Annotated in this window: 51 protein-coding genes and 1 pseudogene (1 of these 52 cut by a window edge); 38 read left to right on the top strand and 14 right to left on the bottom strand. The window is 61.0% G+C overall.

All coding sequences use genetic code 11. The features are described 5' to 3' along the window. Positions 1–52 precede the first annotated feature (52 nt). From SMD27_RS22515 to SMD27_RS22480, 8 genes are all read left to right on the top strand, one after another. Positions 53–1396 carry an aspartate aminotransferase family protein gene (locus SMD27_RS22515; RefSeq protein WP_320510699.1) on the top strand — a complete coding sequence of 448 codons (1344 nt, stop codon included), beginning with the start codon at positions 53–55 and terminating at the stop codon, positions 1394–1396. A gap of 70 nt (positions 1397–1466) precedes the next feature. Then, on the top strand, positions 1467–2585 hold the full coding sequence (ald, locus tag SMD27_RS22510; protein ID WP_320510698.1) for an alanine dehydrogenase: 1119 nt from the start codon (positions 1467–1469) through the stop codon (positions 2583–2585). A 176-nt stretch (positions 2586–2761) separates the two neighbouring features. After that, entirely contained in the window at positions 2762–3493 is a 732-nt protein-coding gene (locus SMD27_RS22505; RefSeq protein WP_320510697.1) for an META domain-containing protein, read from the top strand. Between the two features lie 205 nt (positions 3494–3698). Then, a complete protein-coding gene (locus SMD27_RS22500; protein ID WP_320510696.1) occupies positions 3699–5048 on the top strand; it encodes a glutamine synthetase family protein in 1350 nt (449 codons plus the stop codon). Between the two features lie 52 nt (positions 5049–5100). Next, positions 5101–5247 (top strand): hypothetical protein, encoded by a 147-nt coding sequence (locus SMD27_RS22495; RefSeq protein WP_320510695.1) that lies wholly within the window; start codon positions 5101–5103, stop codon positions 5245–5247. A gap of 97 nt (positions 5248–5344) precedes the next feature. Further along, complete coding sequence (locus SMD27_RS22490; RefSeq protein WP_320510694.1) at positions 5345–6715, top strand: aspartate aminotransferase family protein; 1371 nt, start codon at positions 5345–5347, stop codon at positions 6713–6715. 207 nt (positions 6716–6922) lie between these two features. Beyond that, on the top strand, positions 6923–7639 hold the full coding sequence (locus SMD27_RS22485; protein ID WP_320510693.1) for a phytochelatin synthase family protein: 717 nt from the start codon (positions 6923–6925) through the stop codon (positions 7637–7639). A gap of 117 nt (positions 7640–7756) precedes the next feature. Then, positions 7757–9376: a bifunctional metallophosphatase/5'-nucleotidase gene (locus SMD27_RS22480; protein ID WP_320510692.1), complete on the top strand. Its 1620-nt coding sequence runs from the start codon at positions 7757–7759 to the stop codon at positions 9374–9376. On the opposite strand, the gene SMD27_RS22475 is transcribed toward SMD27_RS22480, so the two are convergent. Beyond that, the gene (locus SMD27_RS22475) at positions 9373–10005 is read right to left on the bottom strand and encodes a helix-turn-helix transcriptional regulator (RefSeq protein ID WP_320510691.1); all 633 of its coding nucleotides are present in this window, start codon (positions 10003–10005) and stop codon (positions 9373–9375) included. The genes SMD27_RS22480 and SMD27_RS22475 overlap by 4 nt on opposite strands. Before the next feature lie 99 nt (positions 10006–10104). Here SMD27_RS22475 and SMD27_RS22470 point away from each other — a divergent pair, with 99 nt between their 5' ends. Then, positions 10105–11529, top strand: a complete 1425-nt coding sequence (locus tag SMD27_RS22470) for an MFS transporter (RefSeq protein ID WP_320510690.1) — start codon at positions 10105–10107, stop codon at positions 11527–11529. Positions 11530–11544: 15 nt separating this feature from the next. On the opposite strand, the gene SMD27_RS22465 is transcribed toward SMD27_RS22470, so the two are convergent. The 3 genes from SMD27_RS22465 to SMD27_RS22455 form a co-directional block, all read right to left on the bottom strand. Further along, positions 11545–12627: an NAD(P)H-dependent flavin oxidoreductase gene (locus SMD27_RS22465; RefSeq protein ID WP_320510689.1), complete on the bottom strand. Its 1083-nt coding sequence runs from the start codon at positions 12625–12627 to the stop codon at positions 11545–11547. Next, a complete protein-coding gene (locus SMD27_RS22460) occupies positions 12624–13772 on the bottom strand; it encodes a YbfB/YjiJ family MFS transporter (RefSeq protein ID WP_320510688.1) in 1149 nt (382 codons plus the stop codon). The genes SMD27_RS22465 and SMD27_RS22460 overlap by 4 nt, the downstream gene beginning before the upstream one ends. 176 nt (positions 13773–13948) lie before the next feature. Beyond that, positions 13949–14833 (bottom strand): LysR family transcriptional regulator, encoded by an 885-nt coding sequence (locus SMD27_RS22455; RefSeq protein ID WP_320510687.1) that lies wholly within the window; start codon positions 14831–14833, stop codon positions 13949–13951. 181 nt (positions 14834–15014) lie between these two features. Between SMD27_RS22455 and SMD27_RS22450 the strand changes: the two genes are divergently transcribed. The 17 genes from SMD27_RS22450 to rpmG all read left to right on the top strand — a co-directional run bounded on the left by SMD27_RS22450 (position 15015) and on the right by rpmG (position 35446). After that, the gene (locus tag SMD27_RS22450) at positions 15015–15542 is read left to right on the top strand and encodes a flavin reductase family protein (protein WP_320510686.1); all 528 of its coding nucleotides are present in this window, start codon (positions 15015–15017) and stop codon (positions 15540–15542) included. 101 nt (positions 15543–15643) lie between these two features. Beyond that, positions 15644–17719: an oxidoreductase gene (locus SMD27_RS22445; RefSeq protein WP_320510685.1), complete on the top strand. Its 2076-nt coding sequence runs from the start codon at positions 15644–15646 to the stop codon at positions 17717–17719. Positions 17720–17828: 109 nt separating this feature from the next. Then, positions 17829–18410 carry a Spy/CpxP family protein refolding chaperone gene (locus tag SMD27_RS22440; RefSeq protein WP_320510684.1) on the top strand — a complete coding sequence of 194 codons (582 nt, stop codon included), beginning with the start codon at positions 17829–17831 and terminating at the stop codon, positions 18408–18410. Positions 18411–18549: 139 nt separating this feature from the next. Then, on the top strand, positions 18550–19038 hold the full coding sequence (gene ruvX / locus SMD27_RS22435; RefSeq protein ID WP_320510683.1) for a Holliday junction resolvase RuvX: 489 nt from the start codon (positions 18550–18552) through the stop codon (positions 19036–19038). A gap of 121 nt (positions 19039–19159) precedes the next feature. Next, positions 19160–20377 (top strand): CaiB/BaiF CoA transferase family protein, encoded by a 1218-nt coding sequence (locus SMD27_RS22430; protein ID WP_320510682.1) that lies wholly within the window; start codon positions 19160–19162, stop codon positions 20375–20377. Positions 20378–20459: 82 nt separating this feature from the next. After that, the gene (locus SMD27_RS22425; protein WP_320510681.1) at positions 20460–21449 is read left to right on the top strand and encodes an aspartate carbamoyltransferase catalytic subunit; all 990 of its coding nucleotides are present in this window, start codon (positions 20460–20462) and stop codon (positions 21447–21449) included. Next, positions 21446–22774 carry a dihydroorotase gene (gene pyrC / locus SMD27_RS22420; RefSeq protein ID WP_320510680.1) on the top strand — a complete coding sequence of 443 codons (1329 nt, stop codon included), beginning with the start codon at positions 21446–21448 and terminating at the stop codon, positions 22772–22774. Before SMD27_RS22425 ends, pyrC begins: the two co-directional genes overlap by 4 nt. A gap of 98 nt (positions 22775–22872) precedes the next feature. Further along, entirely contained in the window at positions 22873–23529 is a 657-nt protein-coding gene (gene plsY, locus SMD27_RS22415; protein WP_320510679.1) for a glycerol-3-phosphate 1-O-acyltransferase PlsY, read from the top strand. Between the two features lie 56 nt (positions 23530–23585). Further along, positions 23586–24737: a DNA-processing protein DprA gene (gene dprA, locus SMD27_RS22410; protein WP_320510678.1), complete on the top strand. Its 1152-nt coding sequence runs from the start codon at positions 23586–23588 to the stop codon at positions 24735–24737. A 54-nt stretch (positions 24738–24791) separates the two neighbouring features. Further along, complete coding sequence (gene topA / locus SMD27_RS22405; RefSeq protein ID WP_320510677.1) at positions 24792–27530, top strand: type I DNA topoisomerase; 2739 nt, start codon at positions 24792–24794, stop codon at positions 27528–27530. A gap of 89 nt (positions 27531–27619) precedes the next feature. Beyond that, entirely contained in the window at positions 27620–29194 is a 1575-nt protein-coding gene (locus tag SMD27_RS22400; RefSeq protein ID WP_320510676.1) for a DNA-3-methyladenine glycosylase 2, read from the top strand. Further along, positions 29191–29712, top strand: coding sequence for a methylated-DNA--[protein]-cysteine S-methyltransferase (locus SMD27_RS22395; protein WP_320510675.1), 522 nt, complete (start codon positions 29191–29193; stop codon positions 29710–29712). Before SMD27_RS22400 ends, SMD27_RS22395 begins: the two co-directional genes overlap by 4 nt. A 126-nt stretch (positions 29713–29838) precedes the next feature. After that, positions 29839–30138, top strand: a complete 300-nt coding sequence (locus SMD27_RS22390) for a cupin domain-containing protein (protein WP_320510674.1) — start codon at positions 29839–29841, stop codon at positions 30136–30138. After that, positions 30104–32578 carry a ribonuclease R gene (gene rnr / locus SMD27_RS22385; protein WP_320510673.1) on the top strand — a complete coding sequence of 825 codons (2475 nt, stop codon included), beginning with the start codon at positions 30104–30106 and terminating at the stop codon, positions 32576–32578. The genes SMD27_RS22390 and rnr overlap by 35 nt, the downstream gene beginning before the upstream one ends. A gap of 214 nt (positions 32579–32792) precedes the next feature. Further along, positions 32793–34418 (top strand): S41 family peptidase, encoded by a 1626-nt coding sequence (locus SMD27_RS22380; RefSeq protein WP_320510672.1) that lies wholly within the window; start codon positions 32793–32795, stop codon positions 34416–34418. 17 nt (positions 34419–34435) lie between these two features. Then, positions 34436–35182, top strand: a complete 747-nt coding sequence (locus SMD27_RS22375) for an NUDIX hydrolase (protein ID WP_320510671.1) — start codon at positions 34436–34438, stop codon at positions 35180–35182. A gap of 96 nt (positions 35183–35278) precedes the next feature. Further along, the gene (rpmG, locus tag SMD27_RS22370) at positions 35279–35446 is read left to right on the top strand and encodes a 50S ribosomal protein L33 (protein WP_320510670.1); all 168 of its coding nucleotides are present in this window, start codon (positions 35279–35281) and stop codon (positions 35444–35446) included. A gap of 90 nt (positions 35447–35536) precedes the next feature. Here rpmG and SMD27_RS22365 read toward each other — a convergent pair whose 3' ends face one another. After that, the gene (locus SMD27_RS22365; protein ID WP_320510669.1) at positions 35537–36925 is read right to left on the bottom strand and encodes a PleD family two-component system response regulator; all 1389 of its coding nucleotides are present in this window, start codon (positions 36923–36925) and stop codon (positions 35537–35539) included. A 9-nt stretch (positions 36926–36934) separates the two neighbouring features. Next, the gene (locus SMD27_RS22360; protein ID WP_320510668.1) at positions 36935–37348 is read right to left on the bottom strand and encodes a response regulator; all 414 of its coding nucleotides are present in this window, start codon (positions 37346–37348) and stop codon (positions 36935–36937) included. A 169-nt stretch (positions 37349–37517) separates the two neighbouring features. On the opposite strand from SMD27_RS22360, the gene SMD27_RS22355 reads away from it, so the two are divergent. The 3 genes from SMD27_RS22355 to rpiA all read left to right on the top strand — a co-directional run bounded on the left by SMD27_RS22355 (position 37518) and on the right by rpiA (position 40559). Next, on the top strand, positions 37518–38468 hold the full coding sequence (locus tag SMD27_RS22355) for an ROK family protein (protein ID WP_320510667.1): 951 nt from the start codon (positions 37518–37520) through the stop codon (positions 38466–38468). Between the two features lie 61 nt (positions 38469–38529). After that, entirely contained in the window at positions 38530–39843 is a 1314-nt protein-coding gene (locus SMD27_RS22350; protein WP_320510666.1) for a DNA polymerase IV, read from the top strand. Next, on the top strand, positions 39840–40559 hold the full coding sequence (rpiA, locus tag SMD27_RS22345; protein WP_320510665.1) for a ribose-5-phosphate isomerase RpiA: 720 nt from the start codon (positions 39840–39842) through the stop codon (positions 40557–40559). Before SMD27_RS22350 ends, rpiA begins: the two co-directional genes overlap by 4 nt. 9 nt (positions 40560–40568) lie before the next feature. Here rpiA and SMD27_RS22340 read toward each other — a convergent pair whose 3' ends face one another. From SMD27_RS22340 to SMD27_RS22330, 3 genes and pseudogenes are all read right to left on the bottom strand, one after another. Further along, positions 40569–41225, bottom strand: a complete 657-nt coding sequence (locus SMD27_RS22340; RefSeq protein WP_320510664.1) for a class I SAM-dependent methyltransferase — start codon at positions 41223–41225, stop codon at positions 40569–40571. After that, positions 41225–41919 (bottom strand): annotated as a pseudogene (locus SMD27_RS22335) (extensin-like domain-containing protein). The gene SMD27_RS22340 and the pseudogene SMD27_RS22335 overlap by 1 nt, the downstream one beginning before the upstream one ends. Then, a complete protein-coding gene (locus SMD27_RS22330) occupies positions 41916–42836 on the bottom strand; it encodes a LysR substrate-binding domain-containing protein (protein WP_320510663.1) in 921 nt (306 codons plus the stop codon). Before SMD27_RS22330 ends, SMD27_RS22335 begins: the two are co-directional and overlap by 4 nt. A gap of 95 nt (positions 42837–42931) precedes the next feature. Here SMD27_RS22330 and SMD27_RS22325 point away from each other — a divergent pair, with 95 nt between their 5' ends. Next, on the top strand, positions 42932–44068 hold the full coding sequence (locus tag SMD27_RS22325) for a TauD/TfdA family dioxygenase (RefSeq protein ID WP_320510662.1): 1137 nt from the start codon (positions 42932–42934) through the stop codon (positions 44066–44068). Positions 44069–44084: 16 nt separating this feature from the next. After that, a complete protein-coding gene (locus tag SMD27_RS22320) occupies positions 44085–44663 on the top strand; it encodes an HD domain-containing protein (RefSeq protein ID WP_320510661.1) in 579 nt (192 codons plus the stop codon). A 19-nt stretch (positions 44664–44682) separates the two neighbouring features. On the opposite strand, the gene SMD27_RS22315 is transcribed toward SMD27_RS22320, so the two are convergent. Beyond that, on the bottom strand, positions 44683–45585 hold the full coding sequence (locus SMD27_RS22315) for an EipB family protein (protein ID WP_320510660.1): 903 nt from the start codon (positions 45583–45585) through the stop codon (positions 44683–44685). 128 nt (positions 45586–45713) lie between these two features. On the opposite strand from SMD27_RS22315, the gene SMD27_RS22310 reads away from it, so the two are divergent. The 6 genes from SMD27_RS22310 to SMD27_RS22285 all read left to right on the top strand — a co-directional run bounded on the left by SMD27_RS22310 (position 45714) and on the right by SMD27_RS22285 (position 51224). Beyond that, positions 45714–46679 carry a 2-hydroxyacid dehydrogenase gene (locus SMD27_RS22310; RefSeq protein ID WP_320510659.1) on the top strand — a complete coding sequence of 322 codons (966 nt, stop codon included), beginning with the start codon at positions 45714–45716 and terminating at the stop codon, positions 46677–46679. A 144-nt stretch (positions 46680–46823) separates the two neighbouring features. Further along, entirely contained in the window at positions 46824–47270 is a 447-nt protein-coding gene (locus SMD27_RS22305; protein WP_320510658.1) for an RrF2 family transcriptional regulator, read from the top strand. Positions 47271–47380: 110 nt separating this feature from the next. Continuing rightward, positions 47381–48400 carry a sulfate ABC transporter substrate-binding protein gene (locus tag SMD27_RS22300; protein ID WP_379990836.1) on the top strand — a complete coding sequence of 340 codons (1020 nt, stop codon included), beginning with the start codon at positions 47381–47383 and terminating at the stop codon, positions 48398–48400. A gap of 11 nt (positions 48401–48411) precedes the next feature. Next, positions 48412–49284, top strand: a complete 873-nt coding sequence (gene cysT, locus SMD27_RS22295; protein WP_320510657.1) for a sulfate ABC transporter permease subunit CysT — start codon at positions 48412–48414, stop codon at positions 49282–49284. Beyond that, entirely contained in the window at positions 49281–50144 is an 864-nt protein-coding gene (gene cysW, locus SMD27_RS22290) for a sulfate ABC transporter permease subunit CysW (protein WP_320510656.1), read from the top strand. The genes cysT and cysW overlap by 4 nt, the downstream gene beginning before the upstream one ends. Before the next feature lie 21 nt (positions 50145–50165). Next, complete coding sequence (locus SMD27_RS22285) at positions 50166–51224, top strand: sulfate/molybdate ABC transporter ATP-binding protein (RefSeq protein WP_320510655.1); 1059 nt, start codon at positions 50166–50168, stop codon at positions 51222–51224. A gap of 41 nt (positions 51225–51265) precedes the next feature. Here the strand turns inward: SMD27_RS22285 and SMD27_RS22280 are convergent, their stop codons facing one another. Next, a complete protein-coding gene (locus tag SMD27_RS22280; RefSeq protein ID WP_320510654.1) occupies positions 51266–52312 on the bottom strand; it encodes an agmatine deiminase family protein in 1047 nt (348 codons plus the stop codon). A 197-nt stretch (positions 52313–52509) separates the two neighbouring features. Next, complete coding sequence (aspS, locus tag SMD27_RS22275; protein ID WP_320510709.1) at positions 52510–54297, bottom strand: aspartate--tRNA ligase; 1788 nt, start codon at positions 54295–54297, stop codon at positions 52510–52512. A 141-nt stretch (positions 54298–54438) separates the two neighbouring features. On the opposite strand from aspS, the gene rnd reads away from it, so the two are divergent. Then, positions 54439–55623 carry a ribonuclease D gene (gene rnd, locus SMD27_RS22270; protein WP_320510653.1) on the top strand — a complete coding sequence of 395 codons (1185 nt, stop codon included), beginning with the start codon at positions 54439–54441 and terminating at the stop codon, positions 55621–55623. A gap of 55 nt (positions 55624–55678) precedes the next feature. Here rnd and SMD27_RS22265 read toward each other — a convergent pair whose 3' ends face one another. After that, positions 55679–57184, bottom strand: a complete 1506-nt coding sequence (locus SMD27_RS22265; RefSeq protein ID WP_320510652.1) for a Ppx/GppA family phosphatase — start codon at positions 57182–57184, stop codon at positions 55679–55681. Continuing rightward, positions 57181–57531, bottom strand: the end of a protein-coding gene (locus SMD27_RS22260) for an RNA degradosome polyphosphate kinase (RefSeq protein ID WP_320510708.1). Its footprint extends 1812 nt past the window's final position; the window shows 351 of its 2163 coding nt (coding positions 1813–2163); its start codon lies beyond the right edge, outside the window; it ends in the stop codon at positions 57181–57183. The genes SMD27_RS22265 and SMD27_RS22260 overlap by 4 nt, the downstream gene beginning before the upstream one ends.

The following is a 57531-nucleotide window of genomic DNA, read 5'->3' as shown; positions in this document are numbered from 1 at the left end:
ACTGAACATTGCTAGTGTGCCGCGATCTTCACCAGCCTCTATGGGGTATCCGATGTCAGCTCAAGCCGCCGCCTCCTTCGAGCCCAGCCCGAACAATATGGAAGCCTTCTGGATGCCGTTCACGGCAAACCGGCAGTTCAAGTCGAAGCCGCGCCTGTTCGTCAGCGCCGAGAACATGCACTACACGACGATCGAAGGCCGGAAGGTGCTGGATGCCACGGCCGGCCTGTGGTGCTGCAATGCCGGTCACGGCCGCAAGAAGATCACCGAAGCCGTCTCCAAGCAGATCGCCAATCTCGATTACGCGCCGGCCTTCCAGATGGGCCATCCGGCCGCCTTCCAATTGGCCTCGCGCCTGGCAGCGATGATGCCCGGCGACCTCGACCACGTCTTCTTCACCAATTCCGGTTCGGAATCGGTCGATACCGCGCTGAAGATGGCCATTGCCTATCATCGCGCCAAGGGCCAGGGGACGCGCCAGCGCCTGATCGGCCGTGAGCGCGGCTATCATGGTGTCGGCTTCGGCGGTATCTCGGTGGGCGGCATCGTCTCGAACCGCAAGGTCTTCGGCTCGCTGCTGAATGGCGTCGATCATCTGCCGCATACCTTCAATCTGAAGGAACAGGCCTTCAGCCGCGGCCAGCCGGCCTGGGGTGCCCATCTCGCCGATGAGCTGGAACGCATTGTCACGCTGCATGACGCCAGCAATATCGCCGCCGTCATCGTCGAGCCGGTTGCCGGTTCGACCGGCGTCCTGTTGCCGCCGCAGGGTTATCTGCAGAAGCTGCGCCAGATCTGCGACAAGCACGGTATCCTGCTGATTTTCGATGAGGTCATCACCGGTTTCGGCCGTCTCGGCAAGAGCTTCGCGACGGAATATTTCGGCGTTCAGCCGGATATCGTCACCTCCGCCAAGGGCCTGACCAGTGGCACCATTCCGATGGGCTGCGTGTGGGTGCGTAAAGGCATCTATGATGCCTTCATGGATAGCGCCGCCGAGAACATGATCGAGCTGTTCCATGGCTATACCTATTCGGCCCATCCGGTGGCCTGCGCCGCCGCTTTGGCGACGCTCGACATCTACAAGGACGAAGACCTTTTCAACCGGGCCAACGAGCTTGCACCCTATTGGGAAGAAGCGCTGCATGGCCTGAAGGGGACCAAGAACGTCATCGATCTCCGCAATCTCGGCATGATCGGCGCGATCGAGCTGGAGCCGATCCCCGGCAAGCCGACCGCGCGCGCCTTTGACGCCTTCCTGAAGTGCTACGAAAAGGGCCTGCTGATCCGCACCACGGGCGATATCATCGCGCTGTCGCCGCCGCTGATCGCCGAAAAGAGCCATATCGACCAAATCTTCGACATCCTGTCCGGCGTCCTCAAGACGCTCGACTGATCCCACCCATTTTCATGAGCCGTGTCTGCGGGCCATGTCGGCCCGCAGACCACATCTAGGAGTGACTACCATGCTCATTGGCGTGCCCAAGGAGATCAAGAATCACGAATACCGCGTCGGCCTGGTGCCGTCCTCGGTCCGTGAACTGGTTCATCACGGTCACAAAGTGATCGTCGAAACCAATGCCGGCGCCGGTATCGGCTTCAGCGACAAGGATTACAAGGCCGCTGGAGCCTCGATCGTCGGCAGCGCCGAACAGGTCTTCGCTAAAGCCGAAATGATCGTCAAGGTGAAGGAGCCGCAGCCCAAGGAATGCAAGATGCTGCGCAAGGGCCAACTTCTGTATACCTATCTCCATCTGGCGCCGGATCCGCAGCAAACCGAAGGCCTGATTAAGTCGGGTGCGACCGCGATCGCTTACGAAACGGTCACCAATGCCCGCGGTGGCCTGCCCTTGCTGGCGCCGATGTCGGAAGTGGCCGGCCGTATGTCGGTTCAGGTGGGCGCGCATTACCTGGAAAAGGAACCGGGCGGCGCCGGCATTCTGCTGGGCGGCGTGCCCGGCGTGCGGGCGGCGAATGTCGTCGTGCTCGGCGGTGGCGTGTCCGGCACCCACGCAATCCGCATGGCCATGGGTATGGAAGCCCAAGTGACGGTCATCGACCGTTCGCTTGACCGTCTGCGCCAGCTGGACGAGATGTTCGGCTCGAAGCTCAACACGATCTATTCGACCGTCGATGCCATCGAGCATTATGTCACCGACGCCGATCTCGTGATTGGCGCCGTGCTGATCCCCGGCGCTGCGGCCCCGAAGCTCGTCACTCGGAAGATGATCAAGGCGATGCGTAACGGCTCGGTGGTGGTCGATATTGCCATCGACCAGGGCGGCTGCTTCGAAACCAGCCATGCGACGACCCATGCCGATCCGGTCTATGTAGTCGACGGCGTGACCCATTATTGCGTCGCCAACATGCCGGGCGCGGTTGCCCGCACCTCCACTTTCGCGCTCAACAACGCCACCCTGCCCTTCGCCATTGCCTTGGCGAATAAGGGTTACCGGAAGGCGCTGGCCGATGACGCGCATCTGATGGAAGGCCTCAACGTTCATGATGGCAAGGTCACCTACAAGGCCGTTGCCCAGGCGTTGAAGCTGAAGTTCACCGCGCCGCAGGAAGCGCTCGGCCTCTAAGCCGCGGCGCAAGACCCAAGGCAAACGGCGAGGCATCAGCCTCGCCGTTTTCGTTTGCGGGCGCTGCCTATTGGCAAGTTACAGGTATCATCACAGGCTTGTGCCCCCGATCCCTCTTGCGGCCTGCCCGTAAAGCTTCCGATAATGCTGTCTATATCCACTTTCGAGAGCGCCTCATGAACCGCCTGCTGATTCCCGTCCTGACCGCCAGCCTGATCGCCCTGGGCGCCTGCGCCCAGCCCGTCGGCGACAGCAATCGCGACGCAACCAGGATCGCGGCCAGCAATCCGGCTTTGACCGGGGGTGAGCTGAAAGGCACGCGCTGGCGGCTGATGAGCTATGGCACGTATTCCGCGCCACAACATGTCATCGACGACTTGCAGAACGTCGCCTTCCTGCAATTCGATGCCAAGGAGCAGCGTTTCGGCGGCTCCACCGGTTGCAATCGCTTCTTCGGCGAATACCGGCAGATCGGTGATGCGGAGATTTCCATCGGCCAGATGGGATCGACGCGTATGGCTTGCCTGGGCCAACTCGATCAACAGGAGCGCGACGTGCTCGACCTTCTCAGCCATGCCACAGCCTATGGCGTTGCCGAGGACCAGCTCACCATCGCCACCGCCGATGGCCGCAGCCTGACCTTTGCGGCGGTCGGACCCGATACGCAGCAGCGCTACCATTGTGACGGTGGCGAGAACCTCGATACCACTTATAGTCCCCTCACCGGCCAGTTGGTGCTTCGCCGCGGCGATGGCAAGGCCACCACCTTGCTGCCTGAACCCAAGGCCGACGGCGCTTCTTTTACCAACGACTCTTACCGCTTCTGGAGCAAGGGCGACGGCGCATTATTCGAGGACCTCACCACCGCCAGTCAGCAGCAATGCCGGCGTGAAGCAAGTGAGCAATGACTTGCCGGATATCTCCATTGCAAAATTGGAGGTCTTGTCCCAACTCCCTGCCCAGCCAGGAAAATTCCGGATAATTGCAGACTGATATGTAACTGAATCCGGATTTTTGGCCTGGCTGCTTAGACAAATGTCTTTGTCTTGACTAATCTGTGCACGCAATTCGCTGGTAAGCAGCCGGTGAAAAGAAACCATTTTCGTGTGTGTCATGAAGTATCTCGACGAATGGATTGCCGAGCGCAACGTCGATGAGGTTGAATGTTTAGTACCGGATTTGAACGGTATTCCCCGCGGCAAGATCCTGCCGGCGGGCAAGTTTTTAAAGGGCGTCAAGGATCACAGCCTGCGCCTGCCGATGAGCATTTTTCTTCAAACCGTCACCGGTGAATATCCCGATGTTGACGACGACGATATCGGATCGGACGAGGATCCCGATATTTATCTGAAGCCGGATCCGGATACGATCCGCCTCGTCCCCTGGTATAAGAATCCAACTGCCCAGGTCATTCAGGACGCCTATTACGAAGATGGCCGTCCGGTGGAAATCGCCTCGCGCGAAGTGTTGAAGAAGGTCCTGCGCCTCTATGAGGAAAAGGGCTGGAAGCCGGTCATCGCGCCAGAGCTGGAATTCTTCCTGGTACAGGTCAATACCGACCCCGATCTGCCTCTCTTGCCGCCGATCGGCCGCTCCGGCCGTCCCGAAAGTGGCAGCCAGGCCTATGGCATCGATGCGGTCAATGAGTTCGACCACATCTTCGAGGATGTCTATAAGTTCTGCGAACTCTCCGGCATCGATGTCGATACGCTGACCCATGAATCGGGCGCGGCGCAGATGGAGATCAACTTCAATCATGGCGATCCGCTGGAATTGGCGGACCAGGCTTTCCTGTTCAAGCGCACCGTCCGTCAGGCAGCGATGAAGCACAATGTCTACGCCACCTTCATGGCGAAGCCGCTATCGAACCAGCCGGGCAGCTCGATGCATATCCACCAATCGGTGGTGGAACGCCGGACCGGCAAGAACCTGTTCGCCGACACCAAGGGACGCGACACGGCGATGTTCCGCCATCACGTCGCCGGCTTGCAGCGCTATTTGCCGCATGTCGTCCCGATGCTGGCGCCGAACGTGAATTCCTATCGCCGTTTGCGGCCGCGTTTCGACGCACCCATCAATGTGCAATGGGGAATCGACAATCGCTCCTGTGGTCTGCGCGTGCCGATTTCAAATTCGTCCAGCCGACGGATTGAGAACCGGCTGGCCGGCGCCGATGCCAATCCCTACCTGGCCATCGCCGCGTCATTGGTATGCGGTTACCTGGGCATGACCGAACGGTTGAAGCCGAGCAATCAGATCCAGGGCTCGGCCTACCGCATGGCCCATACGCTGCCGAAAACGGCGAACGAGGCCTTGCACAAATTCAGCAGTTGCAAGCCCGTCCGGGCCTTGCTCGGCGAGCGCTTCGTCAAGGCTTTGTCGATCGTGAAGCTCACGGAACTGGAGGCCTATGCCAATGTCATCAGTTCCTGGGAACGCGAGCATCTCTTGCTGAACGTGTAATGTTGCAGGCTGTGAGGTTGCAGCCAAGCGGGGCCTTTGCTAGGCTCCTGACATGGCTGAGAACCGCACGCATTATCTGACGCGCATAGCACCGATCGATCGCCAAGATGCGATCGATCGGTGTGTCATTTGCGGCCCTGTCCGCAGCCTGCGCTCGGAACGGCTGATTCTGACGGCCCGGATCAATTTCAATCCCTAAATCGCCTCGCGGCACCAGCTAGAGAATCTTCATGGGTTCGCGGATCGTGGCGATGCTGCGAAGCCCATTCGGCATATATTGTTTAAAGGATGAGATCATGACCGCACAGCCAAAGCGCAATAGCACGACCGAATGGCAGGCCCAGGACCGCCATCACATCCATCCCTTCTCCGATAATGCACAGCTGCATGAGATCGGCAGCCGCGTCATCACCAAGGCGGAAGGCACCCATCTGTGGGATTCCGAAGGCAACCGCCTGCTCGACGCCTTTGCCGGCCTTTGGTGTGTCAATGTCGGCTATGGCCGCAAGTCGATTGCCGATGTTGCTTATAAGCAGCTGCAGGAACTGCCCTATTACAACACCTTCTTCAAGACCACCCATCCACCGGTGGCCGAATTGTCGAAGCTGCTGGTCGACATGACGCCGAAGCAGTTCAACAACGTCTTCTACGGCCAGTCAGGTTCGGATGCCAACGACACCATCGTCCGGATGGTGCGCAGCTATTGGAACCTGAAGAAGCAGCCGAAGAAAAAGACCATCATCAGCCGCACCAACGGCTATCACGGCTCGACCATGGTGGCAGCCTCGCTCGGTGGTATGAACTATATGCATGAGCTGGCCGACCTGCCCTTGCCCGGCTTTGTGCATATCCGCCAGCCTTATTGGTATGGCGAGGGCGGCAGCAGCACGCCGGAGGAATTCGGCAAGCTCTGCGCCAAGGCGCTGGAAGACAAGATCCTGGAACTCGGTGCCGAGAATGTCGCCGCCTTCATCGGCGAGCCGATCCAAGGTGCCGGCGGCGTCATCATTCCGCCGATGACCTATTGGCCGGCAATTCAGGAAATCTGCAAGAAATACGATCTGCTGCTGATTGCCGATGAAGTGATCTGCGGCTTCGGCCGTACCGGCCACTGGTTCGGCTCCGAATATTTCGGCATCGAGTCCGATTTCATGACCATGGCCAAGGGCATCACCTCGGGCTATATGCCACTTTCCGCTATCATGGTTTCCGACCGCGTCGCCGATGTGCTGAACAGCGGCATCGATTTCAGCCATGGCTATACCTATTCGGGCCATCCGGTTTCCTGCGCCGTGGCGATTGAAAACATCCGCATCTTGCGCGAGGAAAAACTGGTCGAGCGGGTGCATGACGAAACCGGCCCCTATCTCACCAAGCGGCTGTGGGAACTGCTCGACCATCCTTTGGTCGGCGAAGTTCGCAATGTCGGCCTGATGGGCGGCATCGAGCTGGTGAAGGACAAGAATAACCGCAAGACCTTCCAGCCAGTGGGCGATACCGGCACGATCTGCCGCGATCATTGCTTCCGCCTCGGCCTCGTCATGCGCGCGACCCGCGACACCATGCTGATCTCGCCATCTCTGACCTGGACCAAGGGCGATATCGACGACTTCATGAAGCTGACGCAGGAAGCCTTGGACCTGACCGCCAAGGATGTCGGTCTCTAAGCGACGCTCGGATAGCGATCAAGCAAGGCCCCGATGCGCCATTGCATCGGGGCTTTTTGCTGGCGGAAGGAATTACGGCTTAATTCCCATGTTACCATTTCCGGATCAATCGCAGCTGCTTCCCTGACAGCTCCCACTTGATTCCCTTAATAAATCCTCTCAATCTGACGGCAGTCGCTGTCCATTGATCTGCCTTGGAGGTGATCGATGCCGCGCCTTCTCTACTTATTCGCCGTGGCTGCCTTCAGCCTGTCTTTCGCCCTTCCGCTTCGGGCCGATACGCTGCCGGTGCCAGCCAATCTCATCCCCTTCGACAGCACGGAGGGCGAAAAGCTGCTGGTCGGCGCCGAGGCGACAAAGGCCTATTTCGCTTTGAGTGAGCAATTCGTCACACAGCAGAACCAGGCTTTCTGCGGCGTCGCCTCGCTTGTCATGGTGCTGAATGCATTGAAGGTTCCGGCACCGGCATCGGAGGAATTGGCGCCGTTCAGCGCCTTCGATCAGTCGAATATTTTCACGGCCCAGGCCGAAGCCGTGCTACCGCGAACTGTCATCGAAGAAAACGGCATGACATTGGACCAATTAGGTGCGCTGGCCAAGGCTTTCGGCCTCAAGGCCGCGGTGCGTCATGCATCGGACACAAACCTGGATGCGTTCCGCCGTGATGTCCGGGCACGCCTGGAGACGGCCGGACAATATGTCATCGTCAACTATTTGCGCTCCGCGCTCGGCCAGCAGAAATATGGGCATATTTCACCCTTGGCCGCTTATGATGCCGATAGCGACCGATTTCTGATCCTGGATGTTTCACGCTACAAATATCCGCCGGTCTGGGTAACCGCTTCCGACCTTTTCGCGGCAATGAATACGCCGGACCGGGATAACGATAACCGCAGCCGCGGCTTTCTCGAAATCAGCCGCTGAAACGGGCCCGGCAAGCATCCAGCCTCACCACCGGCGAAACTTTCTGCACTATTGTCAAATATCCGCAGCTCCCTTATGGGAAGTTTTGTCTAGGATCGATTTTCGGTGAGGAAGAGAATGCGGAAATCCTGCGTCGCGGCTGCCCTGACCATTTCAATCTCGGCGATGTGCTCCCCCGCTTTCGCCGATTACCGGCTCACCATTCTGCATTTCAACGATTTCCATTCGCGCATCGAACCGATCAACAAATACGATGCCACCTGCTCCACGACAGAACCAAGTAAGCTTACCTGTATCGGCGGTGTTGCTCGGCTAGAAAAGGCGATCGATCAGCGCCGCGCAGCCCTTAAGGGCACGAACGTCATCCTCCTCGATGCCGGCGATAATTTCCAAGGATCGCTTTTCTACACGACCTATAAAGGTGCGGCCGAGCTCGAGTTCCTCAATGACATGAAGCTCGACGCCATGACGGTCGGCAATCATGAATTCGACGATGGCGAAGCCGCTTTGGCGCCCTTTCTCGACAAGGCACAATTTCCGGTGCTGGGCGCAAATGTGGTGACCGATGCGGCATCCAAGCTCCGCGACCGGATCAAACCTTTCGTGATCCTGAATCGCGGCGGCCAGAAGATCGGCATCATCGGCGCGGTCACCAATGATACGCCGGAAAGCGCCACACCTGGACCGCATGTGAGGATCACCGATGACGCAGCAGCTATCAAAGCCGCCGCCGATCAGCTAAAAGCGCAAGGTATCGATAAGATCATCGCCCTCACCCATGTCGGCTATGCCCGCGACATGGCCGTTATCGCCAAAATTCCCGGCATCGATGTCGTTGTCGGCGGCCATTCGCATACGCTGCTCGCGAATCATGATCCGAAAGCTGCCGGACCCTATCCCACCATGGTGAAAAATCCCGGCGGCTATGACGTGCCGGTGGTAACGGCGGCCTCCTATAGCAAATATCTGGGCGAAATCACGGTCACCTTCGACGATCAGGGGGTCGTCAAGGCGGCGAAGGGGGATCCGATCCTGCTCGATTCCAAGATCCCGGAAGATCCGGCGATCACTGCGCGTATCTGGGAACTCTCCAAGCCGATCGAAAAGATGCGCCAACAAGTCATTGGCTCAGCCGGTGCCGTGATCGATGCCTCCACCTGCCGCAAAGAGGAATGCAGCATGGGCAATCTCATCGCCGATGCGATGCTCGACCGGGTCAAGGGCCAAGGCATCGACATCGCCATCGAGAATGGCGGCGGCCTGCGCGCCTCGTTCGGCGCCGGCGATATCACGCTGGGTGATGTGCTGACAGTCTTGCCTTTCCAGAACACGCTGGCGACGTTCCAGCTGACCGGCGCGGAAGTAGTCGCGGCGCTGGAAAACGGCCTCAGCCGCATCGATGACGGTGCGGGGCGCTTCCCGCAGGTCGCGGGCCTCAGATACAGCTTCGATAAGACGAAACCCGCCGGCAAACGCGTGGTCGCCGTTCAGGTGAAGCAAGGCGAGGCGTTCGTGCCGCTCGATCCTGCCAAGACCTATGGCATTGTAAGTAACAACTATATGCGGGCTGGCGGCGATGGCTATGCGGTCTTCGTGCAAAATGGCAAGAAGGCTTACGACTTCGGCCCCAATCTGGAAGACGTGGTCAGCGACTATCTGATGCACCACACCGGCTATAAGCCTTATCTCGATGGTCGCGTCGCAGCGGTTCACGGTCCCGGCCGAGACCTGAATTAAGCTTCCTTGGGGCGGATTTCATAGGCGCAGCGCTCGGCGCCACTGACGATGTGTTCGGTACGCTTCACCTCGATATCAGGCCCGAGGGCTTCGGCAAAAAGCGTCAGTTCCGATTTGCAGAAACCTTGGCAAGTGCTGGCTGCTGCGCAAATCGGGCAATGCCGCTCCAGCAACATCACGCCGCCATCCGGCAAATCCTGGATATGGGCCATATAACCTTCGGCGGAACGCTGGGCCGCCAGGCGCCGCACCTTCTGCTTCAGCGCGCCCTCCCCCACCAAGGCACGATATTGTTTCAATGCCTGCGCTTCGCGGTGCCGGATGACGCGGTCCAAGCCGGCCTGGCCAAAAACCGCCCGGACCGCCGCAATCAGTTCCAGCGTCAGCCCGGCATGGTTCTCAGGGAAATAGTCATGGCCGGCCTTGGACAGCGACCAGAAGCGTTTCGGACGCCCTACCCCTTCGCGCCGGTCCTCGAAAACGATCAGACCACGATTCGCCAGGCCACCCAGATGTTGCCGTGCCGCCACGGCGGTAATCTTCAGATGCCGTGCGATGGCCTCGGCATTTTGTGCGCCGCGTAATTTCAGCAGGCGAAGAATGCGAGCGGTGCTACGTTGCTCATTCATGGCGGGATGATGTCACAGGCGACCGAATAAGAAAAGTATTTGCTTGTTAAATTTTCCTCCCCTAGCTCTGTCTGGCAAGGATAGAGATGGAACAGAAAGATGCAGTCTGCGCTGGGAGAAACATTGGAGATGCGGGATGAGCCGGTTACCTGGACGACATTGCTGTTCGGCCCGAAGGCTCGCATCACCTGGACGATAAATATCGGCGTTTCGCTTCAAGCCTTCGGCTGGTTCCTGGTTTCGACCATCATGCCCAGCGTGGTGCTGCAACTGGGCAAGCCGGAACTGCTGAGTTGGGGCACGACTGCTTTTCTGGCCTTGTCGATTCCAGGCGCCGCCAGTGCCGGCTTTCTCAAGGGCCGGTTCGGCACCCGGCGAATGCTCATCCTCTCCGGTCTGGTCGTCATCGCCGCCAATCTGCTCGGCCTGGCCTCACCGAACATGGAGATCTTTCTTCTGGCCCGCGCCCTGCAGGGACTGGGCGAAGGCATGGTCATGGCGCTCTGCTATATCCTTGTGGGTGAGGCGCTGGCGCCAAAGGAGGTGAACCCGGCCTTCGGCATTCTCGCGGTGGTCTGGGCGCTGGCCACATTGATCGGCCCCTCGCTTGCCGGCTTGCTGACCGCCTGGATCTCCTGGCGCATCGCCTTCGTGCCGATGGCCTTGCTGGCCCTCACTTTCCTCATCCTGGTCGCCAGCGACCGCGCCGGACATTATGCCAAAGCCAGCAACCGGAACGGCCTGCCGCTCGGTCGCTTGCTGATCCTCGGCATCGCCATCAGCGCCGTCTCCTTCGCCGGCGCCACCCGCGACGTGCCGCGGGCGACGACGCTGATTATTCTTACCTTGTCCCTCATCGCCTTGTGCTTCTATCTCGACCGGCGCAGCGCGCAGCGTCTGTTCCCGCGCAATCTTTTGTCGCTGGCGAATCCGTCCACACTCGGCGTCTGGATCATCGGGCTGATGTTCGGTGCCGAGGCCGGCCCGCCGATCTACATGACCTATTTCGTCCAGGTGGGATATGGTCATTCCGTCTTCTTCTCGGGGCAGTTCGCCGCCATCGTTGCTTTGGCCTGGTCGGCCTCGGCGATCTATGTCAGCCGTATCGGCCAACATCTCGGCCGGACGATGCTGATCGTTGGACCGGCCTGCCTGGCCATCGGGCTGAGCGTTCTCGTTTTCTGGCACATGCTGCCGCTGGCGATCGGCGGACTTGCCTTGGCGGTGATCGGCTGCGGCTTCGGTCTCAGCTACGGTTTTTATACCGAGAACATCATCGGCACTGCGAAACCGGAGGAGCGCGACGTCACCTCCGGGGCCATTCCGACCTTGGAAAGCATTTGCGCCGCAGTGGGTGCAGCGCTTGCAGGATTGCTCGGCAATGCCGCCGGGTTCGGTGGCTTCGGTGCCACCGATATCCCGGCCGCTGTGCCGATCACAGTCTTCGGCGTCAGCGCGCTGGTCGCCTTCGGCATCGTTCTCTGCGCCCTGCGGTTCCGCCGGCTGATTGCTGCATCAGCCTAGTCCTCCGGCAAGAGATTACTTGCGTCGGCGAAGCCGGTCGATCGTCGTTTCCATCTCCGTGACAAGACTGGTGACAAGATCGGCCGCCTTTTGCCGGCGCAGCAGGCGGACAGCCTGGCCGGCCCAGAGCGACAGATAATCCGTTTTGTTCTGTTGGGTGGCGGCGCTGCGCATCGGGCGGGTCAGCGCGTTCTGCCAGGGGAACGGCAGGACGGCTGACGCCAGAGCCGGATCTTCCACTTTCGTCATCACACGGTTGACGAGGCCGCGCGCCGGCCGCCCGGAAAAAGCACGGGTCAATCTACTCTCTACTTCCGTCACCGCCAGCAACCGCTCCTTATAGGCCTCGGCGATGCCGGCCTCTTCGGTGGTGAGGAAGGCGGTACCGATCTGCACCGCTTCGGCGCCCAGCGCCAGGGCGGCAGCGAGACCGCGGCCATCGGCAATGCCGCCCGAAGCGATCACGGGAATCTTCACCGCATCGACCACCTGTGGCACCAGGGCCATGGTGCCGACCATTGCCATCTCGAAATCGGTGAGGAAGCTGCCGCGATGGCCGCCAGCTTCGCTGCCCTGCGCAATCACGGCGTCGACACCGGCCCGTTCCAGGGCAACGGCCTCATCGACGGTGGTTGCCGTGCCCATGACCACGAGCCCTTTGGACTTCGCAGCGGCGATGGCTGCTTCCGGTACCATGCCGAAGGTGAAGCTGAAACCGCGCGCACCACTTTCCAAGACGGCCGCCAGCTGCGCATCGAAATCCGTGCTGGCGGTCGCTGCCAATTCCGGCTCCGGCAGGCCCAGTTCTTCATAGAAGGCCTTCAGCCGCTCGATTGCCGCTCGCGTCTCCGACGGACGGTCCGGTACGGGCAATGGCGCGAAGAGATTGATCGCGAAAGCCCGGTCGGTCTTTTCCCGCACTTGCCTCGCCGCTTCCGCGATCTGCGCTGGCGACAGATAAGCCGCACCGATCGATCCCAAGCCACCGGCAGCGGAGACCGCCGCAACCAGCGGCGGCGTATCCCCGCCACCGGCCATGGGCGCCTGGATGATCGGATGCGTCATATCCAGTTTCTGCATCAACTTGGAGATACTCATGTTCGGCTCCTCACCATCAGATCCAACCCGAAGGCAATAACCAGAGAGATCGCGGCTACGGCAAAGACAGGCGTGTAGCTGCCCGACTGCGCCAGCAGAACAGTAAAGCCATAGGCAGCTGCCGCTTGTCCCACCGCGAAGGTGGCGGTGGCGCCGGACCAGGCGCGGTGACGCACCACCGGATCGTGCAGCAACTCTTTCAAGCGCGCCAGGGCCAAAGGCACGACACCGGGTGTCAGTGCGCCCATGATGCAAGCCGAGACGCCGAGGCAGACCGGATCATCGGTGATCAGTAATGCCGCGACGGCAAAGGCTTGCAAAACATAAGCAACACGTAATGTCGCCCGCGCACCATAGCGATCGGCCGCAAGGCCGGCGAGGATCGGACCCAGCATCGCGCTCAGGCCGAACAGCACCCAATAGACGGCGCCGATCTCCACGCCGCGGCCGAGGCTCCGGGCGATGAAATCCACCAGGAAGATCATATGCGGCACCAAGCCAACGGCATTCAGGCCATATTGCAGCGAGAAGATGAGAACAGGGCGGCTGCGCGCCGAGGAGAGTGAGGCGGACGAAGGTGCAGCAGCCTGCGATGCCGCCAGTGCCGTGTCATCGGACGGCCAGCCACGCCAAGCCATCAGCGTCAGCAGAATGGCCACCGCGCCAAGCCCCAGCCAGCTTGCCGTCAGACCATATTGCAAAAGCAACGGCATCAAGGTGCCCGAGATCGCAATGCCAACGCCGATGCCGGTGAAGATTGCGCCTGTCACCATGCCCGTCTGGCGCGCTTCGACGCGGCGCAGGATTACGGGCGCGGCAAGAACCATCAGTGCTCCGCCGGCAATTCCGGCGAGCAGCCGCCAGGCGAAGAACCATGAAAAGGAAACAGGCCAGGCACAGGCGAAGACGGAGATCGTCGCCGTCGCCATCATCAGGCGTAGGAAAGTCGCGGTGCCGCGCCGATGGGCAAATCCGCCGGCGGCCATCGCCCCCAGCAGATAGCCGATGAGATTGGCAGCACCCAGATAGGAAGCCTGCGGCGCCGTGAACCAATCCGCCTGGATGATTGCCGGCAGCAACGGCGTATAAGCGAAACGCGCCAGTCCGATGCCAACGAGGCTCGCACAGAACCCCGCAATCGCCATCCGGCGGGCCGATGGCTGCCGGACATCGCTGTTATCCGCGGATGGTCCGAAAACTGACGTTGAGATAGATGCCGGTCTCATGTTGCCCTCGCTTCCCTCATGGAAAGCTAGGACTTCCTAGGCATCTCTAAAAACGATTTTATAAGATAAATGATATCTGTACAGGAGATACCCCTTCAGGCTGCGAGGTCGGTTGCAACCGAAGTAGTCCCGAGATCCAGGAAAGCTGATAGAGCGTTGGACCGATAAGCGCCGGTGCGGCTGACAAAGACTGTTTCCACTTGCGCTTCCGGCGCCGGTAGGTCGTGCAGTCTGACCCGACCAGCCTCCGCAGCCCGCGCGACGACCACGCGCGGCAAGAGCGAAATACCGATGCCGGCAGCAACGCAGCCGATGATCGCATCCAAAGTCCCGAATTCGAGCAGGCGCAGCCCCACGAGGCCGTGCCGGCCAAGCAAGGTTTCCAGGCGCTGACGATAGGAACAACCGGCGCGAAACACCACGAGCTTGAGATCGCTGCGTGTTGCGAGACCGGCCAAGCCGGAAATCGTTGGCGCGGTCACGAGAACCAGTTCCTCGCGAAAGATCGCGGTTTCATCGAGATCCGGATGGCTGACGGGACCGCAGACAAAGGCGCCTTCCAGGCGGTGATCCAGCACGGCCTCGATCATTTCCTGGGTCGTCCCGGTCCGCAGCACCAGATCGACCGCCGGGTAAAGTGCCGCATAACGTGTCAGCAGCGGTGACAGACGCAGGGCCGCCGTTGTTTCCAGCGAGCCGATGGTGAGGCTGCCTTTCGGCGTCCCGTCGTCGGTCACTGCGCGCCGTGCATCATCCAGCAGCCGTTGCGCCTCGAGGGCAAAGGGCAGCAGGCGCTGGCCGGAACCGGTCAGGCTCACCCCACGGCTGTGCCGTTCGAAGAGCGGGACGCCAAGGCGCTCTTCGAGAAGCCGAATCCGGGCCGTCACATTGGACTGCACCATGTTCAATTCAGCGGCGGCGCGATTCATTCCGCCTAGCCGTGCCACGGCTTCAAATACGCGCAAATCGGCCAAATCCATTGCCGCCTCCGGTCATCATCGATAGTGATAGCTTTGGGCCAAAGCCGGCGCCATTAAAGATTAAATCTATGCCTGCTACATAGGATTATCAAATCCCGTTGTTCTTCTAAATTTATTTTACAAATGCTGTGTCGGTGCCATTTTGTTGCTTATGAGCTGTTCATCAGCTTGGGAGGAAGAAATGGCACAAGTTTTGGCACCGGACGATCTCTTGCGCCACGCCGTGGCCGCCGAAGATTTCATCGCGGCCATGCGCGCCAATGTCACTCCGGTCAATCTTGTCACGACGGACGGCCCTGCCGGTCGCTTCGGCATCACAGTGAGCGCCGTCAGTTCGGTTTCCGCCGAGCCGCCCTTGATCCTTGCCTGTCTCAACCGCCGCAGTCCGGCCGTTGCGGCCATCACGCGCAACGGCGTCTTCTGCGTCAACGCTTTGAATGCCGATCAGGCCCATATCGCCGACTGCTTCGCCGGCCGGCCGCGCGACGGCCAGGCTTTCGATTTCAGCTGCGGCAACTGGCTTCCCGCCCGCAGCGGCGCGCCGGAACTGGAAGGCTCGGTCGCCAGCCTGGATTGCGAAGTCTTTGCCCAACATCCCGCCGGCAGCCATGAAATCTTTATCGGCAAGGTGCTGGGTGCGATCAGCCGCGCCCTGCCGCCTTTGCTCTACTGGGACCGCCAATACGGCAAGCCCGATCCCCTCATCTGACCTTTTCCATTATTATCAGGCCGACATCGAATATGAATCTGCACCGTCCAGCGACGCCGAGCAGTCCTGCCAAGGATGCTTCCCCAACCAAAGATGCTTCGATGACCCGCGAGTCCCGTTACGACATCCTGTTCGAGCCGGTGAAGATCGGCCCCGTGACGGCTAAGAACCGGTTCTATCAGGTGCCACATTGCAACGGCCTCGGCTATCGCGATCCGTCGGCGGTAGCGCGCATGCGCGGCATCAAGGGCGAAGGCGGCTGGGCCGTCATCTGCACCGAGCAGGTGGAAATCCATCACACCTCGGAAATCACGCCCTTCATCGAATTGCGCCTGTGGGACGATCGTGACATGCCGGCCCTCACCAAGATGGCCGAGGCGATTCACGAGCACGATGCGCTGGCGGGGATCGAGCTTGCCTATAACGGCATGAACGGCGCCAATTTCTATACTCGCGAAGTGCCGCTGGGGCCGAGCCATCTGCCGATCGCCACCTTCACTTACGATCCCTTGCAAGCGCGCGCAATGGATCACCAGGACATCCGCAATCTGCGCCGCTGGCACAAGAACGCGGCGATCCGCGCCAAGAAATGCGGATTCGACATCATCTATGTCTATGCCGCCCATGGCTTCAGCATCCTGCAGCATTTCCTGTCGCGGCAGTTCAATCACCGCACCGACGAATATGGCGGCAGCCTGGAAAACCGCATGCGCCTGCTGCGCGAGATCACCGAAGACACCAAGGAGGCGGTCGGCGACACTTCGGCCGTGGCGATCCGCATCGCCATGGATGAGTTGATCGGCACCGAGGGCATCCACAAGGCCGAGGTGATGGAAGTCATCGAGCGCATGGCGGAAGTGCCCGATCTCTGGGATCTCACGCTAAGCGACTGGAGCAACGATTCCCGCACCTCGCGCTTCACCGAGGAAGCTGCGGAAGAGCCCTTCGTCATCGGCGTGAAGAAATTGACCAGCAAGCCCATCGTGGGTGTCGGCCGCTTCACCTCGCCCGATCTCATGGTGCGGCAGATCAAATCCGGCATCCTCGATCTGATCGGCGCGGCGCGCCCCTCGATCGCCGATCCCTTCATCCCGAAGAAGATCGAGGAAGGCCGTATCGAGGACATTCGCGAATGCATCGGCTGCAATATCTGTGTGAGCGGCGATCTCACCATGTCGCCGAGCCGCTGTACCCAGAACCCCGCCATGGGCGAGGAATGGCGCAAGGGCTGGCATCCGGAATATATCCGTCCCAAAGACAGCGACAGCCGCATCCTGATCGTCGGCGCCGGTCCGGCCGGGCTGGAAGCGGCCCGTGCGCTGGGCGTGCGCGGCTATGAGGTGGCGCTGGCGGAAGCGACGAGGGAATTGGGCGGCCGGGTCGCGCGCGAGAGCAAGCTTCCGGGCCTCTCCGCCTGGGGCCGGGTGCGCGACTACCGCGCCTATCAGCTGCAGAAGATGACGAATGTCGAGATTTTCTATGACAGCGCTCTCGACGCCGCGCAGATTCTGGAATTCGGCTACGATCATGTCGCCATCGCCACCGGCGCCTCTTGGCGCCGCGACGGCATCGCGCACGCCCATCTGAAACCCATGCCGATCGCCGAGGGCGTCGAGGTTTTGACACCCGATGATCTCATGGCCGGCAAGCGCCCCATGGCGCGTGAAGTCACGGTCTTCGATGACGATCACTATTACATGGGCTCGGTGCTCGCCGAATTGCTGGCCAAGGACAATTACAAGGTCACCTTCGTCACGGCGTCGGTCGAAGTTTCCAACTGGTCGCGCAACACCATGGAACAGCACAAGATCCAGGCGCGCTTGATCGAGCTTGGCGTCGAGATCATCACCAATCAGGCCGTCGCCGCCGTAGCACCCGGCGAGATCACCTTGCGCTGTTCCTATACCGGCCGCGAGACAAGCCGGGCCGGCGGCGCTCTCGTCCTGGTGACAGCGCGGTTGCCGCATGACCAACTTTATCTTGATCTCACGGCACGCCAGAGCGACTGGGCCGATGCCGGGTTGAAATCGGTCAAGGGGATCGGCGATGCCTGGGCGCCCGGCACAATCGCCATCGCCGTCTATGCCGGCCGCCGCTTCGCCGAGGAACTGGATACGCCCGATATCGGCGATGCTCTCCCCTTCCGCCGCGAGATTGCGGAATTGCTGCAAGGATAAGGCCGATCTGGATGCTTCAGTGCCCGCCTGATCAAGCGCAATTGATCAAGGCCGAGGGCGCTCGGGGTACAGCCATGGTAATCTATCGCTTACTGTCTGAAGGAGGCGAATGATGTCATGGAAAAGCATCGCCATTGGCACCTTGATGGCAATGGCAGTGGCCGGCGCGGCAACCGCGCAGCAGGCGGCGCCCGATCAATCCGGTGACCAAGCGGTTGAGGGCGGCGTGCCTCGGACGGGACCCGGAATGATGGGCCCCGGAATGATGGGACTGGGCGGTGCGACTGGCGGAGCAGTAGGACCGTGGATGATGAACGGCTATGGTGTGCCAGGGACGATGGGCTGGCATGGCTATGGTGGGCCGCAGATGATGGACTGGCGCGGCCATGGCGCATTTATGTGCGAAACGATGGCCGGCCATATCGATGGCCGCCTGGCCTTTCTGAAGGCGGAGTTGAAAATCACCGACGCACAGGAAAGCTTGTGGCAGCATTACGCCGACGATCTGCGCAACAGTGCCGGAAAGATGGCGGAGCATTGCGCCGCCATGACTGGCGAGCAGGCAAAGGCCGCGCTTTCCCTGCCAGAACGGCTGAAGCTGCAGGAAACCTTCATGGCCCAGCAGCTCGATGTGCTGCGCGCGATGGAGCGCAGCCTCCAGCCGCTTTATGACGCGTTGAGTGCGGAGTAAAAGAAGGCCGCAGACCAGTTAATCTGGGGCCCGATGGGCATGATGTAGCGGTTTTGGAGATCGCGCTTTCGATCAGCTCCGCTGACAGGGGGAGAGTCGTCCCGTATAGTCGGACATCCTTCATGTCCGAGCTGGCTCCATGATTCTTTCTGATATCGAAGCTCTTTGCCTCGCACTGCACCGCCACGAAAGATTATTCGGCCTTGATCTTGGCGAGAAGACCATCGGCATTGCCATCAGCGATCCGGGGCTGCATGTCGCCTCGCCCGTCACCACCATCCGGCGCACGAAGTTCACGCTCGATGCCAAGGAACTGATCAAGCTGATCCAGGAACGCCAGGTCGGCGGCCTGGTCATCGGCCTGCCCTTGAACATGGATGGCAGCGAAGGTCCGCGCTGCCAGTCGGTCCGCCAGTTCGCCGCCAATTTCCTGCAACTGCACGAACTCCCCATCGCCTTTTGGGACGAGCGGCTCTCCACCGTCGCCGTCACCCGAGACATGCTGGAAGCCGATATGAGCCGCGCCAAACGGGCGAAAAACGTCGATAAGGCCGCGGCTGCCTTCATTTTGCAGGGAGCGCTGGATTTTCATCAGCGGCAGAAGGAGCATGGAGCAAGCCCGGGATAGGTGGGATGCTGTCACGCATGCCCCTTTGCGCTTTCCGCACTTGATTTTGCTAGGCAGGGCGGAAAGAGTGCCGCACACTCGTTCCGTCCATTAACTGTCACCCAGCATTCCGGGGAGTTTCATGTCGGCACCGCTTCAGGGTATTCGCGTTTTCGATCTCAGCCGCATTCTGGCCGGGCCGACTGCAACACAGATTCTCGGCGATCTGGGTGCCGATGTGATCAAGATCGAGCGGCCCGGCCAAGGCGACGATACGCGGAAATGGGGACCGCCTTTCGTCAAGGATGCCGAGGGCAAGAACACCACCGAAAGCGGCTATTACCTCTCGGTCAACCGCAACAAGCGCTCCGTCACCCTGGATATCGCCCAGCCGGAAGGCCAGGAGATCGCCAAAAGGCTGATCGCCAAATCGGATATCTTCGTCGAGAATTTCAAGGTCGGCGACATGGCGAAATACAATCTCGCCTATGAGCAGATCAAATACGACTTTCCCCGCCTGATCTATTGCTCCATCACCGGTTTCGGTCAGACCGGCCCCTATGCCCATCGCGCCGGCTACGATTTCCTGGCCCAGGGCATGGGCGGGATCATGAGCGTCACCGGTGATCCTTCGACCCCGCCCGTCAAGATCGGCGTCGCTGCCACCGATATCATCACCGGCATCTACGCGACGACCGGCATCCTCGCCGCTTTGCATCACCGCACGGCATCGGGTCGCGGCCAGTATATCGATATGAGCCTGCTGGATTCGCAGGTCTCGTATCTCGCGAATATCGGCCTGCATTATTTGACTTCCGGCGAGGTGCCGAAGCGGCTGGGCAACGAGCACCCCAATATCGTTCCCTATTCCGTGGTCAAATGTGCCGACGGCTTCTTCATCCTGGCCGTCGGCAACGATTCCCAGTTCGAGAAATTCTGCAGCTTCGCTGGTATGCCCGACTGGGCCAAGGATCCGCGTTTCGCCACCAATCCCGCCCGCGTGCAAAACCGCGTTGTGCTGTACGAGATGATCAACAAGGTGACGGTACAGCATCCGCAGAAGCACTGGATCGAGGGTCTGGAAGCGCTCAGCGTCCCCTGCGGCCCAGTCAATAATGTCGACCAGGTCTTTGCCGATCCGCAGGTCCTGCACCGGAACATGAAGATCAGCATGCCCTATCCGGCCGCGGCTTCCGGCCATGTCGATCTCATCGGCAGCCCGCTGAAACTGTCGGAAACGCCGGTCGATTACCGCCTGGCGCCGCCAACCTGCGGCCAGGACACCGATACCGTTCTGCGCGAGATGCTCTATCTCAGCGATGACGACTTGCGGAGCTTGCGGGAAAAGAACGTTATCTGACCGTTTGGTCGAGATTGCCCGACATCATTGTCATCGAGAATCGATTGACCGGAAAAGCTGGGGCGCGTAATTAGGCGCTTTAATGACTGCGCCCCAGACAACCCCGCCCCCAGGCCGGCCTTCGGCCTTTTTTCCCCACCGGCATCTGCTGGGGATCGAGGCATTAAGCGCCGATGAAATCGGCCGATTGCTCGATCTCGCCGATCAATACGCCAATATGCCGAAAGACGACGAGCGGGCGCGCCGTTTGCTGCGCAATCGCACCGTCATGAATCTTTTCTTCGAGGATTCGACCCGAACGCGCACCTCCTTTGAGGTCGCGGCGCTGCGGCTCGGCGCCGATGTCATCAACATGTCGGTCGGCACCAGCTCGATCAAGAAGGGTGAGACCCTGCTCGATACAGCGATGACGCTGAATGCCATGAAGCCGGACGTGCTGGTGGTGCGCCACGGCGATTCCGGTGCAGTCAGCCTGCTGTCGCAAAAGGTCGATGGTAGCGTCATCAATGCCGGTGACGGCCGGCACGAGCATCCGACCCAGGCCTTGCTCGATGCGCTCACGATCCGTCGCCGTCTCGGCCGCCTCAACGGTCTGCTGGTGGCGATTTGCGGCGATGTGCTGCACAGCCGTGTTGCGCGATCCAATATCCTGCTGCTCTCCAAGATGGGGGCGCGCATCCGGGTGATCGCCCCGACCACCTTGCTGCCGGGCAATGTCGAGCGCTTCGGCGTCGAGGTCTTTACCGATATGCGCAAGGGACTGAAAGACGTCGACATCGTCATGATGCTGCGCCTGCAGATCGAGCGTATGCAGGGTGCCTATGTGCCGTCGATCCGCGAATATTTCCATTTCTTCGGTCTCGATTACGAGAAGCTGGCCGCTGCCAAGCCGAATGCCCTCATCATGCATCCGGGCCCGATGAATCGCGGCGTCGAGATCGATTCCGAAGTGGCAGATGACATCAATCGCTCAGTCATCCGCGAACAAGTGGAGATGGGCGTTGCCGTGCGCATGGCTTGCCTGGATGCACTGACAAGGCCTTTAACGGGTGAGAAGGGAGCTGCGCAATGACGTCGCAACAGCAGCGCCCGCCGAAGCGCCAGCTTCGACCATTCGCTCTGGTCAATGCCCGGCTTATCGATCCTGCCGCCAAACGCGACGAGCAGGGCGGCGTGCTGGTGGAAGAGGGCGTCATCCGCGATATCGGCACGCAGATCACCAAGCACAACGTGCCGGAAGGCGCCGAGATCGTGGATTGCGGCGGCCATGTTCTGGCCCCTGGTTTGGTCGATATGCGCGTGCAATTGCGCGAGCCCGGCGACGAACACCAGGAAACCATCGAGACCGGCAGCCTTGCCGCCGCCGCTGGCGGTGTCACCTCCATGGTCTGCCTGCCGAATACTAATCCGGTCATCGATGATGTCGCCGGTGTCGAATTCATTGCCCGGCGGGCCCGCGAAACCAAGCGCGCCAAGGTTTATTGCTACAGCGCCTTGACCAAGGGCCTGGAAGGCAAGGACATCGTCGAAATGGGCCTGCTGCATGAAAGTGGCGCCCTCGGCTTCACCGATGCCTTGTCGGCCGTCGCTGACAGCCAGGTGATGCGCCGCGCGCTCTCTTATGCTCGCACTTTCGATCTGCTGGTCGTGCAGCATCCGGAAGAGCCGCGCATGGCGGCCGGTGGCGCGATGAATAGCGGCGAGCTGTCGAGCCGGCTGGGCCTTTCCGGCATTCCCGCCTGCGCCGAAGTGATGATGATCGAACGCGATCTCCATCTCGTCCGCATGTCCGGCGCACGCTATCACGTTGCGCATGTCTCAACCGCAGCGGCAATCGACACGATCCGCGAGGCGAAGCAGGAAGGGCTGCGCATCACTTGCGATACGGCACCACCCTATTTCTCGCTGAACGAGGCCGAGGTCGGCGACTACCGCACCTTCGCCAAGCTCTCGCCGCCATTGCGCGGTGAGGCCGACCGACGGGCGATTGCCGCCGCCGTCGCCGAAGGTGTGATCGATGCGATCGCCAGCGATCACGCGCCGCTTGATGTCGAAAGCAAGCGTGTGCCTTTCGCCCAGGCCGTGCCCGGCGTCATCGGGTTGGAAACATTGCTGTCGGTCAGCCTGGAGCTCTATCACAAGGGGCTGATGCCGCTCATCGATCTGATGCGCTGCCTCACCTGCCGGCCGGCCGATATTCTTGGGCTGCCCCAGGGCCGCCTCGCCAAGGGCGCGCCGGCGGATATGGTGCTGTTCGATCCAGACCGGCCGCATCGTCTCGATGCGGCGAAATTCCGCAGCAAGTCGAAGAACTCCTCTTACGATACCCGGCCGGTCCAGGGTAAGGTGCTGCAAACCTTCGTCGACGGTCGCCTGGTCTTCACCGCCGACGCTTAGACTCTTATTGAATAGAGGCGGATTCAGCTCACAAGTGGCATCGCTGGCGCGCTGACACTTGTGACCATCCGGCTCTAATACGAACCGGGGGCGGTGACATGGGTACGACTGAGGCAGCGACCGGTTTCGGCCTGGCGCAAATTCTGGTGCTGGCCGGGGGCTATCTTCTGGGATCGATTCCCTTCGGCCTGATCCTCACGCGCCTGGGCGGTTTCGGGGATATCCGTAAGATCGGCTCCGGCAATATCGGCGCCACCAATGTATTGCGCACCGGCAACAAGAAGCTGGCTCTGGCTACGCTGCTGCTGGACGGCGGCAAGGGTGCCGTGGCGGTCCTCGCGGGCCGCGCCTTGACGCCGATCCTGCTCCCCCAAGGAACGGATTTCGCCATCGCCGATCTCGGCGTGCTCGCCGGAACTGCCGCCATCATCGGCCATCTCTTTCCCGTCTGGCTGAAATTCAAGGGCGGTAAGGGTGTCGCCACCGGTCTCGGCACGTCGCTTGCCATCAACTGGCCAGTTGGCATCGCCGCCTGCCTCACCTGGCTGGTCGCCGCTTTCCTGTTCCGCTATTCCTCGCTCTCGGCCCTGCTCGCTTTTGCACTCTCGCCCCTCTATGCCTACTTCCTTGGCGACTGGCCCCAGGTCCTCTTCGCGGCCCTGGCCGCCGTTCTGGTCTGGATCCGGCACCATGAAAATATCCGCCGCCTGCTTCGCGGTGAGGAACCGAAGATCGGCCGCAAGAAACAGGCCTGAGAACCCTTTCGACCAAGCCGGTTGAAATTCCCCTTTTGTTCCTCTAGCGTCAGGCGATGTTCGACCTGACCGACAATCGCCGCCCGCTCCGTGATGCGGAACGTCTCGATTGGCTACGCCTCGCCCGCAGCGAAGGCGTCGGCCCCGTCATTTTCCGCCAATTGCTGCAACGGTTCGGCACGGCCCAACATGCGTTGGAAGCCTTGCCGGAATTGTCGCGGCGCGGCGGCAAGCAGCGGGCGATACAGCCTTTCCCCGCGGAGCGCGCCCGGGCCGAAATTGAGGCCGCCCAAGCGATCGGCATCCGGCATCTGGCTTTCTGCGAACCGGACTATCCCCTGGCCCTGGGGGCGATCGACAATGCGCCGCCGTTGATCACGATCCGCGGCCGGGTGGAGCTGCTGGGCGCATCGAAAATCGCGCTGGTCGGGGCGCGTAATGCCTCGGCCAATGGCCGCAAGATCGCGCAAGACATCGCCCGTGATCTCGCCGCAGCCGGCGTCGTGGTCGTCTCCGGCCTCGCCCGCGGGATCGACTGTGCGGCTCATCTTGGCGCCTTCCAGGCAACAGCCGGCGGCACCATCGCCGTGGTGGCGGGCGGTGCCGATGTGCTCTATCCGCCGGAGAACCAGGCGCTGTTCGATCGTCTCAGCAGGGAAGGGCTGGTGGTGGCCGAATTGCCGCCGGGTACTGTCCCGCAAGCCAAACATTTTCCTCGCCGGAACCGCATCATCTCCGGCCTGTCGCAGGCGGTAGTGGTGATCGAGGCGGCGCTGAAATCAGGCTCCCTGATCACGGCCCGTTTCGCTCTCGACCAGGGTCGCGACGTCATGGCAGTGCCCGGCTCGCCGCTCGATCCCCGCTGCCGGGGCGCGAACCATCTGATCCGCCAAGGTGCCCTTCTGGTTGAGGAAGCCGCTCAGATTCTCGAAAATTTGGATGGGCTTTCGGTCCTGCCACAGGACTATCCGAGCCGGTCCGTAGCACCGTTGGAAGCGCCCCAATGCGTTGAAAATGCTGATCAAAATGATACAGAGGTGGCACGGCGCGCGATTCTGTCACAACTCGGCCCCAGCCCGGTGGGAGTTGACGAACTGCTTCGGCAGTGTCAATGCTCTGCGCCCGTCATGGGTTTGGTTTTGCTGGAGCTGGATCTGGCCGGCCGTCTGGAACGTCACCCGGGCAACCGCGTTTCCCTGATCGCCTGATACCGGCAAGAGCCTCAGCCCGGGCGCATTCTGCAAGCTTGAGCATTGGATGGCATGAAGGTCGTCGTCGTCGAGTCCCCCGCAAAGGCCAAGACCATCAACAAATATCTCGGCAGCGATTATCACGTGCTGGCGAGTTTCGGTCATGTCCGCGATCTGCCGCCCAAGGACGGCTCGGTTCGGCCGGAAGCCGATTTCGAGATGAGCTGGGACGTCGAGGGCCGCGGCGCACAGAAGCTGCGCGAGATCGCCGCTGCGGTGAAGAAGGCCGACCGACTGATCCTGGCGACCGACCCTGATCGCGAGGGTGAGGCGATTTCGTGGCATATTGTCGAAGCGCTGCAAGAGAAGAAGGCGTTGGGCAAGGTGCCGGTCGAGCGGGTCGCCTTCAACGAAATCACCAAGCGCGCCGTCACCGAAGCGATCGCCAAGCCGCGCCAAATCGACCAGGAACTGGTCGATGCCTATCTTGCCCGCCGGGCCTTGGATTATCTCGTCGGCTTCACTTTGTCGCCGGTTCTCTGGCGCAAGCTGCCGGGCAGCCGCTCGGCGGGCCGCGTGCAATCGGTCGCTTTGCGCCTGATCTGCGAGCGCGAAGCCGAGATCGAAGCCTTCAAGCCGCGCGAATACTGGACCATCGAAGCGGTGTTCGAGACCCGCGAAGGCCAGACTTTCACCGCGCGTCTCACCCATCTCGATGGCCGCAAGCTCGATAAATTCGACCTGAAGGACGAAGCCACGGCCAAGGCCGCGACCCAGACGGTGAAGAACGGCATTCCGTTCCGCGTCTCCTCGGTCGAACGCAAGACGGTGAAGCGTAATCCCTTCCCGCCTTTCACCACCTCGACCTTGCAGCAGGAAGCCTCCCGCAAGCTCGGCTTCGGCGCCAGCCATACGATGCGGGTCGCCCAGCGCCTCTATGAAGGTGTGGATATCGGCGGCGAAACGGTCGGCATCATCACCTATATGCGTACCGATGGCGTGACCTTGTCGCAGGATGCGATCGACGCCAGCCGCAAGCTCATCTCCGAACAATACGGCATGAACTACCTGCCGCAGCAGCCACGCGTCTATCGGACGGCGGCGAAGAACGCGCAGGAAGCCCATGAAGCAATCCGGCCGACCGACCTCTTCCGCAAGCCCGATCGGCTGCGGCAATATCTCAGCCAGGATGAATACCGCCTGTATGATCTGATCTGGAAGCGCACGCTCGCAAGCCAAATGGAAAGCGCCGAACTCGACCAGGTCGCAATCGATCTGGAAGCGGCGGATAAGCGCTCGGTGCTGCGCGCCACCGGATCGGTGGTGAAGTTCGACGGTTTCCTGACGCTCTATCAGGAAGACCGCGACGATCCGCTGGAGGATGACGATAGCGGCCGGCGCCTGCCCAATCTGCAGCAGGGCGACGGCGTCAAGGCGACCGATGTCACACCGGAACAGCATTTCACCCAGCCGCCGCCGCGCTATAGCGAAGCCAGTCTCATCAAGCGCCTGGAAGAACTCGGCATCGGCCGGCCCTCGACCTATACCTCGATCCTGCAGACGCTCGAGGATCGCGCTTATGTCAAACTGGAGAAGAAGCGTCTCATTCCGGAGGATCGCGGCCGTATCGTGACGGTCTTCCTGACGAATTTCTTCGAGCGCTATGTGCAATACGGCTTCACCGCGGATCTCGAGGAAAAGCTCGACGATATCTCCGGCGGCCGGGCCGACTGGAAACAGGTGCTGCGCGATTTCTGGCGCGATTTCGCCCATCTCCATCAGCCGGATGAAGAGGGCAATGGCAAACTACCGTCGATGAGCGAAGCCGTCGCCTTTCTCGACAAGGGCATCGGCACCCGCTCCGTCGTCATCGACGCCTTGAACGAGGCTTTGGCGCCGCATTTCTTCCCCGATCTCGGCAACGGCAAGAATCCGCGCGCCTGTCCCGCCTGCAGCAATGGCGAACTCGGCATCAAGCTCGCCAAGAACGGTGCCTTCATCGGCTGCAGCAATTATCCGGAATGCCGCTACACCCGCCCACTGGCGGTCGCCAATGGCGAGGAAACGGAACTTGCCGGCCCGCAGGTGTTGGGCGCTGATCCCAAGGGCGGCGAGGTCAGCCTGCGAAAGGGGCCCTATGGCTTCTACGTCCAGCTCGACAGCGAAGGCGAGGCAAAGCCGAAACGCGTCTCGCTGCTGAAGAACATGACGCCGGAAAACATCGACCTGGATACGGCTTTGCAATTGCTGGCGCTACCGCGCGACATCGGCAAGCATCCGGAGACCGGCGAAACGATTCTTGCCGGCATCGGCCGGTTCGGTCCTTATCTGAAACACGGCTCTGCCTTCAAATCGATTCCGAAGGACGATGACGTGCTCACCATCGGCATCAACCGCGCCGTTGCCTTGCTCGCCGAGCCGAGCGGCCGGGGTCGGGGCCGCGCCGCAGCGGCGCCGGGCCGCGAGATCGGCAAGCATCCCGATGATGATGCGCCGATCACCGTGCATGACGGCCGCTACGGCCCCTATGTGAAACACGGCTCCATCAACGCCACGGTCCCGAAAGGCACCGATCCCGCCTCGCTCAGCCTCCAAGACGCCATCGCTTTGATTGCGGCGCGCGCCGAAAAGGTGGGCAGCGGCAAGCCCGGCCGCAAGACGGCTGCCAAAAAGCCCGCGGCCAAGAAAGCTGCGAACAAGAAGACTGCGGGGACAGAAACGGCTGTCAAAAAACCTGCTGCGAAAAAGGCGGCCGCCAAGAAACCCGCCGCCAAAAAGCCGGCGGCAAAGAAGGCCGCCGCGAAGAACTAAGGTGCGGGAATTTCAGCGGTCGGGTTGAGAGGCGGAGGGATCGGGGCTACGGCATAGTCCGGGCAATCTATCTGCCTGGAAGGACGCCGATGCCCGCCACCGATGCCTTATTTATCGATGAGATCTGTGCCGAGGATCGGTTGTCGATGAAGCATGAACCATCCCTGCCGAGATCGCCGAAGCGGACGCTGTCTAAGCGGGAACCAGCCGGCGAGTACTGGTCGGATATCTTCATGTATGAGCGCATGCTGGCCAAGGACGGTGCCTATGACGGTCGCTTCCTGACCGGCGTGCTGACCACCGGCATCTATTGCCTGCCCTCCTGCCCCGCCCGCAAACCGAAATTTGAAAACGTCCGCTTCTTTCGGAGCGAAGCGGAAGCCGTGGGCGCCGGCTTACGGCCCTGCCGCCGTTGCCGGCCGGATCTGTTCTATCGTGGCGGCGATTGGGACCGCGATTTGTTCGACGGCTTGCTGGTGCGCCTGCGCGCCGATCCCGGCGCTTTCCCCGATATCGCACAGCTGGTCGAAGCTGCCGGCATCGGCACCACCAAGCTGAATGACCTTATCCGCGATCACGCGCATCAGACGCCGGCCGCCTTGCTGCGGCGCGAACGGATCCGTACGGTCTGCGACCGCGTGCTGCATGGTAATGAGCGCCTTATCGATATCGCCCTCTCGGCGGGCTATGAAGGCGAGGCAACCTTTCATCGCCAATTCCTCACGCTGACCGGCATGACGCCGGGCGCCTATCGAGCGCTGCGTGATTCCGATCGCTTCCGTCTGACATTGCCAGGCAGCTTCCGACCGCGGGATGTTCTCTCCTATCACGGGCGCGATCCCAATGGTCCGGCAGAACGCGTCGTCGATGATCGCAAACTCGGCAAGGCACTGGTTATCGACAATGTGCCGGTGTTGCTGGAAATGACGTTTGAACCCGGCGCGGTGGATTGCCGGCTCACGGCGACAAAGCGCCTGAGCCCCGCAGCGATGGCGGAGATACATCGGATCGTCTGCCGCATCCTGGGTCCCGGCGGCGATGTCGCCGGTTTCGAAGGGCGTGCGAGCCGCATGCCGGACATCGCCCGGTTGATCCAGGGGCAGCGCGGTTTGCGCATCCCCTTGACCGCCACGCCTTTCGAAGCCTTGGCCTGGGCTGTGATCGGCCAGCAGATCAATGTCGCCTTTGCCACATCCCTCCGTCGGGCATTGATCGAGCTCTGCGGCGATCCCATTGGCGATGCGAACGGCATGAAGGCGCATCCGACCGCTGCGAGGGTCGCCGCGCTGGATTCGGCGGATCTGACCCAACGGCGCTTCTCCCGCGCCAAGGCCGATTACCTCATCAACATGGCGCGGTCGGTCAGTAGCGGTCAGTTGCCTCTAGACCGTCTGGGCGATGGCTCGGCGAAAGCGGCGGAAACGGCATTGCGCGGCATTCGCGGGCTCGGTCCCTGGACCACGAATTACGTGCTCATGCGTGGCCTGGGATTCGCCGATGCGGTGCCGGTCGGCGATTCCGCGCTCGCAACAGCACTGCAACGGTTTCACCACTTGGAAACGCGACCCGATGCCAAAGGGACGGCGCGCCTGATGGCGCCCTTCGCCCCGCATCGCAGCCTCGCCACCTGCCATTTCTGGGCCAGCCTGAAGATCGCCGCATGAAGAAAGGTTCCGCATCGATTGCAACGCCATCCTATTTCGCCGGCCGGATCGAGACACCTTTCGGTCCGGCTTTGGCCATGGTCGATGAGAAACGCCGCCTGATGCGCTTCGGCTTCCTCGCCGAATGCGATAACGGCCGCTGGCAAATCGCAGATTTCAACCTGCGCTGGGATGAGAGTGCGGTGGCCGAGATCGCCAGGCAGATCGACGCTTATTTTGCCGGCAGCCTGAAGCAGTTCGACCTCCCCTTGGCGCCGATCGGCACCGTCTTCCAGCAAGCAGTCTGGACCGAACTTCGTCGCATCCCCTTCGGCGAAACCACCAGCTACGCCCGGCTGGCGGCCAAGTTGCAGCGGCCACAGGCCAGCCGTGCGGTTGGCGCCGCCAATGGCGCCAACCCTATTTCCCTGATCGTTCCCTGCCACCGTGTGGTTGGCAGTTCCGGCGCCCTGACCGGCTATGCCGGCGGCATCGCCTTGAAGGAAGCGCTGCTGCGGTTCGAAGGGGCAATTGCCTGACCACTCGATGCCCGTCCGGCCTCAAGCTGGTACCCGATATGTAAGCGAGGACAATTTCGCTGATTGCTGGCCAGGGTGACGGCGAGCGGCTATGCTGCTCCGGCAAAAGAGCTGCGGAGTCACGAAATGGCCGAACGTCCGAAGGCGAAACCCACCGTTCAAGTCGATAACGACCGCGTGGTGGTCACCGAATGGCGCTTCGCCCCCGGCGCCGAAACCACTTGGCATAGGCATGGTTACGACTATGTCGTCGTGCCGATGACCACCGGCAAGCTGCAATTGGAGGACGGCAAGGAGACGCGCTTTGCGGATCTGACAGCCGGCGTTTCTTATTACCGACCGGTCGGCGTCGAACATAATGTCATCAATGCCAACGATTACGAGTTCGTCTTTGTCGAAATCGAATTCAAAACACCGATCCGATAAACCCGCCCGCAAGCGCGAGGCGGAAGATCCATCGGCGCCCGAACGGGGTGCGGCGCCGAAAGGGTCGAAGAAGGCGGTGCCGTTCCCGACCAAGGAGCAGGTCCTTGCTTTCATCCAGGACCAGGATACGCCGGTCGGCAAGCGTGAGATCGCGCGCGCTTTCAATCTGCGCGGCGCCGATCGCATTCCCCTGAAGGCCCTGCTCAAGGAGTTGGAACGCGAGGGCGAGGTCGATCGTGGCCGTGGCCGCCGCGTCGCCCGCAGCGGCGCCTTGCCGGAAGTGACGGTGCTCGAAGTCATCGGTCTCGACGACGATGGCGATCTCTGGGCCCGGCCGGTCGATTTCCGCAAGGACGATGCCGAACCGCGTATCCTGGTCATCGACAACAAGCGCACCGACCGGCCGCTGGCCGGCGGGGACCGCGTCTTGGCGCGCCTGGAGCGCAAGGAAGAGGATCTCTACGAAGCCCGGCCGATCCGGCGCCTGGAGCACCACGCACAACGCATCGTCGGCCTGTTCGAACGGCGGCGCGACGGCACCGGCCGGCTGACACCTACCGACAAGCGAATCAAGACCGACTTCAACGTCTCGCCCCATGATATTGGCCCGGCCCGCAGCGGCGATATCGTCATCGCCCATGTCGATCCGGCGCGCCGCCTTGGGACGCCGCGCGCTCGCATCGTTGAACGTGTCGGCAAACTGGGCGAAGCGAAATCCATCAGCCTGATTTCGATCGTCGATCACGGCATCCCGCTCGATTTCTCACCCGCCGCACTGGAACAGGCCGCCAATGCCAAAGGCGCCGCATTGGGCCAGCGCACCGATCTTCGGCAGGTGCCGTTGGTTACCATCGATGGCGACGATGCCCGTGATTTCGATGATGCCGTCTTCGCCAGCCCCGATGAAAACCCGAACAATCCGGGCGGCTGGCGTTTGCTGGTGGCGATTGCCGATGTTGCCCATTACGTGCGGCCCGGCGATCCCCTGGATAAGGCGGCGCGGGAGCGCGGCAATTCAGTCTATTTCCCCGATCGGGTCGTGCCGATGCTGCCGGAGGAATTGTCCAACGGCTCGTGTTCCCTGAAGCCGCAGGAAGAGCGGCCTTGCATGGCGGTCGAAATGACCATCAATGCGGAGGGGAAGAAGCTCGGCCATCGTTTTATGCGCGGCCTGATGCGCTCCGCCGCCCGCCTCACCTATGACCAGGTGCAACGTGCCGTTGACGGCCAAACGGATGAGCTGACGGCGCCGCTTGTCGAACCGGTCATCAAACCGCTTTACGGTGCTTTCCGCGCCTTGCTGACGGCACGCGAAAATCGCGGCACGCTGGAGCTGGATATCGCCGAGCGACGCGTCTTCATCAACAACGAGGGTGAGGTCGAACGTATCGTGCCGCGCGCCCGGCTCGACAGCCATCGCCTGATCGAAGAATTCATGATCGCCGCCAATGTGGCTGCGGCGGAAAGCTTGGAAACCCGCCGGCAGCCCTGCATGTATCGCGTTCACGACGCACCCGATCCCGCCCGGGTCGATGCTTTGCGCGAGTTCCTGCGCGGCCTCGATTTGCCGCTCGCCAAGGGACAGGTCCTCCGGCCGAAGCATTTCACCGCTTTGCTGAACAAGGCTGCCAACTCGCCCTATGCGGCAATGATCAACAGCCTGGTGTTGCGCACGCAAACGCAAGCCGTCTATTCGCCGGAGAATCTGGGCCATTTCGGTCTCGCCTTGCAGCGTTATGCGCATTTCACCTCGCCGATCCGGCGCTATGCAGATCTGCTGGTCCATCGCGCCTTGATCAGCGGTTACGGATTTGGCGATGACGGCTTACCGCCAGGCGCCGAAGCGACCTTTCCCGAAACAGGCGATCATATTTCCGCCACCGAGCGCCGGGCCGCGGCAGCCGAACGCGAAGCGATCGACCGCTATACGGCTGCCTTCCTCGCCGAGCGGGTCGGCGAGGTCTTCGCCGGCCGGATCACCAGCGTCACACGTTTCGGTCTTTTCATCTCCCTGGAGGATACCGGCGCCGACGGGCTCGTGCCCATCAGCACCTTGCCCACCGATTTCTACGATCATGACGAGCGAGGTCATGTGCTGGTCGGCCGCCGCTGGGGAAGGGTCTATCAACTTGGCGCGCCAGTCGAGGTAAGGCTGGTCGCCTGCGTGCCCTTGACTGGTGGGATGACCTTGGAAATCGTTGGCGGGGGTGAGATCAGTGCTGTACCAGCCGGGTCGGCGGAAACCGGTCGTCAGGAGGCGGGGTTCGGCCGGCCCAAGCGCCGTGCCGGCGAAGGCAAATTGGCCCCTGTTCAGTTGGCCAATCCGCGCGGTGGAAAGCAGGTTCGCAACAAATCCGGTCAAAAAAAAGCAGCGCGCCACGGGCCCGATGGTTCGGAGGACGGGGCAAGGGGCCAAACACGGAAAAAACGGGGCCGATAGCGACTGAAGACAGGCCGATAAACGAAGCGAAGCGGCTGGAGGGGCAATCCGGTCTATCGTTCGCCAGCTATGCCAAATCGCCGGCAGCCGCCCGCGATAAGTCGCTGGCGTCAGTCGGGCTTTCTGCTAATCTTGCTGCGTTTGGTCAAACTGGCGGTGGCCGCCGGGTACGGCCGTTTTTCGCTTGGGTATGCCAGTGTCGACGATATCGCGCATGGAGTCGCGTGCCGAAGGATTTGCTCCTGTCTTGCGTTTCCTGACCCCCTTCTTACTTCTCCCCAGCTTCATCGTCCTGATCGGTTGCGCCAGTTCCGGCGACGGGCCCGCATCGGAAGCCGATGCACATCTGACCAAGGAAATGTTCGAGCGGGGCTTTGAGGATGTCGAAGCGTTCTACATCACCCGGCCGGATCTGTCGCAACTGGCCATGGCCGGGATGCAGCAACTGACCAGCCTGGACCCCGATATCGCCGCCGTCCGGATCGACAACCAGGTTAATCTGTCGGTCAATCAGCAGACCGTCGACAGCTTCTCCATCCAGTCTGACTACAAGGCCGACGATTGGGGCAAGCTGACCGCCAAACTGACGGATGAGGCCATCACCAAATCGCCGAAACTGGGCCAGACTCCGGTCGAGAAAATCTACGAAGCGATGTTCACGGGGGTGGTGAGCAAGCTCGATCCCTTCTCGCGCTATGCCAGCGCGGAAGCGGCGCGGGAAAACCGCGCGGTTCGGGATGGCTTTGGCGGGATCGGCGTTCGCATCTCCGTCGAAGACGGCGTCGTCCGGGTGATATCGGTCATGCATTACACCCCCGCCGAGCGGATGGGACTGAAACGTGACGACGTCATCGTGAAGATCGACGGTCAATCGACCGAGGGCCTGTCGCAAAGCGATGTGGTCGATCGCCTGCGCGGCCCGGTCGACAGTACGATTTCCCTGGCCGTCAAGCGCGCCGATGTCCCCGATCCCATCCACATCACCCTGGTCAGGTCCCATGTCGTCCCCGAGACGGTTTCTTATCGGCGCGATGGCGATATCGCCTATCTCAGGATCTACAGCTTCAATTCGGAAACTTCGGACAGCCTGAAACGCTCGATCTATGATGCCAAGACCGAGATCGGTCCGCGTCTGGCGGGCTATGTGCTGGATCTGCGGGACAATCCCGGTGGATTGCTCAATCAATCTGTGGCGACGGCCAATCTCTTCCTGGAAGACGGCCGCATCGTTTCGACCCATGGCCGCCATCCCGACAGCCATCAATATTTTGAAGCGACCGGTGGCGATATCGCCGATGGCCGCCCCATCGTCGTGCTGATCGACGGCAATTCGGCCTCGGCCGCGGAAATCGTCGCAGCGGCGCTGCAGGATAACGGCCGGGCCGTTGTCGTGGGCACCAACTCCTATGGCAAGGGAACGGTACAGACCGTGCTTGCCATGCCGAATAAGGGCGAGATCGTCCTTACCTGGGCGCGGTTCCATGCTCCCTCCGGCTATACCCTGCATCATCTCGGCGTTCTGCCGACCATCTGCACCAGCGGCCGGAGCGATCCCGACAAGCTGGTGCAGGATCTCGTTTTCGGCAGGCTGACGCCGGTGCCGACCGCCCAGCGCAACGCGGTCAATCCGGAAGACACCGCCGCGCTCGATGCCTTGCGCAAGACCTGTCCGGCGCGTACCAACGATTCACCGGTCGATATGGAAGTAGCGGAACACCTGCTGCATCAGCCAACCCTGTTTGCCAGTGCCATGCGATTGGCGGAGCCGCCGTCAACGGCAGCCAATGACGAGCAGGCGAACGACGATATTCCGGCCTTGATTCCGGCCTTGGTCAATTAGGTCCGGTCGACGAGCCGATGCCGGATACTGCCGACGCCGCATCATCACCCTCCGCTTCGAAGCGGTACCCGGCGGTTAAGCCGGTCGATGCCGCGGGTCTCGTCCTGATCCGCCAGAGCCATAACGGTCCGCCGGAGGTTTTGCTTGGCCGCCGGCATATGCGATCCGGATTCCTGCCGGACATCTATGTCGTGCCGGGCGGCCGTGTCGATGACGAGGACAACCTGCCCTCCGGCTTCCCCGAGGCTCCGCATCCCGCCGTTGCCGCCATGCTCGATTCCGGCGGCTGCAAGCGCCCTGTCGCTGCCTTTCTGCGCGCGGCGCTTCGGGAGACCCATGAAGAAACCGGGCTTCTCGTGGGACGCGAGATGACGAAACCGATGCGGGATGAGCAGGTGGCCGACCTGCACATTTGGCGAGCCTACGCCGCCGCCAATCTGGTGCCGGATCTCGGCAGCTTGGATTTTCTGCTGCGCGCCATTACGCCCGTGACCTCACCCCGTCGCTATAACACCCGCTTCTTCCTGGCCGATGGCGGGCAGGCTGCCGGCACGCTGATCGGCAATGGCGAATTGGAGGATCTCGGCTGGCGCCGGCAGAGCGATTTGGCCGACCTGAACATCGTCGATGTCACTCATGCCGTCCTGGCCGAAGCCTTCCGCCGTTGGGAGATTCGCGCCGCAATCGGCATGACGCGGCCTAAATTGCTGAATTACAAGAACAATGTGATGACTCTCAGCCACCACCGCGACCGCGGCGACTAGTTCCGACGGCAAGGCCGGGCTTGACATCGGGCGCTTAACCGCTATTTTGCGCCATCTTTTCGACAATCGTCTTACGCTAGGTTTTGAGGGGCTGTTATGGCCAAGGCTAATACCATTCAGATCAAGTTGGTCAGCACCGCTGATACCGGCTACTACTACGTCACCAAGAAGAATCCGCGCACCTCGACGGAAAAGTTGGAATTCAACAAATACGATCCCGTCGTGCGCAAGCATGTCCCGTTCAAGGAAGCGAAGATTAAGTAACCTGCCGCTCCTGGAACGGTCCGGTCTTCAGACGGAACGAGGCGCCCGGTTATCCGCGGCGCCTCGTTCGTTTGTGCTATCGGCGGGCTTCTACGAGAGGGCGGAGAGCGGGTCGATTACAGCCTGATTGCGGCCACCCTGCTTCGCTCGGTAGAGCGCCGCATCCGCCAGCTTGATCAGCTCATCGCCCGGCATTTCCATCGCGGTCGCGGCAACACCCACGCTGACCGTCACATTGAGGCCGCCTTCCGGCCCGTCCGCCAGCATCATGGGCGACTCGGCAATGCGCTTGCACAAGCGTTCGCCGGCACGCAGGGCGGCTTGGCCATCCGTATCGGGCATCAGGATCACGAATTCCTCGCCGCCGAAACGCGCCACCATGTCGATGTTGCGGACAGAAGCCGCGGCACGCTGGGCAAATTGCTTCAGCACTTCGTCGCCAGCGGCATGACCATAGGTATCGTTGACGCGCTTGAAGAAATCGAGATCGCAGACCAGAACCGCGACGGGCTTGCCGGTCTGCACCACGCGCCGCATCAGACCTTCGAGATGCCGCGTGGCATAGCGCCGGTTATAGAGGCCGGTCAGGCCATCGGTCAGCGCCATCGAGAGGCTGCGTTCATAATTGTTCCGCAGACGGTCCTGGAAGCGCCGCCGCCGCACCTGGATACGCACGCGAGCCAGCAGCTCATTGGGATCGATCGGCTTCATCAGATAGTCGCTGACGCCGATATCGAGACCCTTGACCAGGCGCGGCATGTCGTACTCATCGACCATCAGCAGGATCGGGACCTGGCGGGTTTCCTCCTGCGAGCGTAGATGCGAGCAAAACCGCAACCCGTCTTCACCGCCAACCTGGATATCGCTGATGATGAGATCGAACTTTTCCGTGTTGGCCAGCTCGGTCGCCTTTTGCACATTGTCGGCAAAGACCACCTTGTCATGATCGGCATCGAGAATGCCCTGAATACGCTGCGCGGTGGGCGCAAAGCTCTCGACAAGCAAAATCTGGGCATGCCGGTCGTCATCGACATTGGGCTCGGACCCATCGCCGAGAATGTCGAATTGGCCGGAAGTCTGTTCGCGCATACGCCATTCGTCCATCATCATCTTGAGACGGACCAGCGAGCGGACACGGGCGAAGAGGGCGAGATCGTTGACCGGCTTGGTGAGAAAATCGTCAGCACCGGCTTCCAGACCGCGCACCCGGTCCGACTGGTCGCTGAGGGCGGTCACCATCACCACCGGCAAGAAGCGCGTGGCGGCATTGGCGCGGATCCGGCGGCAAACCTCGAAGCCATCCATCTCCGGCATCATTACATCGAGCAGGACAATGTCCGGCGCCTGCTTGTCGACGATATCCAGGGCTTGTTGACCGCTACTCGCGGTGACGACTTCGAAATATTCGGCGGCGAGTTTAGCTTCCAGCAGACGAACATTCGCGGGTATGTCGTCTACCACCAGGATACGAGCGGACATCGGCTGAAATCACTGTAGGAAACGGTCAACCGTTTCAAGGAACTGCACGACCGAAATCGGCTTGGCGATATAGGCTTCACACCCGCCTTCGCGAATCTTTTCCTCGTCGCCTTTCATCGCAAAGGCCGTGACGGCAATGATCGGAATCGCCTTGAGGTTGTCGTCTTCCTTGATCCACTTGGTGACCTCCAGCCCGGACACCTCCGGCAGCTGGATATCCATCAGGATCAGGTCCGGCTTATGCTGGCGCGCCAGCTTCAGCGCCTCCATGCCATCCTTGGTCTGCAGGATGTTGTAGCCATGCGCCTGGATCAGGTCGTGGAACAACTTCATATTCAACTCGTTGTCCTCGACGATCAGAATCGTCTTCTCTGCCGCGCGACGACGTTTTTCCTCTGGCGACAGTTGTTCCCGTTCCGACATTTCCGGCGCCTCCAACCGTTTTACGCAGCAATTCCCCAAAGGATGCCAAGAAATTTGCCGACATACGATTTAATATCTTATGAAAAGCAGAGTTTGGTTATCAATTGGTTAAACAGGATTCGGTAAAACTAGTACAGCTAGTTGTAGGTATGAACTGGCGGTTGGAGGCATGATGCGGGTCAGAATTGGTATCGACCTGGGTGGAACCAAGATCGAGGGGGTCGCGCTGGACAGCCTGGGGCAGATCCTGGCCAAATTGCGTCAACCCACCCCGCGCGAAGACTATTCTGGAACCGTCGAGGCCATTGCCACGGTGGTCCGCGGCGTCGAAGCCGGGCTCCCCTCAACTATCCGTGACAAGCTCCAGGAAGTCCCGACTGTCGGGATCGGTATCCCGGGCAGCCCCTCGCCACGTACCGGACTGATCCGAAACGGGAATTCGACCTGGCTGAACGGCCAGCCGCTGCAGCGCGACGTCGAAAAAGCTCTGCTCCGCCCGGTTCGCTTGGCCAACGACGCCAATTGCCTGGCCGCCTCCGAAGCGACCGACGGTGCCGGTCGTGGCGCAAGGGTGGTCTTCGCCGTCATCCTGGGAACCGGGGTCGGTGGCGGAATTGCGATCGACAAGCACCTGTTGGAAGGCCGCAACGCGATCGGCGGCGAATGGGGCCATATGCCCCTCCCCTGGATCAATGAGGCTGAATTCCCGGGATCACGCTGCTGGTGCGGCCGGTACGGCTGTATCGAAACCTGGCTGGCCGGCCCGTCCCTCGCAGCGGACCATGCCAAAATCAGCGGCCAGCAGATGACAGCGCCGCAGATTACCGCCGCTGCGGATGCGGGCGACAGCGCGGCGGTGGCGACCATGGAGCGTTACGAGGATCGGCTAGCGCGGGCCTTCGCCTCGATCATGAATGTGCTGGACCCCGATATCTTCGTGCTGGGCGGCGGCATGTCGAATTGCCAGCGCCTCTATACGAACGTGCCGAAGCTGCTGCCCCGTTACGCCTTCAGCGACTTCGTCGATACGCCGATCGTGCAAGCGGCCCATGGCGATTCCAGCGGCGTCCGGGGTGCTGCCTGGCTGTGGCCCTTGACGGCAGAGGAAACGGCGATGTGATGACGAGGCGGCATTGAACGGCGCGTCGGGAAGCACGTCCGGGAGCACAGCCACGACAAACATGACACCCGGCTTCTGCCGTGATTGCGGCGCCTTGTTGTCAGCGATCAGCGATGGGGACCGAGCCAAACGCTGTCCCGATTGCCGATCGCCGCGCCTGCTCTATCATGCCGAGCTGCACGAGCTGCAGATCGGACATATCGATTGCGATGCCTTTTATGCTGCCATCGAAAAGCGCGACAATCCCAGTCTGCGTGACAAGGCGCTGATCATCGGTGGCGGTCATCGCGGCGTTGTTTCCACCTGCTGCTACATTGCGCGGATGTCGGGCGTCCGCTCCGCCATGCCGATGTTCAAGGCACGCAAGCTGTGCCCGGAAGCCACTGTGATGCCACCGGACATGGCAAAGTATCGGGCGGTGGGCTTGCAAGTGCGCGAGATGATGCAGCGGCTGACGCCCCTGGTGGAGCCGCTCTCTATTGATGAGGCCTTTCTCGATCTCTCCGGCACAACGCAATTGCATCGGCGCAGCCCGGCCCAATCGCTCGCAGATCTTGCCAAGCGCATCGAACAGGAAATCGGCATCACTGTTTCGATTGGACTCAGCTATAATAAATTCCTGGCGAAAATCGCCTCGGACCTCGACAAGCCGCGCGGTTTCTCGATCATCGGACGCAATGAAGCACGCGCATTTCTGGCGCAAAAGCCGGTCACCCTGATCTGGGGAATCGGCAAAGTCGGCGCGGAGCAATTGGCGAAAGACGGCATCACCATGATCGGACAATTGCAGGAAATGGAGCTGTCGGATCTGGGGAAACGCTACGGACAGATGGGCCTGCGGCTCTACTACCTCGCGCGCGGCGAGGATGAACGCAGCGTCGATGTCGATGCACCAACGAAAAGCATCTCCGCAGAAACCACCTTCGACGAAGACATCGCCGACTTTAATGTCCTGGCTCATGAATTGTGGCCGCTGTGCGAGAAGGTTTCGGCACGATTGAAGACGGCCGGTCTGGCCGGTCAGGTGGTTCATCTCAAGCTGAAGACGGCTGGCTTTCGTACCGTGAGCCGGCAGGTCAGCCTCTCGGCGCCGACCTGTCTCGCCGAAACGCTCTATCGTGCCGGCCGACAGTTGCTGGAACGTGAAAGCAATGGGACCTGGTATCGGTTGATCGGTATCGGGACCGGCAATTTCCATCCTTTGTCGGATGCCGATCCCCTCGATCTCGCCGACCCCGAAGCCGACCGGCGGCGGAAACTTGAAGCAGCCATGGATGCCGTGCGCGCCAAGCTCGGCAAGGATAGCATCCTCAAGGGCCGAAGCCTCGCCCGCACCAAGCCGGCCGGTCCAAATGGAAAGGATCGGATCGAATGAAGAAAAAACGGGCAAATGATCAGCAGGAAGCGGAGAAAGCCCTGGTCGGAGCCATGGCTGCTGAGATGGTCGAGACGGATATGGCCATCGGGCTCGGCACCGGCAGCACGGTCCGGCATTTCGCTCAGGCGCTCGGTCAGCGCATCCGCATGGGATTACGGGTCCGCGTGATCTGCACGTCGCGGCAGAGCGAAATGCTGGCGAAGCAGAATGATATCCCGACCACCGATTTCGACCGCGCGCGATCTCTCGATCTCTGTGTCGATGGCGCCGATGAAGTTTCCCTCAATTTCGATATGATCAAAGGCGGCGGTGGCGCCCTGCTCTACGAGAAGATCGTCGCGGCAGCATCAAACCGGCGGATCTATATGGCTGACGCGACCAAACTCGTGGGTAAGCTTGGAGAGTTCCCGCTGCCGGTGGAGATTTGCCGTTTCGGTCACCAAAACGTCCTGTCGCATCTGGCGAAATTGGCCCAGCAATGCGCGTTGCGGCAACGCGACGGCGATCCCGTCATCACCGATGCCGGCAATTATATCGCCGACTGCCAATTCGGTGAAATCGACCGGCCGGCGGAATTGCACCGCCAGCTCTGCGACATTCCCGGCGTCGTCGAGACAGGCTTGTTCTGCGGCATGATCGATACGCTGATCACCATCAGGAACGGGAAGCCCGTGGTACTCACCTCACCGGGGGAAGTCTTCTGGGGCTCCTGAGCGTCACGTTCAGAGCCGGCGATAACGCAACCGCCAGAAATGGCGACCGATATCGATCTCCAGATCCTGCGCCACCGGCGTGAAGAGTTGGGTAAGTTCCGCCTCGCTATAGTAATTCTTCAGCACCAGTTCCGTGCCGCCATCGACCAATGGCCAGTACTTATAGCTATCGGCTTGACCGGCGACGCGAACAAGTTCGCCGCCTAAGCGAGGCACCAGGCAATTATCGGCCAAGCAGACCACTGGGCCTGGACGCAAGAGGCGATGCAGGCCGCCGATGAAATCACGCAGCACCGCACGCGGCACATGGGACAGCCAGAAGCAGGACAGTGCGCCGTCGAAATTCCGCCCGAGAGCATCGAGCTGATAGGCATCGGCGATACGGAATGCGACTTTCGCCGGATCGAAGGGTTTGGTCTTGGCGATCTCCAGGGTTTCCGCCACGGCATCGGTCGCCGTGACATGCTGCGCCACCGCGGCGGCCTGCACCGTCCACCAGCCGGTGCCAGCGGCGATCTCCACCACATCCACACCGGCAAGCGACGTCCTGATCCAGCTTGCCAGCGCTTCCTGTTCCGCCAGTCGCACGGCATCGGGACGGTGATAGATCATTTCATAGTCGCGCGCCCGTTGGCGGTAGTAGTTCTGCATCTTATCGTCCCGCATCACCGGCATGCCCAGAAATGTCCCATATCGAGGTGAAAGTGAGTGCTATGCGCCTTATTGAAATCGGGGCCCAGCACCGTGTCGAAGAGATCGCAGGCACCGTCATGAACGGTCAGAAGAAAGCGGCCTGCCGCATTGGCATCGCCCCAGTCGCGGGTGATCTCGATGCGTTGGCCATTGCTCAAGCGGAAGGCCGTCACATCGATCGCATTCGCGGTGGCGTGCTCGCTGCGCCGGCCCTGCTGCCGGTTATAGAGATTGCGGCAGGCATAGTGCCGACATGCTCGAGCGCCGTGACCGTCGCCCCGAATTCGTGCTGCGCCGCCGGTTGGAGCACGTGGCGTTCCAGCATGGCGAGCGAGACCGCCAGCGGACAGCTTGCGGTAAAGCCCGGCATGAAACGGATATCCCCATCGGTCACGCGCACGGCATTCTCGAAGGCGCAGCCCGGCCCTGTCCGGCGATCGGGCTCAGCGGCGAAAACGAGATCGGTCTGCGCCAGCACCGTGCGGCACAACTGCGCATCCTTGCGCAGCCGGCTGATCTTATAGGCCGTGAGAAAATTGGGCTTGTCGGCGACATTGAGCGGCGCCCAGGGATTCCAGGCAGCCGGAAAGTCGAAATGAAATGGCAGGACAACGAAAGCCAAAACGGCCAGCAGGGCGATGATGAAAAGCAGCCGAGGCCGCCTCATGGAGACGGCTCCCGCGGCATCTCCGAAAGCAGCCAGTCGACGATTTCCCGCAGCAATTTCTCGGCGGAGTGACCGATGCGGTAGGTGACGAAGTAGCCGTGTTCCGGGCGATGCAGTCCCGGCAGGAGCTGGACCAAGCTGCCGGATTGCAGCAACGGATCGACCAGTCCCCGCCAGCCGAGGGCAATGCCTTCACCGGCCAGCGTGGCCTGCAACAGGAGCGGATACGTGCTGTACAACAGTTGCGGCTTGGCGGCCGGCGGCTTGAGGCCCTGGAGGCGCAGCCAATTCGCCCAGGTCAGCCAACGCGCATTGACCTCATCCATGTGAAGCAGGCGCTCGCCCAGGAGATCGCCTGCAGCGATACCGGCCTTGTGCAGATGTGGCCGCTCACCGACATAGGCTGGACTGCAGATCGGGAAAACCTCTTCCTGAAAGAGCTGTACGGAGTGCCAGCCCGGCCAATCGCCGGTGCCGAAGCGGATCGCAAGGTCGCTATTTGCCAGCGTCAGCTCATCATCCTGATCGCTGGTCAGGAGACGAAAGAACAATGCCGGATATGAGGCGCGAAGACGGCTGAAACGCGGCATCAGCCATTGCTGGGCAAAGCCGAAATTCGCGGCAATGCGAATCGTCTGATCGCCACCTGCGCGCAGGATCTCCGTTGCCCGAGCGATATTCTCGAGACCGAGCGTCACGGCATCACGGTAATCGCGCCCTGCCGCCGTCAGGCTCAGGCCCCGGCGATTGCGGTGGAACAGGGCCTGACCAAGATCCGCTTCGAGGAGTTGCAGGTGGCGGCTGATGGCCGGCTGGCTGATGCCGAGCTCGCGGGCCGCCGCCGACATACTGCCAAGGCGGGCGGCGGCTTCGAACGGAATGAGGCAACCGATCGGCGGATAACGTCGCTTAGACATAACTCCATGTTATATCTATTCGCAAATTTTTCCAGCTATTCTCGGCGCCGGTTACTTACCAGAATACGCCCATCTAATAGCAGCGAGCCGACATCATGAGTCAGATTGAGCTTCTCGAGTCGCCCACCCTTCGCCTGGCTGTGCAGTTTCCTGATGGCACCACCCGGTCCATCCATCCGCTTTGGCTGCGCGAGCGCTGCACTTCTAATACCAGTATTGACCAGGGTACCGGACAACGGCTCTACAACCCATCCGAGCTCGATCCCCAGTTACGCCTCATTGCCGTGAACCGCACGGGCTCAGACGAACTCACGGTGCTATTCAGCGATGGCCATACGAGCAGGTTCAGCGAAGCAGCGCTTGCAGCCGAAGCGGCGATGAGGCCGGACAATGACGGCCTGCCGGCGCGGTTGGCCTGGAACGCCTCGCTCGCCACGTTGCCGGAAGCCGATTGGCAGGAGCAGCCGAGCGATGCGTTGCGGTTCGACATTGCCGAGAAATTGCTGCGTTACGGATTCGTCGTGCTCCATAATGTGCCCCGCGTTTCTCTTGCGTTGTTCGGTGTTGCCGAAAGCTTCGGCTTCGTGCGCGACACCAATTTCGGTCGCCATTTCGACGTGCGGTCGGTGCCGGATGCCAACGATCTCGCCTATAGTTCCTTGGCGCTCGATCCCCATGTCGACAACCCCTATCGCGAGCCGTCCCCCGGCATCCAATTGCTGCATTGCCTAATCAACGAAACCCAGGGTGGTCTTTCCACTCTGGTCGATGGTCTCGCCTGCAGCGAAGCCTTGCGGCAGCACGATCCCGATGCTTATCGCCTGCTGACCAGCATCCCAGTCCGTTTCCAGTTCACCGATCGCGATGCCGAGCATGTCGCCTGGCAGCCGCATGTGAAACTGGATGAGCGCGGCGTGTTTCAGGCCATTCACATCAGCCCGCGCCTGGATTTCGCGCCCTTGCTGCCGCCTGACGAATTGCATGCTTTCTACGCCGCACGTCGTCAGCTCGATAGTCTGCTGAAATCCGCCGAATTTGAAATCCGCTTCCGTCTGGGCGGCGGCGATCTGGTGATGTTCGACAATCGCCGCCTACTGCATGGCCGCACCGCTTTCGATACGCGCGAAGGGAAACGGCACCTGCAGGGATGCTACATCGATATCGATGGTCCGCGCAGCCTGTACCGCGTTCTAAGCCGGTCGCAGGCCCGTCAGCGGCGCGCCGCAGAATAGATTCAAGGAAAGCATCATGAGCAAGACGGTCAGCTTCCTGCAAATGAAGGACGGCACCCGCGACGACTATCTCCTGCTGGACCAGTCGGAGCGCAACTTCGCCACCGGGCTGCCGGGCCGGGTGATGGAGGCTTTGGCCAAACTGGATCACTCGCTGGAAGGCTATAAGGTAAGCCGGCTGGAACATTCCCTGCAGAGCGCGACCCGTGCCGAGGCCGACGGCGCCGATGAAGAGATGATCGTTGCGGCGCTGATCCACGATATCGGCGATGAGCTAGCACCCTATAACCACGCCGAGATCGCTGCCGGCATGATCCGGCCCTATGTGCGAGCGGAAGTGACCTGGGTGGTCGAACAGCACGGCATTTTCCAGATGTATTACTACGCCCATCATTTGGGCGGGGACCGCAATGCCCGCGACCGTTTCCGCGATCACCACTGGTATGCCAGTTGCGAACGTTTCTGCGAGCGCTGGGACCAGGCGTCTTTCGATCCCGATTACGCCAGCAAGCCGCTCAGCTATTGGGAGCCGCTGGTGCGCGACATCTTCGGCCGGCAGGCGCATGATCCGCGCTATGTCAAATCGGCCGCCTAGCTCATAGGCGCAACGCGGATCAGGGTGCTTTGCATTTTTCGTTCGCGGAAACGTCGAGCTGGCGCAATTCGCCTTCCATCGGAATGCCGGCGAAGGAAAACACCATCTTGCCGATGACCCCGTTATCATAGATCTGCAGGCTCTGCTCGAAATCGGGCATACCTTCCGGTCCCGCATCGAGGAAAAATGCCAGATCGACCGGCCGTGACTGCACCTTCGCCAGAGCCGGGAATTGCTTGTCCTGATCGTGCCAATGCAAGGTGCCGGGCCCCAAGGCGGCAGTGATCGTTATCGGCTCGTCGCTCACTGTGCCGTCGAAGACATTAGCCGATAGAAACCCTTCTCCCGCAGCCGCGGCTTGCAACAGCCGCAAACTATGCGCAGTCGGCAGCATGACCCCGGCCGGCAGATCATGCTGGCCGCGCGTCGGCAAGGCAGTCGTAACCGCACCCTTGCCGCTCGATTCGACGCTGGCCTCGCCGCGCCGTTGATCGCCTTTCTCGCCATTGCGGTATTCTTCGCTTTGATAACGGTAACGGCGGCCATCCTTGGATTCCCAAGTGATCTGCCGCCATTCGAAGCCCGCCTCCTCTTCGTCCTCATCGCCGCCACCCAGCCGCAATTTGGCGCGCTGATTGATCGACCAGCCATCGCAGGTATCGATCCATTCGAATATCAGCATGCCCTCGGCAGTAACCGTTTCCTCGGCCCCAGGAACTTGGCGGCTGTGCAGAATGTAGATCGCCTTATGTGGCAAGACCTCGACGGCGTCCGCCGGCCGGCCGGCAGACAGCATGAATGCGCCCAGCAGAAGTGCGAGACCGAGGCGGGCGAAGGCCAAACGGCCAAAAATCCGGCGACGAGAGCCAAGTCCGATGTAGGAATTCCCACGCCTCACCGCCATTGCAACTGCTCTTGCCATCGTCCTGTCGCCTGCTCGTCAATTCGGGCCGCTCCCAGGCAGTATCGCACGGCCAAAGCCACCAAGATAAGCCCCGATCGCGCTGGACCGAGACGGCCCGGTGCCCGTCTCATTTTTGGAGCCGCCAGATGTCGAAGAAACCGTTCATCCACGTGACCCGCAAGCTGCCCGATGCCGTTACCCGGCGGCTGCTTGCCAGCTATGAGGCGGCGCTCAATCCCGATGATCATCTGCAAACGCCCGAAGAAATTCTCAAAGGCGCCGAAAAGGCCGATGCCCTCCTGGTGACGCCGACCGACAAGCTCACGCCGGAGCTGATCGAAAAGCTGCCTGCCAATGTGAAGATGATTGCCACCTTCTCGGTTGGCCATGAGCACATCAATCTGGATGCCGCGAAGAAGCGCGGCCTGCCGGTTTCCAACACGCCCGATGTGCTGACCGATGCGACTGCCGATATCACCCTGCTGCTGATGCTGGGTGCTGCGCGCCGGGCCTATGAAGGCGAGCGCGCAGTGCGCGACGCGACCTGGAAATCCTGGTCGACCGTCTACATGCTGGGTGTGCATATGACGGGCAAGCGGCTGGGCATCTTCGGCATGGGCCGCATCGGCCAGGCGGTTGCCAAACGCGCCCGCGCCTTCGACATGGAGATCCACTATTCCAACCGGCGCCAGTTGCCGCCGGAACAGGAACAGGGCGCCATTTTCCACGCCGATCCGGAAGACCTGCTGCACCACAGCGATTTTCTCTCGATTAACTGCCCCGGCGGCCCCGAGACTCATCACTGGCTGAATGCCAATCGCATCGCCAAGATGCCGGACGGCGCCATCGTCATCAACACGGCGCGCGGCCCGCTGGTCGACGACGCAGCGCTGATCGCCGCGTTGAAATCCGGCAAGCTGTTCGCCGCCGGCCTCGACGTTTTCGAAGGCGAGCCCAATATCAATCCGGCCTATCGCGATCTCAGCAATGTTTTCCTATTGCCGCATTTGGGGAGCGCGACAATCGAAACCCGCAATGCGATGGGCTTCAAGGCGCTCGACAATCTCGACGCCTTCTTTGCCGGCAAACCCCTGCCCGACCGCGTGGTCTGAGCTATTTGCTGCCCACAAATATCGAAGCGCGGCCTGTGGCCGCGCTTTTTCATTGCCGAATCGGCGGATTGGCTCTGCTCCTGAGGCGTGTTGACATTCGTCGAACAACGAATATTCTCTATCGCGTGAGTAGAGATTAAGAAGATGCTGTCGCAAAAAGCCAAATATGCCATGCGCGCCTTGCTTTACCTGGCCCAGGCCGAGCCTGGCCAGCCGGTGCTGATCGGCGATATCGCCGAACGGCAGCAAGTGCCGCGGAAGTTTCTGGAGCTCATCCTGCTTGAACTGAAGCGCCATGGCCTGGTCCGCAGTTACCGCGGCAAGAATGGTGGCTATACCTTGGCCAAGCCGGCGGATGAAATTTTCTTTGGCCATGTGATCCGGACGATCGATGGCCCGCTGGCGCAATTACCCTGTGCCAGCAAGACCGCCTATCGGCGATGCGAGGACTGTCAGGACGAAGCAACCTGCGCCATCCGCAAAGTGCTGCGTCAGGTGCGCGATGCCTCATCGCATATCCTGGATCACACCAGCCTCGCCGATGTGATGAACCAACGGCCGACCGGGCTGGATCTCGGCGCCGGCATTTAAGTAACCGTACGGAAACGAGGGAGGACGGAGGCGTTCTTGCTCGATCTTCTGCAATAAAGACTACTAAATTGATATAGATACTTGTAACAGTGTAAATAGAGGAGGTGATTATGACGCGATTTCGTTCCCTGATGGCCGGCATCGTCAGTGCCGCTATTCTCGCCACCGCCCAGCTCGCCAGCCCATCGGCGTTGGCGGAAACCTCTCTGCTCAACGTGTCCTATGACCCGACGCGTGAATTGTATAAAGCTTATAACGAGGCTTTCGCCAAACACTGGAAGGCGACGACCGGAGAAGATGTGACGATCGAATCGTCCCATGGCGGCTCCGGGAAGCAAGCCCGCTCAGTCATCGACGGATTGGAAGCCGATGTGGTGACTTTGGCCCTCGCCTATGACATCGACGAAATCAGCGCCAAGGGCGGATTGATCGATCCTGCCTGGCAGAAGCGCCTGCCCGATAACAGCACCCCCTATACCTCGACCATCGTATTCCTGGTGCGCAAAGGCAATCCGAAGAATATCAAGAATTGGCCGGACCTGGTGAACGGTGACGTTCAGGTCATCACACCAAACCCCAAAACCTCCGGCGGCGCGCGCTGGAACTATCTCGCTGCCTGGGGCTATGCCTTGAAGGCCAATAATGGCGACGAAGCCAAGGCGAAGGAATTCGTCACGCAGCTCTTCAAACACGTGCCGGTGCTCGATACCGGTGCACGCGGCGCGACCACGACCTTCGTCCAGCGCGGCATTGGCGATGTGCTGATCGCCTGGGAGAATGAAGCGCTGTTGGCGCTGAAGGAACTGGGCAAGGATCAGTTCGAACTGGTGGTGCCCAGCGTGAGCATCCTGGCCGAACCTCCGGTCGCCGTGGTCGATAAGGTGGCCGACAAGCATGGCACCCGCAAGGTTGCAGAAGCTTATTTGGAGTATCTCTATTCGCCGGAAGGCCAGGAGATCGCCGCGCAAAATTACTATCGCCCGCGTGACCCGAAGGTCGCCGAAAAATACGCCAACAGCTTCCCGAAAGTGTCGCTCTTCACCATCGACGAGTTCGGTGGTTGGCAAAAGGCGCAGAAGGCGCATTTCGCCGACGGCGGCATCTTTGATCAGATCTATCAGCCGCAATAAGCAGGAGCCAGATGGCAGCCACCGCATTGACAGGTCGTCCACACCCGCTTTTGCGGTGGAAACAACCCAGCGTGATCCCCGGTTTCGGGCTCACGCTGGGTTTTGCTGTGACCTATCTTAGTCTCATTGTCCTCATTCCCCTTGCCGCCCTGGTGCTGCGGCCGGTCGACATGGGCTTCGTCGGCTTCTGGAACGCGGTCTCCGCGCCGCGTGTTCTCGCTTCCCTCAAAATTAGTTTTGGCGCGGCGCTGTTGGCTGCCATCGTCAATGCTTTCTTCGGCCTGATCGTGGCCTGGGTGCTGGTGCGTTACCGCTTTCCGATGAAGCGTCTTGTCGATGCGCTGGTCGATCTGCCTTTCGCCTTACCAACCGCGGTTGCCGGCATTGCCCTAACCGGCATCTATGCACCCAATGGCTGGCTCGGCCGCTTTTTCGAGCCGCTCGGCATCAAGATCGCTTTCACCCCGCTCGGCATTGTCGTCGCGCTTACCTTTATCGGATTGCCTTTCGTCGTTCGCACCATCCAACCGGTGCTGCAGGACTTTGATGCGGAATTCGAGGACGCTGCCGCCAGCCTCGGCGCGACGCGCTGGCAAACCTTTGTGATGGTCATGCTGCCGAGCATCGCGCCGGCTTTGCTGACCGGCTTTGCGCTTGCCTTTGCCCGCGCCGTCGGAGAATACGGCTCGGTCATCTTCATCGCCGGCAATATGCCGATGGTGTCGGAAGTGGCGCCGCTGCTGATCGTTACCAAGCTCGAACAATATGACTATGCAGGTGCCTCGGCGATCGCCGTCGTCATGCTGGCCTTCTCTTTCCTGATTCTGCTCGCGGTCAACCGCTTGCAGCGTTATCTCAGCCGCCACCGGGAGCGCGCCGCATGACTCGCCGTGCTTCGCCTGCAAAACTCAATGTACGCAGTGAACCGGCTTGGCTGCGTGTTTTGTTGATTGCCATCAGTGTCGCCTTCATTGTGGTAATGCTGGTCCTGCCGTTGATCAGCGTCTTTGCGGAAGCGCTGGCGAAGGGTTTCGCCCCCTATCTGGCGACAATCATCGATTCCGATGCGCTGGCGGCGATCCGCCTGACGCTGCTGGTCGCCGTCATTGCCGTCCCGCTCAATCTCGTCTTCGGTCTCTGCGCTGCCTGGGCGGTCGCCAAATTCGATTTCCGCGGCAAATCGCTGCTGATCACCCTGATCGATCTGCCGTTCTCGGTCTCGCCGGTCATCTCCGGCTTGATTTATGTCTTGCTGTTCGGCGCCCGCGGCTGGCTGGGCCCGGTCCTCGACGAATATGGCATCAAGATCATCTTCACCGCCACCGGCCTCGTCCTGGCGACGATTTTCGTTACCTTCCCCTTCATCGCGCGGGAGTTGATTCCGCTGATGCTGGAACAAGGCAGCGAAGAGGAAGAAGCCGCCATTTCGCTCGGCGCCGGTGGCTTCCAGACGTTTCTGCGCGTCACCCTGCCGAATGTGGCCTGGGGGCTGCTTTACGGCGTGCTGCTCTGCAATGCCCGCGCCATGGGCGAATTCGGTGCCGTTTCGGTGGTTTCCGGCCATATCCGCGGCAAGACGAATACCATGCCGTTGCATGTGGAAATCCTGTACAACGAATACGACTTCGTCGGCGCCTTCGCCGTCGCGTCGCTCCTGGCTTTGCTGGCGCTCGTGACCCTGGTATGCAAAAGCCTTCTGGAATGGAAATTTGGTGACCGTCTCGCGGCCGGCGCCAAGCATTAGGAAGCCCATTAGGATCTGCCCATGTCCATCAACCTTACCGGCATCACCAAGACCTTCGGCAGCTATCAGGCGCTGCGTGGTGTCAGTCTGCAAATAGAAAAGGGACAGTTTCTGGCCCTGCTCGGTCCATCCGGCTCCGGCAAGACCACTTTGCTGCGGATTCTGGCCGGCTTAGATTTCCCCGATTCCGGTCATCTGATTTTCGATGGCACCGACGTTCAGCATATCAGTGCCCGCGACCGCCGCGTCGGATTCGTCTTCCAGCACTATGCCCTGTTCCGCCATATGACGGTGGCCGAGAACATCGCCTTCGGCCTGAAGGTGCGCCCGCGCGGCGAGCGTCCCAACAAATCGGTCATCGCCGACCGGGTCAATGAGCTGCTACGCCTCGTGCAGCTTGAGCAATTCGGCGGCCGCTATCCGACACAGCTGTCGGGCGGCCAGCGTCAGCGCATCGCGCTTGCCCGTGCGCTGGCGATCGAACCGAAAGTCCTGCTGCTGGACGAGCCTTTCGGCGCGCTCGATGCAAAGGTTCGCAAGGATTTGCGTCGCTGGTTGCGGCAATTGCATGATGAGATGGGCCTGACCAGCATCTTCGTGACTCATGACCAGGAAGAAGCGTTGGAACTGGCGGATTATGTCGCGGTCATGTCCGAGGGCCGCATCGAACAGATCGGCACGCCCGACCAAGTCTATCACAACCCCGCGACGCCTTTCGTCTTCGAGTTCCTCGGCCATGCCAACCGCCTGACCTGCCGCATCGCGAATGGCAAGGCTGCCATCGGCGATGTCGAAATGACGGCGCAATTGCCGGGCGACAGCAAGCCGGGCGACGGCGTGGCTTTCGTACGTCCCCATGACATTGCTTTGCAGCCGCCCGGCACGTCGCAGGCCTTGCCGAGCCGCATCCGCTACATGTTCACGGCGGGTCCCGGCGTTCGCGTCGAGTTGGAGCGTCTCGATAACGGCGAGATTCTGATTGCCGATCTCGCCCATGAGCAGGTGCAGAAGGGCGGATTCGAAATCGGCCAGCCGGTCGCCGCGCAACTGACCCAGATCACCGTCTTCCCGGCGCCCTGACGAACCGGGCAACGCCTGGCCTCGTCAGCGTGACGATCCGATCAGCGCGGTTGGGCCGGTTCGCCGGCCGGCTGCGGCAGGCAGATCGAATGAATGCCACCGCCACCATAGGCAAGTTCGATCACCGGGAATTGCAACACTTCGCGTTTGGGGAACAGCTTCGCCATCGTGTCGAAAGCACGCTTGTCCTGCGGCCCGTCATCGAAAGCCGGCATGATGATGGCGTCGTTGGCCATGTAAAAGTTCACATATGATAAAGCGAGGCGCCTTCCTTCGGCGTCGAATTGCGGGCGTGGCTGTTCGATTTCGATGATGTCGAGCTCACGCCCCATCGCATCGCGCATGCCGCGCAGCCGCTGCAGGTTCTCGCTCAGCACACGATGATTTGGATCGGCCTGATCGGAACATGTCAAAGCAATCACCATGCCCGGCCGGACGAAACGGGCAAGATTGGCAACCTGCCCACCCGTCATGTCGTCCTGCAGCCCTTCGCCAAGCCAGATCACCTGGCGCACGCCAAGATTGGCGATCAGGATATCCTCGATCTGTTCGCGTGACAGATTGGGATTACGGTTAGGATTGAGCAGCACCGCCTCGGAAGCGATCATCGTGCCCTCGCCATCAACATCGATGGCCCCACCTTCGAGGATCAAGTCGGCCGCATATTCACGCATCTTCAGATGGGTCAGCAACGCCGTGGCGACCTGCGCGTCGCGATCATGATCCTCATAGCGATGCCCCCAGGCATTCCAGCCCCAATGCAATCCGGCGATCTTGCCGTGACTATCTGCCAGGAAGCTCGGTCCCATGTCGCGGATCCAGCAATCGTCGTGCACGAGCGAGATCTGATTGACGCCCTGGCCGGTCAGCAACGAGACTTCCGCGACATTTTTCGGCTTGGTGATGATGGTCACCGGTTCGAACTGTGCGATCGTATTGGCCAGTTCCGCTACCGTGTCGCGTGCACCGTCAAGATGCTCGCCCCAGGTTTCGGCGCGGCTCGGCCAAGCCATCCAGCAACGTGCATGCGCCGCCCCTTCGGCAGGCATGATGAAGCCGTCGTCAAAAGGACTGGGGGACGTCGACATCGATTTTGCCTTTCTTTGGCGTCGCAGTGCCTCGTCTGCGCGCGAGCAGAGTTTACCAAGTTGACCGGATTACGCCAGCAGGGGATTGCATAAAAAAATCCCGCCTTTGCATAGCTGCCGGGCGGGATTCACAGGATAAATTCCACAGTCGAAGCTGCGTCAATCTATTGGCGCAGCTTCGGCTTGGAATAAAAACGTTATTGACCGGCCTTTTTCATCGGCAGGTCAAGCCGGATCGACAATTCTTTGAGGCGTGAAGCCGGGATTTCCGCCGGCGCCTGCATCAACAGATCTTCCGCCCGCTGGTTGAGCGGGAAGGCAATCACTTCGCGGATGTTCTTTTCCTCTGCCAGCATCATGACGATGCGGTCGATGCCGGGTGCGGAACCGCCATGCGGCGGCGCGCCGAACTTAAAGGCATTCAGCATGCCACCGAACTTGTTCTCGACCTCGCTGGCCGGATAGCCGGCGATCTCGAAAGCCTTGTACATGATCTCCGGCAGATGGTTCCGGATCGCACCCGAGGACAATTCAATGCCGTTGCAGACGATATCGTATTGGAACGCCTTGATGGTCAACGGATCGCGGTTGAGCAACGCATCCATTCCACCCTGCGGCATCGAGAAGGGGTTGTGGCTGAATTCGATCTGGCCGGTATCCTCGTTCAACTCGTACATCGGGAAATCGACAATCCAGCAGAATTCGAATCGCTTCTGATCGATCAGTTCGAGTTCCTCGCCGAGACGCGTGCGGACGGCACCGGCGAATTTCGCAGCGGCCAGCTTCTTGTCGCAGGCGAAGAATACCGCATCGCCATCCTTCAGGCCGGCCGCCTCGCGCAGTTGATTAAGGCGGGCCTCGTCAAGATTCTTGGCGATCGGCCCCTTGGCGCCGGCGGCGTCGAAAATGACATAGCCGAGACCGGCAGCGCCCTGCGCCTTGGCCCAGTCGTTCAGCTTGTCGAAGAAGCTGCGCGGCTTGGCAGCAGCACCTGGCGCCGGAATGGCGCGCACCACCGACCCCAGCTCGACGGCTTTGGCGAAGATGCCGAAACCCGAGCCGCGGAACACCTCGCTCACGTCGCTGATCAGGATGGGATTGCGCAGATCCGGCTTATCGGAACCGTAACGCAGCATCGATTCATCGAAGGGGATCTGCCGGAACGGCATTGGCGAAACGACGCGACCATCGGCGAATTCCTCGAAGACGCCGTGCAATACCGGTTCGATCGCATTGAAGACATCCTCCTGGGTGACGTAGGACATCTCGAAATCGAGCTGGTAAAATTCGCCCGGACTGCGATCCGCGCGGCTATCCTCGTCGCGGAAGCAGGGTGCGATCTGAAAATAGCGGTCGAACCCGGCCACCATCAACAACTGCTTGAATTGCTGCGGCGCCTGCGGCAGCGCATAGAATTTACCCGGATGCTGACGCGAGGGCACCAGGAAGTCGCGCGCACCTTCCGGCGAGCTCGAGGTCAGGATCGGCGTCTGGAATTCGGTGAAGCCCTGGGCGATCATGCGCTGGCGCAAGGAAGCAATCACCTTCGAGCGCAACACGATATTGCGATGCACCTTGTCGCGGCGCAGATCGAGGAAGCGGTAACGCAGGCGCACTTCCTCGCCAGCATCCTCGTCGCTGGCCACCTGGAGCGGCAGGACCTCCGCCACCGATTGCACGAAATATTCCTCGATCTTGACCTCAATCTCGCCGGTCGGCAGCTTCGGATTGACTGTTTCGGGTGTCCGCTGCACCACCTTGCCGGTGATGGTCACGACGCTTTCCACGCGGGTCTGCTCAACCTGCTTGAAAAGCGGGCTGGAAATATCGAGCACGCATTGCGTCAGGCCGTAATGGTCGCGCAGGTCGATGAAAACCAGATTGCCATGGTCGCGCTTGCGGTGAACCCAGCCGGAAAGGCGGACGGTCTGGCCAGCGTCGCTAGGACGCAGGGCGCCGCAGGTATGCGAGCGGTAGGCGTGCATCATGTAATCCTTAATGAAAACAGCAGATTAAGCCGGCAAAAGGCCTGGATTTCCGGGCTTTGTCAAGCTTCCCGTGGGGATATAAGCGGGCTTGGCCCTTTCCCTTTCCAGTCGCGGCCAAACCGGCTATAGGTTGCGCCCATGAACCAAGATGTTTCCAAGTTATCCACAAGCCTGATCGCCGATTCGGCAGCCTTGCGCCGCTTCATCCAGGACCTCTCGGGCATTTCTTTCGTCACCATCGACACCGAATTCCTGCGCGACAAGACCTATTGGCCGCAGCTTTGCCTGGTGCAGATCGCTGGCCCGCAATCCGCCGCCGCCATAGACACCCTGGCACCCGGCATCGACCTCACCCCGCTGATCGAGCTTTTGGCCGACCGAAGCATTCTCAAGGTCTTCCATGCGGCTCGCCAGGATGTGGAAATCTTCTTCCGCATGACGGGCAAGATTCCGGGACCGATCGTCGATACCCAGGTCATGGCCATGGTCTGCGGCTATGGCGATGCTGCGAGCTACGAGACCCTGGCGACCAAGCTGGCCAATGCCAGCATCGACAAGTCCTCGCGCTTCACCGACTGGTCGCGCCGGCCGCTGACCGATCGCCAGCTCAAATATGCGTTGTCCGACGTCACCTATCTGCGCGTGGTCTACGAGAAGCTGCAGCACAAATTGGAGAGTTCGGGCCGCACTGACTGGGTGGCGGATGAGATGGCTGTCCTGACCGATCCGGCGACCTATACGATCGTGCCGGAACAATCATGGCAGCGCTTGAAGATCCGCAGCGACAAGCCGCGTTTCCTTGCGGTCTTACGCGAGATCGCCGCCTGGCGGGAACGCGAGGCCCAGGAACGTGACATTCCGCGCAGCCGCCTGATCAAGGACGAGCAATTGCTGGAAATCGCCGCCCATCCGCCACGCGATGCCGACGCGCTGGCACAATGCCGTGGCCTCACCAAGAACTTTGCCGAAGGCCGTATGGGCGAAGCCATCCTGGCGGCGGTCAAACGGGCCCTTGACCTGCCGGAAACCGAGTGCCCGCGCCTCCCGCCGCGCCCCGACCTGCCACCCGGTCTGGGGCCGCTGGTCGATCTCCTGCGGGTCCTGCTGAAAACGCGCTGCGACCAGCATGAGGTGGCGCAGAAACTGATCGCCAATGCCGATGATCTCGAACGCATCGCTGCCGACGACAAGGCTTCCGTCGCTGCCTTGAGCGGTTGGCGTCGCAAGGTTTTCGGCGAGGAAGCTCTGGCTCTCAAACACGGCAAGCTGGCCCTCACTGCCGCCGGCAAAAAGGTGAAGATCATTCCTTTGCCCGACGCATGATTGCGGCCGAGGTCCGGCCTTAATCAGGGCGCACATACGGGGAAACTGGGGAGGTTTAGACCACGGCGACCGGAAGACCGAAGGCGCGGCCGACGGCCTCCAGGCGGCGTGAAACGGCTTCTCCGAACAGCGTCTCCGAGCCGCGCGGCAGATGCAGTTCAATACGCCCATCGCGCAGAGCAAGGCTGGTCAGCTCAAGCATCTCGCTGGCGCCCCCACTGAGAGAATAGGCCAGGCGGATCGCCGCACCGAGGCGCATCGCAAACTCGGCATCGTCATCGTTGATCAGCGACCACAATGTCTCCATATAGGAAACGTCGCGCGTCGCGCCGTAGCGGATCGCGATGGCAAAAGCGAGGATGACGCGCTCGCCGTGATTGATGCCGGCCACGGGCAGGCGCAGCACCCGGGTGAAGGCTTGTTCGGCGCGGTAATCCGGATGTTCACGCCAGGTGATATCTGAGAGCAGGCAGGCCGCGACGAGCAAGCGCATCCGGTTCTCATCCTCGTCCCGGAAGAGCGGCATGATCCAGTCATCGAGCTCTTCGCTGACCGAACCGAAGCGTCCATCGGCGCCGGCGAGATCGGCACAGCCGACCAGGAGCGGATCGGCGTGCTGGGCATCGTCGTTGAGACTGCTGAAGAGATGCCCTTCGCGCAGACCGTAAGCCGAGAACAGCACCCGGTCCGGCTTGGCGATCCGCAGCAGCCGTTCCATCACCAGCGCGCCATAAGGCAGCGTGTCCAGGCGGCGGCGCGAGATGCCCGACATATTGCTCAGCGATTTCTTGCCGAGCCGGCTGCATATCTTAGCCAGATCCTCGGCCTGCCGTCGTCCCACGCGATATTCATGGATGACATGCAGGGGATAACGGCTTTGCTCCATGTGAATACGGGCCAGCGACCGCCAGGTACCGCCGACCGGATAAAGCGTGCGACCCCTGATTTCCGAGAGCCAGGGCAGTTTTTCGAGCTGCTTGTCGATGACGCGCTGGGCCGCATCCATGTCGCCATTGGTGGCCTCGACCAGCCGCAGCGGGCCGAGCGGTAAGGTGACCTGCTCGCCGATCTTGCCCTTGGTGATATGAACCAGCTCGACGCTGCCGCCCCCGAGATCGCCCATCAGGCCGTCGGCTTCGGGAATGCCGGTAACGACGCCCAAAGCGGAAAGCCGGGCTTCCTCCTCGCCGGAAATGATCTGCACCTTCTGGCCCGTTAACCGCTCGATCTCGCCGGCAAATTGTTTGCCGTCTCTGGCATCGCGCATGGCCGCGGTCGCAACCAAGTCGATCTGCACCACGTTCATCGCCTTCGCCAAAGTAACGAAGCGGTTGATATGCAGCAGGGCCAGCCGCTTGCCCTCGGGATTGAGCAGCCCGCTGCTTTCGACGCCGCGGCCAAGTCCAGGCAACGCTTTTTCGTTGAAGATCGGAACGGGACAGCGCGACCGCTTGTCGAAAACCACCAAGCGAACGGAATTTGACCCGATATCGATGACGGCAACGCGGCCAGGGTAAGATGCCGTGGCTATCGCTGCCGCTTCACGCGGTGTTGCAATCAAGTGATCGCCTTCTGTTGCAGATCGAGCTTGGGTGCCCGTTTCTGCTTCTTAAGCGCACTCCCGCGGCCTGACAAGCTAGGATTCGTCATGAAATAGGTATGCGCGCTGAAACCGCCCTCTTCGCCAGGCACCAATCGGTGATACTTACCCGAAGGATCGAGCGCCCAGCTCTGCAGATTATCTTTCAGATTGGCGATCATGATCTGGTCGAGAATCTGCTGATGCACGGTCGGATTCTCAATGGGCACAAGAAGTTCCAGGCGCCTATCCATGTTTCTTGGCATCCAGTCAGCGGAGGAAATGAAGACCTTCGCCTCACGCGAGGGCAAGGGATGCCCACCACCAAA

The organism is Dongia soli (genome assembly GCF_034044715.1).
In the GTDB taxonomy this organism is placed as follows: Bacteria; Pseudomonadota; Alphaproteobacteria; order Dongiales; family Dongiaceae; genus Dongia_B; species Dongia_B soli.
Note: the sequence above shows the minus strand (reverse complement) of the source record. Positions and strands in the feature narration are given on the sequence as shown.

What these genes read in the sequence shown, in the direction of transcription:
- plsY (WP_320510679.1), top strand. Translation starts at nt 22,873, where the DNA reads ATGGGTACGACTGAGGCAGCGACCGGTTTCGGCCTGGCGCAAATTCTG.
- aspS (WP_320510709.1), bottom strand. Translation starts at nt 54,297, where the DNA reads ATGCACGCCTACCGCTCGCATACCTGCGGCGCCCTGCGTCCTAGCGAC.
- SMD27_RS22455 (WP_320510687.1), bottom strand. Translation starts at nt 14,833, where the DNA reads ATGGATTTGGCCGATTTGCGCGTATTTGAAGCCGTGGCACGGCTAGGC.
- SMD27_RS22280 (WP_320510654.1), bottom strand. Translation starts at nt 52,312, where the DNA reads ATGTCGACGTCCCCCAGTCCTTTTGACGACGGCTTCATCATGCCTGCC.
- SMD27_RS22320 (WP_320510661.1), top strand. Translation starts at nt 44,085, where the DNA reads ATGAGCAAGACGGTCAGCTTCCTGCAAATGAAGGACGGCACCCGCGAC.
- rpiA (WP_320510665.1), top strand. Translation starts at nt 39,840, where the DNA reads ATGAAGAAAAAACGGGCAAATGATCAGCAGGAAGCGGAGAAAGCCCTG.
- pyrC (WP_320510680.1), top strand. Translation starts at nt 21,446, where the DNA reads ATGACGTCGCAACAGCAGCGCCCGCCGAAGCGCCAGCTTCGACCATTC.
- SMD27_RS22440 (WP_320510684.1), top strand. Translation starts at nt 17,829, where the DNA reads ATGATGTCATGGAAAAGCATCGCCATTGGCACCTTGATGGCAATGGCA.
- SMD27_RS22465 (WP_320510689.1), bottom strand. Translation starts at nt 12,627, where the DNA reads ATGAGTATCTCCAAGTTGATGCAGAAACTGGATATGACGCATCCGATC.
- ald (WP_320510698.1), top strand. Translation starts at nt 1,467, where the DNA reads ATGCTCATTGGCGTGCCCAAGGAGATCAAGAATCACGAATACCGCGTC.
- cysW (WP_320510656.1), top strand. Translation starts at nt 49,281, where the DNA reads ATGACTCGCCGTGCTTCGCCTGCAAAACTCAATGTACGCAGTGAACCG.
- SMD27_RS22485 (WP_320510693.1), top strand. Translation starts at nt 6,923, where the DNA reads ATGCCGCGCCTTCTCTACTTATTCGCCGTGGCTGCCTTCAGCCTGTCT.
- SMD27_RS22355 (WP_320510667.1), top strand. Translation starts at nt 37,518, where the DNA reads ATGATGCGGGTCAGAATTGGTATCGACCTGGGTGGAACCAAGATCGAG.
- SMD27_RS22480 (WP_320510692.1), top strand. Translation starts at nt 7,757, where the DNA reads ATGCGGAAATCCTGCGTCGCGGCTGCCCTGACCATTTCAATCTCGGCG.
- SMD27_RS22400 (WP_320510676.1), top strand. Translation starts at nt 27,620, where the DNA reads ATGCCCGCCACCGATGCCTTATTTATCGATGAGATCTGTGCCGAGGAT.
- SMD27_RS22375 (WP_320510671.1), top strand. Translation starts at nt 34,436, where the DNA reads ATGCCGGATACTGCCGACGCCGCATCATCACCCTCCGCTTCGAAGCGG.
- SMD27_RS22450 (WP_320510686.1), top strand. Translation starts at nt 15,015, where the DNA reads ATGGCACAAGTTTTGGCACCGGACGATCTCTTGCGCCACGCCGTGGCC.
- SMD27_RS22325 (WP_320510662.1), top strand. Translation starts at nt 42,932, where the DNA reads ATGAGTCAGATTGAGCTTCTCGAGTCGCCCACCCTTCGCCTGGCTGTG.
- SMD27_RS22315 (WP_320510660.1), bottom strand. Translation starts at nt 45,585, where the DNA reads ATGGCAAGAGCAGTTGCAATGGCGGTGAGGCGTGGGAATTCCTACATC.
- SMD27_RS22390 (WP_320510674.1), top strand. Translation starts at nt 29,839, where the DNA reads ATGGCCGAACGTCCGAAGGCGAAACCCACCGTTCAAGTCGATAACGAC.
- SMD27_RS22430 (WP_320510682.1), top strand. Translation starts at nt 19,160, where the DNA reads ATGTCGGCACCGCTTCAGGGTATTCGCGTTTTCGATCTCAGCCGCATT.
- SMD27_RS22380 (WP_320510672.1), top strand. Translation starts at nt 32,793, where the DNA reads ATGGAGTCGCGTGCCGAAGGATTTGCTCCTGTCTTGCGTTTCCTGACC.
- rpmG (WP_320510670.1), top strand. Translation starts at nt 35,279, where the DNA reads ATGGCCAAGGCTAATACCATTCAGATCAAGTTGGTCAGCACCGCTGAT.
- SMD27_RS22360 (WP_320510668.1), bottom strand. Translation starts at nt 37,348, where the DNA reads ATGTCGGAACGGGAACAACTGTCGCCAGAGGAAAAACGTCGTCGCGCG.
- SMD27_RS22475 (WP_320510691.1), bottom strand. Translation starts at nt 10,005, where the DNA reads ATGAATGAGCAACGTAGCACCGCTCGCATTCTTCGCCTGCTGAAATTA.
- SMD27_RS22500 (WP_320510696.1), top strand. Translation starts at nt 3,699, where the DNA reads ATGAAGTATCTCGACGAATGGATTGCCGAGCGCAACGTCGATGAGGTT.
- rnd (WP_320510653.1), top strand. Translation starts at nt 54,439, where the DNA reads ATGAACCAAGATGTTTCCAAGTTATCCACAAGCCTGATCGCCGATTCG.
- SMD27_RS22365 (WP_320510669.1), bottom strand. Translation starts at nt 36,925, where the DNA reads ATGTCCGCTCGTATCCTGGTGGTAGACGACATACCCGCGAATGTTCGT.
- SMD27_RS22445 (WP_320510685.1), top strand. Translation starts at nt 15,644, where the DNA reads ATGACCCGCGAGTCCCGTTACGACATCCTGTTCGAGCCGGTGAAGATC.
- SMD27_RS22425 (WP_320510681.1), top strand. Translation starts at nt 20,460, where the DNA reads ATGACTGCGCCCCAGACAACCCCGCCCCCAGGCCGGCCTTCGGCCTTT.
- ruvX (WP_320510683.1), top strand. Translation starts at nt 18,550, where the DNA reads ATGATTCTTTCTGATATCGAAGCTCTTTGCCTCGCACTGCACCGCCAC.
- SMD27_RS22310 (WP_320510659.1), top strand. Translation starts at nt 45,714, where the DNA reads ATGTCGAAGAAACCGTTCATCCACGTGACCCGCAAGCTGCCCGATGCC.
- SMD27_RS22300 (WP_379990836.1), top strand. Translation starts at nt 47,381, where the DNA reads ATGACGCGATTTCGTTCCCTGATGGCCGGCATCGTCAGTGCCGCTATT.
- SMD27_RS22340 (WP_320510664.1), bottom strand. Translation starts at nt 41,225, where the DNA reads ATGCGGGACGATAAGATGCAGAACTACTACCGCCAACGGGCGCGCGAC.
- topA (WP_320510677.1), top strand. Translation starts at nt 24,792, where the DNA reads ATGAAGGTCGTCGTCGTCGAGTCCCCCGCAAAGGCCAAGACCATCAAC.
- SMD27_RS22490 (WP_320510694.1), top strand. Translation starts at nt 5,345, where the DNA reads ATGACCGCACAGCCAAAGCGCAATAGCACGACCGAATGGCAGGCCCAG.
- SMD27_RS22330 (WP_320510663.1), bottom strand. Translation starts at nt 42,836, where the DNA reads ATGTCTAAGCGACGTTATCCGCCGATCGGTTGCCTCATTCCGTTCGAA.
- cysT (WP_320510657.1), top strand. Translation starts at nt 48,412, where the DNA reads ATGGCAGCCACCGCATTGACAGGTCGTCCACACCCGCTTTTGCGGTGG.
- SMD27_RS22350 (WP_320510666.1), top strand. Translation starts at nt 38,530, where the DNA reads ATGACACCCGGCTTCTGCCGTGATTGCGGCGCCTTGTTGTCAGCGATC.
- SMD27_RS22305 (WP_320510658.1), top strand. Translation starts at nt 46,824, where the DNA reads ATGCTGTCGCAAAAAGCCAAATATGCCATGCGCGCCTTGCTTTACCTG.
- SMD27_RS22505 (WP_320510697.1), top strand. Translation starts at nt 2,762, where the DNA reads ATGAACCGCCTGCTGATTCCCGTCCTGACCGCCAGCCTGATCGCCCTG.
- SMD27_RS22395 (WP_320510675.1), top strand. Translation starts at nt 29,191, where the DNA reads ATGAAGAAAGGTTCCGCATCGATTGCAACGCCATCCTATTTCGCCGGC.
- SMD27_RS22460 (WP_320510688.1), bottom strand. Translation starts at nt 13,772, where the DNA reads ATGGCGATTGCGGGGTTCTGTGCGAGCCTCGTTGGCATCGGACTGGCG.
- dprA (WP_320510678.1), top strand. Translation starts at nt 23,586, where the DNA reads ATGTTCGACCTGACCGACAATCGCCGCCCGCTCCGTGATGCGGAACGT.
- SMD27_RS22515 (WP_320510699.1), top strand. Translation starts at nt 53, where the DNA reads ATGTCAGCTCAAGCCGCCGCCTCCTTCGAGCCCAGCCCGAACAATATG.
- SMD27_RS22470 (WP_320510690.1), top strand. Translation starts at nt 10,105, where the DNA reads ATGCAGTCTGCGCTGGGAGAAACATTGGAGATGCGGGATGAGCCGGTT.
- SMD27_RS22495 (WP_320510695.1), top strand. Translation starts at nt 5,101, where the DNA reads ATGGCTGAGAACCGCACGCATTATCTGACGCGCATAGCACCGATCGAT.
- SMD27_RS22285 (WP_320510655.1), top strand. Translation starts at nt 50,166, where the DNA reads ATGTCCATCAACCTTACCGGCATCACCAAGACCTTCGGCAGCTATCAG.